The organism is Polaromonas sp., assembly GCF_012927485.1.
Lineage (GTDB): Bacteria > Pseudomonadota > Gammaproteobacteria > Burkholderiales > Burkholderiaceae_C > Polaromonas.
Genome location: NZ_JABBPC010000008.1, coordinates 1 through 56,104 on the forward strand (window position 1 = coordinate 1; position 56,104 = coordinate 56,104).

54 protein-coding genes, 1 pseudogene and 1 riboswitch (1 of these 56 cut by a window edge) are annotated in these 56,104 nt (G+C 59.4%); of the genes and pseudogenes, 19 read left to right on the top strand and 36 right to left on the bottom strand.

From position 1 onward, the window contains the following. The 11 genes from HHJ16_RS02055 to HHJ16_RS02105 form a co-directional block, all read right to left on the bottom strand. On the bottom strand, nt 1-1,306 hold a 1,306-nt coding region (locus HHJ16_RS02055; RefSeq protein WP_293640257.1), incomplete at its 3' end, for a 2-hydroxymuconic semialdehyde dehydrogenase. 38 nt (nt 1,307-1,344) lie between these two features. Next, the gene (locus HHJ16_RS02060) at nt 1,345-1,797 is read right to left on the bottom strand and encodes a heme-binding protein (RefSeq protein ID WP_293640258.1); all 453 of its coding nucleotides are present in this window, start codon (nt 1,795-1,797) and stop codon (nt 1,345-1,347) included. A 2-nt stretch (nt 1,798-1,799) separates the two neighbouring features. Beyond that, entirely contained in the window at nt 1,800-2,678 is an 879-nt protein-coding gene (locus tag HHJ16_RS02065; protein ID WP_293640260.1) for a transporter, read from the bottom strand. Nucleotides 2,679-2,724: 46 nt separating this feature from the next. Beyond that, nucleotides 2,725-3,669 (bottom strand): catechol 2,3-dioxygenase, encoded by a 945-nt coding sequence (locus HHJ16_RS02070; RefSeq protein WP_293640262.1) that lies wholly within the window; start codon nt 3,667-3,669, stop codon nt 2,725-2,727. A gap of 26 nt (nt 3,670-3,695) precedes the next feature. Next, nucleotides 3,696-4,043 (bottom strand): 2Fe-2S iron-sulfur cluster binding domain-containing protein, encoded by a 348-nt coding sequence (locus HHJ16_RS02075; protein WP_293640264.1) that lies wholly within the window; start codon nt 4,041-4,043, stop codon nt 3,696-3,698. A 12-nt stretch (nt 4,044-4,055) separates the two neighbouring features. Then, nucleotides 4,056-5,129, bottom strand: coding sequence for a phenol 2-monooxygenase domain-containing protein (locus HHJ16_RS02080; protein WP_293640266.1), 1,074 nt, complete (start codon nt 5,127-5,129; stop codon nt 4,056-4,058). 15 nt (nt 5,130-5,144) lie between these two features. Continuing rightward, nucleotides 5,145-5,501: a phenol hydroxylase subunit P4 gene (locus HHJ16_RS02085; protein WP_293640268.1), complete on the bottom strand. Its 357-nt coding sequence runs from the start codon at nt 5,499-5,501 to the stop codon at nt 5,145-5,147. Nucleotides 5,502-5,526: 25 nt separating this feature from the next. Continuing rightward, nucleotides 5,527-7,074 carry an aromatic/alkene/methane monooxygenase hydroxylase/oxygenase subunit alpha gene (locus HHJ16_RS02090; RefSeq protein ID WP_293640270.1) on the bottom strand — a complete coding sequence of 516 codons (1,548 nt, stop codon included), beginning with the start codon at nt 7,072-7,074 and terminating at the stop codon, nt 5,527-5,529. Between the two features lie 51 nt (nt 7,075-7,125). Next, on the bottom strand, nt 7,126-7,395 hold the full coding sequence (locus HHJ16_RS02095; protein ID WP_293640272.1) for an MmoB/DmpM family protein: 270 nt from the start codon (nt 7,393-7,395) through the stop codon (nt 7,126-7,128). Between the two features lie 19 nt (nt 7,396-7,414). After that, nucleotides 7,415-8,407: an aromatic/alkene monooxygenase hydroxylase subunit beta gene (locus HHJ16_RS02100; protein WP_293640274.1), complete on the bottom strand. Its 993-nt coding sequence runs from the start codon at nt 8,405-8,407 to the stop codon at nt 7,415-7,417. Between the two features lie 33 nt (nt 8,408-8,440). Continuing rightward, complete coding sequence (locus HHJ16_RS02105; RefSeq protein WP_293640276.1) at nt 8,441-8,719, bottom strand: phenol hydroxylase subunit; 279 nt, start codon at nt 8,717-8,719, stop codon at nt 8,441-8,443. A 330-nt stretch (nt 8,720-9,049) separates the two neighbouring features. Here HHJ16_RS02105 and HHJ16_RS02110 point away from each other — a divergent pair, with 330 nt between their 5' ends. Together HHJ16_RS02110 and HHJ16_RS02115 are read left to right on the top strand one after the other, a co-directional pair. Continuing rightward, nucleotides 9,050-10,759, top strand: a complete 1,710-nt coding sequence (locus HHJ16_RS02110; RefSeq protein ID WP_293640278.1) for a sigma-54-dependent Fis family transcriptional regulator — start codon at nt 9,050-9,052, stop codon at nt 10,757-10,759. After that, complete coding sequence (locus HHJ16_RS02115) at nt 10,759-11,589, top strand: GntR family transcriptional regulator (RefSeq protein ID WP_293640280.1); 831 nt, start codon at nt 10,759-10,761, stop codon at nt 11,587-11,589. The genes HHJ16_RS02110 and HHJ16_RS02115 overlap by 1 nt, the downstream gene beginning before the upstream one ends. Here the strand turns inward: HHJ16_RS02115 and HHJ16_RS02120 are convergent. The 4 genes from HHJ16_RS02120 to HHJ16_RS02135 form a co-directional block, all read right to left on the bottom strand. Beyond that, entirely contained in the window at nt 11,560-12,255 is a 696-nt protein-coding gene (locus tag HHJ16_RS02120) for an ABC transporter ATP-binding protein (RefSeq protein WP_293640282.1), read from the bottom strand. The genes HHJ16_RS02115 and HHJ16_RS02120 overlap by 30 nt on opposite strands. Nucleotides 12,256-12,270: 15 nt before the next feature. After that, a complete protein-coding gene (locus tag HHJ16_RS02125) occupies nt 12,271-13,536 on the bottom strand; it encodes an ABC transporter permease (protein ID WP_293640284.1) in 1,266 nt (421 codons plus the stop codon). A gap of 11 nt (nt 13,537-13,547) precedes the next feature. Next, complete coding sequence (locus HHJ16_RS02130; RefSeq protein ID WP_293640286.1) at nt 13,548-14,792, bottom strand: efflux RND transporter periplasmic adaptor subunit; 1,245 nt, start codon at nt 14,790-14,792, stop codon at nt 13,548-13,550. 64 nt (nt 14,793-14,856) lie between these two features. After that, nucleotides 14,857-15,423 carry a cob(I)yrinic acid a,c-diamide adenosyltransferase gene (locus tag HHJ16_RS02135; RefSeq protein WP_293640288.1) on the bottom strand — a complete coding sequence of 189 codons (567 nt, stop codon included), beginning with the start codon at nt 15,421-15,423 and terminating at the stop codon, nt 14,857-14,859. Nucleotides 15,424-15,805: 382 nt separating this feature from the next. Between HHJ16_RS02135 and HHJ16_RS02140 the strand changes: the two genes are divergently transcribed. Both HHJ16_RS02140 and HHJ16_RS02145 read left to right on the top strand, forming a co-directional pair. Continuing rightward, entirely contained in the window at nt 15,806-16,816 is a 1,011-nt protein-coding gene (locus tag HHJ16_RS02140; RefSeq protein ID WP_293640290.1) for a zinc-binding alcohol dehydrogenase family protein, read from the top strand. Nucleotides 16,817-16,872: 56 nt separating this feature from the next. Then, nucleotides 16,873-17,985, top strand: coding sequence for an NADH:flavin oxidoreductase/NADH oxidase (locus HHJ16_RS02145; RefSeq protein WP_293640292.1), 1,113 nt, complete (start codon nt 16,873-16,875; stop codon nt 17,983-17,985). A gap of 26 nt (nt 17,986-18,011) precedes the next feature. Here HHJ16_RS02145 and HHJ16_RS02150 read toward each other — a convergent pair whose 3' ends face one another. From HHJ16_RS02150 to mnmG, 6 genes are all read right to left on the bottom strand, one after another. Further along, nucleotides 18,012-18,947, bottom strand: coding sequence for a ParB/RepB/Spo0J family partition protein (locus HHJ16_RS02150; protein ID WP_293640294.1), 936 nt, complete (start codon nt 18,945-18,947; stop codon nt 18,012-18,014). Between the two features lie 64 nt (nt 18,948-19,011). Next, on the bottom strand, nt 19,012-19,557 hold the full coding sequence (locus HHJ16_RS02155) for an alpha/beta hydrolase (RefSeq protein WP_293640296.1): 546 nt from the start codon (nt 19,555-19,557) through the stop codon (nt 19,012-19,014). A gap of 92 nt (nt 19,558-19,649) precedes the next feature. Then, on the bottom strand, nt 19,650-20,435 hold the full coding sequence (locus HHJ16_RS02160) for an AAA family ATPase (RefSeq protein ID WP_293640298.1): 786 nt from the start codon (nt 20,433-20,435) through the stop codon (nt 19,650-19,652). Between the two features lie 46 nt (nt 20,436-20,481). Beyond that, a complete protein-coding gene (locus HHJ16_RS02165) occupies nt 20,482-21,108 on the bottom strand; it encodes a LysE family transporter (protein ID WP_293640299.1) in 627 nt (208 codons plus the stop codon). Between the two features lie 85 nt (nt 21,109-21,193). Beyond that, nucleotides 21,194-21,865 (bottom strand): 16S rRNA (guanine(527)-N(7))-methyltransferase RsmG, encoded by a 672-nt coding sequence (gene rsmG / locus HHJ16_RS02170; protein ID WP_293640301.1) that lies wholly within the window; start codon nt 21,863-21,865, stop codon nt 21,194-21,196. Further along, nucleotides 21,865-23,859: a tRNA uridine-5-carboxymethylaminomethyl(34) synthesis enzyme MnmG gene (gene mnmG / locus HHJ16_RS02175; RefSeq protein ID WP_293640303.1), complete on the bottom strand. Its 1,995-nt coding sequence runs from the start codon at nt 23,857-23,859 to the stop codon at nt 21,865-21,867. Before mnmG ends, rsmG begins: the two co-directional genes overlap by 1 nt. A 389-nt stretch (nt 23,860-24,248) precedes the next feature. On the opposite strand from mnmG, the gene HHJ16_RS02180 reads away from it, so the two are divergent. From HHJ16_RS02180 to bktB, 4 genes and pseudogenes are all read left to right on the top strand, one after another. After that, entirely contained in the window at nt 24,249-24,875 is a 627-nt protein-coding gene (locus HHJ16_RS02180) for a LysE family translocator (RefSeq protein ID WP_293640304.1), read from the top strand. A 55-nt stretch (nt 24,876-24,930) separates the two neighbouring features. Then, a complete protein-coding gene (locus HHJ16_RS02185; RefSeq protein WP_293640305.1) occupies nt 24,931-25,509 on the top strand; it encodes an NAD(P)H-dependent oxidoreductase in 579 nt (192 codons plus the stop codon). A 242-nt stretch (nt 25,510-25,751) separates the two neighbouring features. Then, nucleotides 25,752-28,442, top strand: coding sequence for a bifunctional acetate--CoA ligase family protein/GNAT family N-acetyltransferase (locus HHJ16_RS02190; RefSeq protein ID WP_293640307.1), 2,691 nt, complete (start codon nt 25,752-25,754; stop codon nt 28,440-28,442). Nucleotides 28,443-28,691: 249 nt separating this feature from the next. Continuing rightward, nucleotides 28,692-29,876: pseudogene (bktB, locus tag HHJ16_RS02195) on the top strand (beta-ketothiolase BktB). A gap of 132 nt (nt 29,877-30,008) precedes the next feature. On the opposite strand, the gene HHJ16_RS02200 reads toward bktB, so the two are convergent. The 7 genes from HHJ16_RS02200 to HHJ16_RS02230 form a co-directional block, all read right to left on the bottom strand. After that, nucleotides 30,009-31,304, bottom strand: coding sequence for an acetyl-CoA hydrolase/transferase C-terminal domain-containing protein (locus HHJ16_RS02200; RefSeq protein ID WP_293640309.1), 1,296 nt, complete (start codon nt 31,302-31,304; stop codon nt 30,009-30,011). 370 nt (nt 31,305-31,674) lie between these two features. Next, on the bottom strand, nt 31,675-32,229 hold the full coding sequence (locus tag HHJ16_RS02205; protein ID WP_293640310.1) for a hypothetical protein: 555 nt from the start codon (nt 32,227-32,229) through the stop codon (nt 31,675-31,677). A gap of 161 nt (nt 32,230-32,390) precedes the next feature. After that, nucleotides 32,391-32,690, bottom strand: a complete 300-nt coding sequence (locus tag HHJ16_RS02210) for a hypothetical protein (RefSeq protein ID WP_293640311.1) — start codon at nt 32,688-32,690, stop codon at nt 32,391-32,393. Between the two features lie 3 nt (nt 32,691-32,693). Beyond that, on the bottom strand, nt 32,694-32,948 hold the full coding sequence (locus tag HHJ16_RS02215) for a MoaD/ThiS family protein (RefSeq protein ID WP_293640312.1): 255 nt from the start codon (nt 32,946-32,948) through the stop codon (nt 32,694-32,696). Then, a complete protein-coding gene (locus HHJ16_RS02220; RefSeq protein ID WP_293640313.1) occupies nt 32,945-34,246 on the bottom strand; it encodes an FAD-dependent oxidoreductase in 1,302 nt (433 codons plus the stop codon). The genes HHJ16_RS02215 and HHJ16_RS02220 overlap by 4 nt, the downstream gene beginning before the upstream one ends. Before the next feature lie 157 nt (nt 34,247-34,403). Next, entirely contained in the window at nt 34,404-36,251 is a 1,848-nt protein-coding gene (locus HHJ16_RS02225) for an aldehyde ferredoxin oxidoreductase family protein (protein WP_293640314.1), read from the bottom strand. Between the two features lie 12 nt (nt 36,252-36,263). Next, the gene (locus tag HHJ16_RS02230) at nt 36,264-36,740 is read right to left on the bottom strand and encodes a 4Fe-4S dicluster domain-containing protein (protein ID WP_293640315.1); all 477 of its coding nucleotides are present in this window, start codon (nt 36,738-36,740) and stop codon (nt 36,264-36,266) included. A 357-nt stretch (nt 36,741-37,097) separates the two neighbouring features. Here HHJ16_RS02230 and HHJ16_RS02235 point away from each other — a divergent pair, with 357 nt between their 5' ends. Both HHJ16_RS02235 and HHJ16_RS02240 read left to right on the top strand, forming a co-directional pair. Beyond that, nucleotides 37,098-37,919 carry a type IV pili methyl-accepting chemotaxis transducer N-terminal domain-containing protein gene (locus HHJ16_RS02235; RefSeq protein WP_293640316.1) on the top strand — a complete coding sequence of 274 codons (822 nt, stop codon included), beginning with the start codon at nt 37,098-37,100 and terminating at the stop codon, nt 37,917-37,919. Nucleotides 37,920-38,110: 191 nt separating this feature from the next. Beyond that, nucleotides 38,111-38,890, top strand: a complete 780-nt coding sequence (locus tag HHJ16_RS02240; RefSeq protein WP_293640317.1) for a class II aldolase/adducin family protein — start codon at nt 38,111-38,113, stop codon at nt 38,888-38,890. 203 nt (nt 38,891-39,093) lie between these two features. Here HHJ16_RS02240 and HHJ16_RS02245 read toward each other — a convergent pair whose 3' ends face one another. Then, nucleotides 39,094-39,390 carry a hypothetical protein gene (locus HHJ16_RS02245; protein ID WP_293640319.1) on the bottom strand — a complete coding sequence of 99 codons (297 nt, stop codon included), beginning with the start codon at nt 39,388-39,390 and terminating at the stop codon, nt 39,094-39,096. After that, nucleotides 39,391-39,576 (bottom strand): DUF1328 family protein, encoded by a 186-nt coding sequence (locus HHJ16_RS02250; RefSeq protein WP_293640414.1) that lies wholly within the window; start codon nt 39,574-39,576, stop codon nt 39,391-39,393. Between the two features lie 316 nt (nt 39,577-39,892). Here HHJ16_RS02250 and gstA point away from each other — a divergent pair, with 316 nt between their 5' ends. Beyond that, the gene (gene gstA, locus HHJ16_RS02255; RefSeq protein ID WP_293640321.1) at nt 39,893-40,501 is read left to right on the top strand and encodes a glutathione transferase GstA; all 609 of its coding nucleotides are present in this window, start codon (nt 39,893-39,895) and stop codon (nt 40,499-40,501) included. A gap of 110 nt (nt 40,502-40,611) precedes the next feature. Continuing rightward, nucleotides 40,612-41,718 (top strand): alkene reductase, encoded by a 1,107-nt coding sequence (locus HHJ16_RS02260; RefSeq protein ID WP_293640323.1) that lies wholly within the window; start codon nt 40,612-40,614, stop codon nt 41,716-41,718. Between the two features lie 57 nt (nt 41,719-41,775). Here the strand turns inward: HHJ16_RS02260 and thiE are convergent, their stop codons facing one another. The 5 genes from thiE to thiC are packed head-to-tail and all read right to left on the bottom strand — an operon-like array spanning nt 41,776 to nt 46,561. Next, the gene (thiE, locus tag HHJ16_RS02265) at nt 41,776-42,453 is read right to left on the bottom strand and encodes a thiamine phosphate synthase (RefSeq protein ID WP_293640324.1); all 678 of its coding nucleotides are present in this window, start codon (nt 42,451-42,453) and stop codon (nt 41,776-41,778) included. Nucleotides 42,454-42,467: 14 nt separating this feature from the next. Next, nucleotides 42,468-43,286, bottom strand: coding sequence for a thiazole synthase (locus HHJ16_RS02270; protein ID WP_293640325.1), 819 nt, complete (start codon nt 43,284-43,286; stop codon nt 42,468-42,470). 28 nt (nt 43,287-43,314) lie between these two features. Then, nucleotides 43,315-43,524 carry a sulfur carrier protein ThiS gene (gene thiS / locus HHJ16_RS02275; RefSeq protein ID WP_293640326.1) on the bottom strand — a complete coding sequence of 70 codons (210 nt, stop codon included), beginning with the start codon at nt 43,522-43,524 and terminating at the stop codon, nt 43,315-43,317. After that, nucleotides 43,521-44,609 carry a glycine oxidase ThiO gene (gene thiO / locus HHJ16_RS02280; protein WP_293640327.1) on the bottom strand — a complete coding sequence of 363 codons (1,089 nt, stop codon included), beginning with the start codon at nt 44,607-44,609 and terminating at the stop codon, nt 43,521-43,523. Before thiO ends, thiS begins: the two co-directional genes overlap by 4 nt. 8 nt (nt 44,610-44,617) lie before the next feature. Next, a complete protein-coding gene (thiC, locus tag HHJ16_RS02285) occupies nt 44,618-46,561 on the bottom strand; it encodes a phosphomethylpyrimidine synthase ThiC (RefSeq protein ID WP_293640328.1) in 1,944 nt (647 codons plus the stop codon). Nucleotides 46,562-46,676: 115 nt separating this feature from the next. Beyond that, nucleotides 46,677-46,800, bottom strand: a riboswitch (TPP riboswitch). A 246-nt stretch (nt 46,801-47,046) separates the two neighbouring features. On the opposite strand from thiC, the gene HHJ16_RS02290 reads away from it, so the two are divergent. Continuing rightward, nucleotides 47,047-47,595: a Spy/CpxP family protein refolding chaperone gene (locus tag HHJ16_RS02290; protein ID WP_293640329.1), complete on the top strand. Its 549-nt coding sequence runs from the start codon at nt 47,047-47,049 to the stop codon at nt 47,593-47,595. A gap of 251 nt (nt 47,596-47,846) precedes the next feature. Beyond that, complete coding sequence (locus HHJ16_RS02295) at nt 47,847-48,917, top strand: NAD(P)H-dependent oxidoreductase (RefSeq protein ID WP_293640331.1); 1,071 nt, start codon at nt 47,847-47,849, stop codon at nt 48,915-48,917. Nucleotides 48,918-49,127: 210 nt separating this feature from the next. Here the strand turns inward: HHJ16_RS02295 and HHJ16_RS02300 are convergent, their stop codons facing one another. Beyond that, a complete protein-coding gene (locus HHJ16_RS02300; RefSeq protein WP_293640333.1) occupies nt 49,128-49,712 on the bottom strand; it encodes a hypothetical protein in 585 nt (194 codons plus the stop codon). 434 nt (nt 49,713-50,146) lie between these two features. On the opposite strand from HHJ16_RS02300, the gene HHJ16_RS02305 reads away from it, so the two are divergent. The 5 genes from HHJ16_RS02305 to HHJ16_RS02325 form a co-directional block, all read left to right on the top strand. Beyond that, nucleotides 50,147-50,950, top strand: coding sequence for an endonuclease/exonuclease/phosphatase family protein (locus tag HHJ16_RS02305; RefSeq protein WP_293640335.1), 804 nt, complete (start codon nt 50,147-50,149; stop codon nt 50,948-50,950). A gap of 37 nt (nt 50,951-50,987) precedes the next feature. Next, the gene (gene clsB, locus HHJ16_RS02310) at nt 50,988-52,274 is read left to right on the top strand and encodes a cardiolipin synthase ClsB (protein WP_293640337.1); all 1,287 of its coding nucleotides are present in this window, start codon (nt 50,988-50,990) and stop codon (nt 52,272-52,274) included. Nucleotides 52,275-52,304: 30 nt separating this feature from the next. Further along, nucleotides 52,305-53,294 (top strand): lysylphosphatidylglycerol synthase domain-containing protein, encoded by a 990-nt coding sequence (locus HHJ16_RS02315; RefSeq protein WP_293640339.1) that lies wholly within the window; start codon nt 52,305-52,307, stop codon nt 53,292-53,294. Between the two features lie 95 nt (nt 53,295-53,389). After that, the gene (locus HHJ16_RS02320) at nt 53,390-54,802 is read left to right on the top strand and encodes a putative DNA modification/repair radical SAM protein (protein WP_293640340.1); all 1,413 of its coding nucleotides are present in this window, start codon (nt 53,390-53,392) and stop codon (nt 54,800-54,802) included. A gap of 51 nt (nt 54,803-54,853) precedes the next feature. Next, a protein-coding gene (locus HHJ16_RS02325; RefSeq protein ID WP_293640341.1) for a UdgX family uracil-DNA binding protein crosses the window boundary here: on the top strand, nt 54,854-56,104 show its 5' portion. It continues 270 nt past the right edge of the window; only the first 1,251 of its 1,521 coding nucleotides appear in the window; the start codon lies at nt 54,854-54,856; its stop codon lies beyond the right edge, outside the window.

A 56,104-nucleotide genomic window follows, 5' to 3' on the forward strand; every position in this document is an offset into this window, starting at 1 on the left:
GCGCCGCCAGACGGCTGGCGCGGCTGATGTCCTGGGTGTAGATCGAGGTCGCCAAGCCATACTTGGTGTCGTTGGCCATGCGCACGGCTTCTTCTTCGGTGTCAAAGGGCTGGATGTGGCAGCAGGGGCCGAAGATTTCTTCGCGCACGACGGTCGCGGTTTCCGGCAGGCCGGTCCAGATGGTGGGCTGCACCCAGCAACCGTCCTTCAAGTCGTCCGGCATGTCGGGCACACCGCCGCCAAAGACGATGGTGGCGCCTTCCGCTTTGGCCTTGGCGTAGTAGGACAGCACTTTTTTCTGGTGAATCTTGCTGACCAGCGGGCCAATCCTGGTGTCGGGGTCATTGGGGCGTCCCGGCTTCATGGTTTCGGCCTTTACCTTGAGCGCGGCCACGAACTTGTCGAAGATCGGGCGCTCAACGTAGACCCGTTCAGTGCCCAGGCAGACCTGGCCGCAGTTCTCGAAGACCGAACGGGTGACGGTGTTGACAGCGTTCTCGAAGTCGCAGTCGGTGAACACCACGGCAGCATTCTTGCCGCCCAGTTCCAGCGACACCGGACGGATGCCGTCGGCGGCGGCCTTCATGATGGCGGTGCCGGTTTTGGTTTCGCCAGTGAAGGTGATGCCGTTCACATCCGGGTGTGCGGTCAGCATGGCGCCGGCGGAATTCACGCCGAAGCCGTTCACCACGTTGTAGACGCCGGGCGGCACGCCGACCTGGTTCATCACCTCGCCCAGCAGCGTGGCGGTGCCGGGGGTGACTTCGGACGGCTTGACAACCACGGTGTTGCCGCAGGCCAGCGCCGGGCCGACCTTCCAGGTCATCAGCAGCAGCGGCAGGTTCCATGGGCAGACTACGGCAATGACGCCGCGCGGGGTGCGCACGCCGTAGCTGCGCGCGGTCTTGCCATCGTGGGTGCGCATTTCGAACGATTCGGTCGAGGCGTTTTTGATGGTGTCGGCAAAAAGCTTGAAATTGGCGGCGCCGCGCGGGATGTCGATGTGCGACGCCAGACTCAGCGGCTTGCCGGTGTCGGCAATTTCGGCTTGCAGGAAGTCATCGAACCGACGGTTTATCTCGTTGGCTACCGCATCGAGCATGGCGACCCGGTCCACCACCGACAACTGGCCCCAGGGGCCGTGCAATGCGGCCTTGGCGGCTGCCACGGCGGCATCGACTTCCGGCTGGCCGGCCTCATAGACGTTGCCGATCAGCGCGTTGTCGACCGGATTGCGCTTCTCGTAGGTCTTGCCGCTGACGTTGGTGACGTACTCGCCGTTGATGAAGTTCTTGAAGTCTTTCATATTTTTTTGCTCGTGAAGGGGTGCTTGGCTTTTCGCCCTTAGTTGTTCAATCCGATAGCCGTCAGCCCGGCGCGGGCGCAGGCTTCGTCCTGCTGCTCCGAGCCACCGGAGACGCCGATGCCGCCGATGCGCTGGCCGTTCTCGATCACCGGCAGCCCGCCGCCAAAAGCGACGAAGCGGGGCCTGAGCACCAGGCCTTCCCGCACCGCGGCGGAATGCTGCTGCAATGCTTCGGGCCACTGGCTCGTCGCCAAGCCGAAGCTCGCGGCGGTGTAGGCCTTGTCGATGGCAATCTCGACCGAATGCAGCGGCGCACCCGGCATGCGCAAAAAAGCCGCCAGCACGCCGGAAGCGTCCACCACCGCCACATTGACGCGCACGCCCAGGGCCTCGGCGGCTTGCACTGCCGCACCGATGGCTTGGTAGGCCGCGTGCCAGTCAATCGTTGGTACGCTGACGCTGAGCGGTCGCCTGTTCGCTTCCGGCTTCATGCTTAAAACGCTTTCACCACCGTGAAGCGAAACAAGTTGCCGATGGTCTCGGGGTTGCTGCCCGCCTCGGACCGGTACTCTTTATAGGCGGCGGCCTTCAGGAACACGCCGGCACTCAGGATCGGCAGCACGACCTCGGCGCCAATGGCGTGACGCGACGAGTTGTTGCCGGAGGCACCGGGGCCGCTGTCGTTGCTGACCTGTATCTGGTCGTAGCCGACCACGCCGACCTGCACGGTTTGCAGCATCTTGGCAATGCCCCACTCCACTGTGACCTGGTTGCCTGGCTTGAAGCCACCCGACTTCTCAGAGTTGGTTTCAAACCGCATCAACGCCGAGCCCGAGATTTTCTTGTCAGCGTCGAAGTAGTAAGTCGCCCCACCTGTGAGCATGGTCGATTTGTAGCCCTTGCCAGGGGCGGCGGGCGTTGAGTGGGTGGCGTTGTCGAGCCAGATACCGGCTGCGGCGACCGCATCCCAGTTGGCGCCGTGCCAGCCGAGAACGACAGGGCCGAGGTAAACGTCACCAATACCCGTGGTGCTTTCCGAGATACCGGGGGTGTTGAAAGTCAATGACGTGCGCAGCACCGGGACGATGGTCTCCATGCCGAAGTCCGCGCCCAGGAATTTGGTGTTTGAAATCCAGACCACTCGGTTGGCGAGTGCCACCACGGTACCGGTGTTGCTGCCGGGGATATCGTTGCGGGTGCCAGGTGCTTTCAGTTTTTCAATGTTGTAGTCCACCAGATAGCCGAGATAGTAGGTGCCGGGGGGCGGCACGCTGGCGGCCTGAATGCCTTCGACGCCCGGGACGTAGTGTCCGCCCGCAGAGGCGCTCAGGGCGACGACCAAGGTGGCCATCGCAAAAATGATTTTTTTCATGACTTGTTATTCGTTCCGAAAATTGATGCCCCAAAGTGAATGATATTCATGTGTACACCTCGGTGAACGACGACACCATCTCACCGGTGTGAAAGAAGATGCCGCTGCCCAAATGGTCTTCCGACCAGGTGGTGACGGGCCGGTCGCGCTGTGCCAGGTAGCCCAGCCCGGCGAAGGTTTCGTTGCGGTTGCCGCTTGGGTCAAAGAAGTAGATCGTCTCACCGCGTGTGATGCCGTGGCGCGTGGGGGCGACGTCGATTTTGGTCTTGGTCTTGCCCATGATGTCGGCGGCCTTCAGAATGTCGTTCCACGAATCGAGGTAGAAGGCAATGTGGTGCAAGCCCATGCGCGGGCCACCGACAAAAGCAATGTCGTGCGGCGTGGTGGTGCGAGACAGCCAAGTGGCGGCCTGCATGTCGCCAGCGGGGCCAACCAGGATTTGCTCGGTGAGGAAGAAGTCCAGTACTTCCATCACAAACCTGGTGTTCTCGGCGACTTTGTTGACGCCGGTCTCCGGATTCAGTTCGCACATCAGCAGGCAGTGATCGAGCCAGTGCGCGCCAGCACCTTTGATGTTGTCGGGCCACGGGTCCGGGTTTTGGGTGCCGACTTCGGTGCCGACGTATTCTTTCATCGCATACAGCCGCATCTCGTGGCCGCTGGGCAGCTTGAACTGCAGCATGCGGCCAGTCGACGGCAGCGTGCCTTCAGGGAGAAACTTAGTGGCGGTGCCGTAGGCTTGGACCCTCTTTTGCAGATCGTCCAGGTCGGCATCGTTCTCGACCTTGTAGGCCACATGGTTCATGCCGGCCTGGTCGGACGGGGTCAGTATCACCGAGTATTTATCCCACTCGTCCCAGCACTTGAGGTACACGTTGCCGTGCTTGTCCTCCATCGTTTTTTTCATGCCCAGCACGTTTTCATAATGCTTGAGCGCGGCGGCCATGTCCATCACCCGAATGCTGATGTGACCAATACGTGAAATACCCATTTGATGTCTCCTCGTTGTAGAAATATTTATGGATTTACCGTGAAGGAAAATCCTTTGCTGAACGGCTTTTCAAATTTGCCCGCTACCGTCAACTCAATGGCGGTGACGGGCGCAACACGACAGGCCAGCGTCAAGCCGTCTGCCTCTTCCTCGGCACTGACGTGCGCGCGGCTGATGGGGCCCAAGGGGCGACATTGCCCCTCAAGAACATGAACCTTGCAGACACCACAGCCGCCGTTGACGCAGCCCACCGGAATGCTCTTGCGGCCCAGGCGCAACATGCCTCGCAACAGACTCTCGTCATGCGCGCACAGAAAGGTCTCGTCGGTTTGCGTGACGTGAACGCTGAGCTTGGGGCGGGTGTCGAACAACATGGTGATGACTCCTCACACTCGCTTGAACAAGGGGCTGCGCGTCTGATTGGCATCGGCCGCCGAAATGAATTTTTCGGTATAGATATCGCGCTCAAACAGGCGCCCCTGCATCAGCGTGCTGATGCAGGCTTCAATCATGATCGGCGGTCCGCACAGGTAGGCTTTGCGACCACGAAAGTCGTTGGCGAAATGCGCTTTGGCGGCCTCGTGCACCATGCCGCGCGCGCCGGTCCAACCCGTGTCTGGTGGCTCATTCGAAAGCACCGGCACGTAGTCGAAGTTGGGGTGCTGCTCGGTCAGCGCCACGAACTCGTCGTGGTGGTACAGCTCGGCCTGGTAGCGCGCGCCGTTGACCAGCGCGATAGGGCGCGTGCAATCCTGCGCCAGCAAATCCAGAATCATCGAGCGCGGACTCGACAGGCCGGAACCGCCGGCCAGAAACAGGTAGGGCAGTTGCTCCGCCTGGTGTTGCGACTGGCGCACAAAAAAGCGTCCGTAAGGTCCGCTGAAGCGCACGTTGTCGCCGACCTTGAGCGTGTCATGCACCCAGCCGGTGGCCGCGCCGCCAGGCACGCGCCGGATATTGAGTTCGATCTCGCCACTCTGCGAGGGCGCACTGGCGATGGAGAAGGCCCGGCTCTGCGCCTCGCCCGGCACCACCAGGTTGATGTACTGACCGGCCTGGAACACTATGTGTTGAGGTGCGTCCAGTTCGATCCAGACGCCCTTGACGGTCGGCGTCAGATCGACCAGACGCGACACCGTGCCGCGGTAGTCCTGCACCGGCAGATTCAGGGCATCGGGCTCTTCCTCGATCTCGGCGTCGATGGTCACGTCCGATTGCAGCGTGGCGCAGCAGGCCAGGCACTTGCCTTCTTCGCGCTCATAGTCCATCAACGCAAAATTTGAAGCCGCGCCGTGATCGACTTCGCCCTCGGTGACATCGATCTTGCAAGTCGCGCACAGGCCATGGCAGCAGGCGTGCGGCAAGTAGATGCCGGAGCGCAGGGCGGCGTCGAGGATGGTTTGCCCCTCCTCGACCTCCAGCACCTGCCCGGTCGACTCAAAGGTGAGTTGGTAGCTCATCTGCGTCTCGTCAACTCAGTTGCACGAACCCTGCAGGCCGTTCAGGCCCGGGGTGCGAAAACGGATCACGTCCTTGTGACCCAGGCCGTTCTCTGCCAGCGATTTCTCGGCATCGGGCGTCCAGGTCTTGCCAGACTTGAACCATTCGGTTTTGTTCCAATCGATCTTTGCGAAATCCGGGTGCGCGCCAAAGAGGCGAGGAAGGCTGCCTGTGAGCATGTCGCCGAACTTCAGGGTCGGCGGCATCGGCACACAAAACGGGGCGCAAAACATCAGGTGGTTTTCCCAGCCGATGTAGAGCAGCGGCACCGGGAACTTGTCCACGGTGTCCTTCTGGATGAAGGGGTAGGGGCGAACAGAAGCAATAGCCATGATGAGTCGGTCTCCTGGAAAGGGCTCAGTTGCCGGTGGCGAGATCACGCCAGGCCTTGAAGTTTTTCTGGTCCTGCGAGCCTTCAAAATCAAGGTTGTCGCGGCCCATCTCGATGCGGTACCACTTGAGCACCTCGGCCAGCGGATCGAAGCCGGGCACGGTCGGGTCGGTATCAGGCGGGAAGCAATTGCCCTGATAAATCTGGTGCACCGGCAACCAGGCCTGCATATATTTTTCGGGCTCGTGGTCAAAGATATCTTTGCAGCCGTCGGAACAAAAGTGGTACTTCATGCCGCTGTAGTCGGACTCGCGGTAGCAGATCTTGGTCGGGTCGTCAGGCTCGGTGAAGACCATCGGAATCTGGCAGACCTGACATAACATCGGCAGCGTGCCGTTGTAGAAGCGCTCGCCTTCTTCCGCTTCTTTCGCCCAGTGCTCGAAGCGGGGCCGGTAGTGCTTGTCAAAGGTGTCGGGGTACTTGCTTGAGAGCCACTCCATTTCCGACTCGGTCGGCGTCCAGGTGTGGAATGCGGCCGCCGCGCCGTAGTTGTAGAAGGTGGACCAGGCTTGGTGCGACAAATGGTCCTTGTCCTTGCACGCTTGCGCCCAGCCCTTGGGGATGGTGATGCCGTAGCGTGCCAGGTCGGCAAACAAGGCACCGCCGTTGGCTTCGGCATAGGTCTCCCAGGCTTCCTTCCAGCTCATCACGCGCTTGGGCAGCATGTAGTCCATCATCATGGCCACCAGCGTCAGCACGCGGTAGCCGCGCCAGAACCATTTGTCGATCCAGCGCTGCACGATCGGCAGGTTGTCCGGGTCTTGCTCGAGGATGAACTTGATCATCTCCAGGCCCAGCGTCATGTGGCGCGCCTCATCGGACTGCGCCGAGAAACCGAACGCCATCGCCGCCATGTCGCCGTTGTAGGCGGCACCCGAAATGAAGGGAACAAACAACAGGTTGGTCAGCACGTATTCAAACGCAAAACCAATCGACACCATGAACTCAAACGGGCCGGCGGTGACGGCATCGTCAAAGAAGGACTTGGGTACCGACAGGTACCAGACCCGGTCGTTCTGGTGATGCCAGTTCTGGAAGCCGTTGTAGAACTTGTTGTAGTTCGACATCGAATGAATCTGCGTCTGCGAGTGGCGGATTTCATCGAGCGACTGCATCATGCAGGCGACGCGCGGGCCGGCACCGGCGAACTGGCGACCAACGTGGGCAAAGCCCCGGTGCGCCATATATTCAGCGGGCGAGATGCCGGTCATGAACAGCTTGAGCGCATTGATGTAGCGCGCATCGGTCACTTGCAAATGGCCGTTGTTCTGGTTGAAGGCGTCGATGATGGCGTAGAGCTTGCGTTCTTTTTCCGACTGGTATTTCCAGTAGGCGTCCATCGTCAGACGGAACGGGTCTTCAAACTTGTCCCAGTCATGGATCTTGATGCCCTCGTACTCCAGGTGCGGAAAAATGTCGTTCTTCTTCTGGTAACTGGGTTCCCAGTCGAGATCGCGCGTCAGCAGGTTGTAGCGATCTTTCAGGTTCAACTTCTTGTTGACTTTCATGTCCATGATTTGTCTCCGGTTGGCTTGTTAGGGCTCTATAGGAATAGGGTTTTGCTGTCAGTGTTTCCAGCTCAGCGTGAACTCGTCATCGGTCTCGTCGATGTGGCCGGTCAGCGTGATCAGGTTGATGTGCAGCTCTTGCAGATTGAACGGGCGGCCGATCTGCTCTTCCACCGATTCGCGGCGAATCACCATGGTGTCGGGGGCATCGACCTTGACCATGGCGGGCTGCATGTTGACCACGGCGTGCGGGTTGTCGGCCAGGATGGCGTCGACGATGCAGCGGGTTTCTTCGTTGCGCTGGAAGGCGATAAATACGTTGGACATAGTGGGTGCTCCGGTGCGATCAGGCGAGGAGGCCGGCCTTGGCCAGCCGGGTATCAAGGCGTGCGCCAACACGCGCCAGGGCAGCTTCACCCTCGGTTCCAAGCGCCATGCTGGCCAGCGGCTGCAGCGCCGTCAAGGCACGGCCACGCCAATGGGCAATCCACGCTTGCAACTGGGCCTTGTTTTCCGGGTTTTCGGCGGCTGCCACGCGCAGGCAGGCATCGACCCATTTGCTGCTGTCTTCAAACAACTCGGTTTGAAAGCGGGTCAACAGCGACGCCGTGGGCCCAGCCTTGTCATTGAGTGCCTGATCGACTTCTTTGTAAGCCAGGCCGAACAGCAAACCGTCCAGCGCGACGTGCTGGGCGACAAACATTTCAAACCAGTCCTTGATGACTAGCGTGTCTTCGACGTAGCGGCGCAGTTCCTGCCACTGCGGCTGGTCCAGCCAGGCTTTTTTGGCCGCCTGCACTTCACCCAGATCACCCAGCACCAGACCCATGCGGGTCAGGTATTGCGCCACGCCGAGCTGGTCCATACCCTGGTACAAGCACGGTTGCGTGATGGCGGTGCCAAAACCGTAGGCGCACATGGAGGCGCCGTTCATATTGGCGCCCCAGGCGACGTGCCGCAGCGGCACATAGAAGTCGAGCGCGGTGCGACGGGCGGTTTCGGCGTAACTCTCGGCCAGACCGCGGGTCTCAACGAATTCAAAATCCGCTTCGGCGGTTTCCTGCATGCGGGCGCGCGAGGCGGTGTAGGCGCCGTAATAGAACTGACGCGGGTCCTTCAAGGCGTACCAGTCTTTCATGGTGATGGCGGTGCGCGAGGCGTCGAAGATCTCGTGCTCCGGGTCCCAGGTCGGCCGGTAATGGAAGTTGGTTTCGGGCTGAACATCCATCGTGCCTTCGAGGTAGCGCGAGGCCGGCTTGTTGTCGCCGATGCGCGCGGCAATGTGGTCGAAGGTTTGCCGCAGTGGTTCGATGCTGACGGTGCGAAGGTCGATATGCATTTCAGTAGGTCTCCTCTTGGTTTTGGTCTGGGTTCAGGCCCTGTTGTCGTGACGGAGGTGCTGCTCGCGCGCAGCGCGCAGGCTCCAGTCCCATTCCTGCTCTTCAGGGCTTTGCACTGCGGCGAGGCGACCCTGGGTGGGGGTGACGCCGTGCATGACACAGAGCTGGTCAAACTGCGCCTGCGCCATTAACAATTCAACGAACAACTCGGGTTCGCCGACCGCAAATTCAAACTCGACCAGCCCATTGGCGTGCTGCTCAATGATTCGCACGAACTTGAGGCTGAGGTTGAAGTTGGGTGTGTTGCTCATGGTGTGACGGGTGTAATGAGCAGGACTTTGCAAGGAGCCTGCCAAACTTGGCCTCAGCTACTAAATTCTCGAGATTTGCGAGGGAAAACACCTATCTTTTGGATCCAAACTTTTGGAGCGTTGAGCAAGAAATGGTCTCTGCCAGGGTTTTCCCTTAGGGCTGTCAACCGTTGAATGGCGCGCTAAATTGAGCATTTGAAGCAGTCAATCCCGCTGGAATTAACCAAATGATTAAATGCAACGGTATGCCGGCTAAATTGGCGTAGCATGACAAGCTGAAAAAAATATCGAGAAAATGGCGTTTTGGCCTTATCCCAGAAGTGATGTTCCATGACTCTCAAATACCCGCCGGACAGTGATTTGCGCCGCCTGTTGCGCTTCGAGCCGGACAGCGGCGCCATCTGGATGGGCGACCGGCGCATGGTGCTGATGCACACCATGGCGCTGGCCGCGTTGCGCCAGGATCTGCTGAGTTCGATCGGCCCGGAACATGCGCGGCGCATCCTGACACGCATGGGTTACGCCTCGGGTCTGTGCGACGCTGAGTACGCCAAGAAGATGCGCCCGGGCGAGTCGCTGAAGGACAGCTTTCTGATCGGCCCGCAACTGCACATGCTGGAAGGCGCGGCGCGCGTCACGCCCGTCAAGCTCACGTTCGATATACCGGCGGGTCAGTTTTATGGCGAGTTCCGCTGGGACCATTCCTGGGAGGCGTATGCCCACCAGCAAAAATTCGGCGTGGTGGTGGAGGCGGCCTGCTGGACGCTGCTGGGCTATGCCAGCGGCTACACCAGCGCCTTCATGGGGCGACTGATCCTGTTCAAAGAAACGATTTGCGCGGCCTGTGGTGCCGATCATTGCCACATCGTTGGGCGACCGATCGAGCAATGGCCAGACGGTGAAGCACACCGGGTTTATTTCGGCGACGATTCGTTGGTTGAAAAGATGGAAATCTTGCAGCTGCAGGTCGAGGCGCTCAAGTCCTCCCTCGAACCGACCGTCCCGGTAGGCCGCCTGGTGGGCGCGTCAGACGCTTTTCGGAAGGCTTACACGCTGATGGGAAAAGTTGCCCAGACCCAGGTCACCGTGCTGCTGACTGGCGAAACCGGCGTCGGCAAAGAGCGCTTCTCCCGTGCCTTGCACGAACTCTCCGCGCGCAGCGCTGGGCCGTTCGTGGCGGTGAACTGTGCGGCCCTGCCGTCGGAGTTGATTGAAGCGGAGCTGTTCGGTGTTGAAAAAGGAGCCTACACCGGTGCCCATGCTTCGCGCAGCGGTCGCTTTGAACGGGCCGATGGTGGCACCTTGTTACTCGACGAGGTGGGTGAGTTGCCGTTGGCGGCGCAAGCTAAATTGTTGCGTGTGCTGCAGGAAGGCGAGATCGAGCGCGTCGGCGGCGAGACCACGCGCAAGATCGATGTGCGGCTGGTGGCCGCGACCAACATTGATCTTGAAGAAGCGGTGCGTGCCGGGCGCTTTCGGCGCGACCTGATGTACCGGCTCAACGTGTATCCGATCTGCATCCCCTCGTTGCGCGAACGCCGCGCGGATATCGAGCCTCTCGCGCAAAGCATGCTGGCGCGCTTCTCTGCGCTACACCACAAGCGGGTGGCTGGTTTTGGCGAGCGCGCGATGCAAGCGCTGCAGCAGCATGACTGGCCGGGCAACGTACGCGAGCTTGAAAACTTGGTCGAGCGTGGCGTGATCCTTGCTAATCAGGGTGGCATGATTGAAGTTGAGCATCTGTTTCCTAATCAGCCTGAGACGGCGCCCACCGGGCTGGACGCGCACGGCCAACTGGCCCAGCTGCCGAGCGCCGGTGATGACGAGTTGTGCGCGCGCATCCTTGAAAGCGGTCGTTCGCTTCAGGAGGTTGAGGCACAGTTGCTCGACTTTGCCGTGACGCGGGCCCGTGGCAACCTGTCCGAGGCGGCCCGACTGCTGGGGCTGACGCGGGCGCAACTGGCTTATCGGCAAAAGAGTCATCACGCCAAGGCTGACAGGGCTGACGCGGACCGACCACACGACTTAGGAGGCGTCTGATGCTCGCTTTGAATAATCATCTCAACCCTTACCATGAGTCTGAGAGCGCACCACCTCGCACGCTGGTGGAGCGGGCCTATCTGGGGCTACGTCGTGACGTGGTGTGCGGCAAGCTAAGCCCCGGCGAGCGGCTGCGCGTGGAGCATCTGAAGGACCAATACCAGGTGGGCGCTGGAACGCTGCGAGAGGCGCTCTCGCTGCTGGTATCGGACGCGCTGGTGACTGTGGAGGGGCAACGGGGCTTTCGCGTCGCGCCGATTGCACTGGAGGACCTGGAAGACCTGACGCGACTGCGGCTGCACATCGAGATCGAGGCGTTGCGTCAGTCGATCCGCCACGGTGATGCGCGGTGGCGAGAGAAGCTGCAGCGCGCCTATGACGAGATCTCGGCGGTCGAGCAGCCGATCCAGCCCGAGAGCCGGCAGCGTTGGGAGCTACTGAACATGCGCTTTCACGAGTCGCTGATCGAGGGATATGGGTCGCGCTGGACGCTGAACTTGCTGAGGCTGTTAGCGCGGCACGGCGAGCGCTACCGCTGCTACACCATGGCGCTTCCAGATTCTGCCCGCGATGTGCATGCAGAGCATCGCGAGATTTTTGAAATGGCGATGACTGGGCAGGAAGCTCGCGCAGCACTGGCGCTGGAAGCGCATATACGAAACACGCTCGACATCCTGCGCCGGGCGCAACGCCAGGGGATCGACGTGTTTCGCCGGGGCGATGCGGCGCTCGCGTCGTCAACAGCAGCTGTTGGCAAGGTGCCCCGGGTCCCGGGCCGTGAACAAGGGGTGGATGCCTGCTTATCCGGAAACCACGCGCCCGTCGACTAACTCGATAGTTCGATCGCACTGCGCCGCCAAACGCGGATCGTGCGTGACCAGCAGGCAGGCGCTCCCGTGGTCCTGGTTGAACTCGCGCAGCAGGGCAAAGACCTCATCGGCCGAAACCGTATCGAGGTTTCCAGTGGGCTCGTCAGCAAGGATCAGGCGGGGCCGCAGCGACAAGGCGCGGGCAATTGCCACGCGCTGCTGCATGCCGCCAGAAAGCTCACCGGGGCGCTTGTATTCGGCGCCCTTCAGGCCGACGCGGGCCAGCAGTTCGTGTGCCGTGGCTTCCGCTGCCGCCGTGGCAGTGCCGTGGGCAATGATGGACGGCAACAGCACGTTTTCCAGCGCGGTAAAGGCCGGCAGCAAGTGATGAAACTGGAACACAAAACCGATGGTGGCGCCGCGCAGTTTCGTGAGCCCGGCATCGTCGAGCGACTGGGTTTGTTGGCCGGCGATTTCCAGCGTGCCGAGCGTGGGCCGCTCCAGCAGACCGATGATGTTGAGCAGCGTGCTCTTGCCCGAGCCGGACGGTCCTTTGAGCGCGACGAACTCGGCCTCCAGCAGGCTCAGGTTGATGCCATGCAAAACCTCGGTCTCGACTTCCGTGCCGACGTTGTAGCTGCGGTGAATGTCGGTCAGGCGCAGGATCGGGTGGATAGGTTTGTTCATAGCTTGACTGCAGCGCTAACTGCGAATCGCCTGCACCGGGTCCATGCGCGCTGCGCTGCGCGCCGGAATCACCGCCGCAGCCAGCCCGACGCCGCAGGCCACCAATGAGGCCAGCACGACCAGCATCGGGTCGAGCTGCGCTGCAAACAGCGAGCTACCGTCCGGGCTCTTGAAAATGTGTGAGAACACGACCAGCAGCGCGTAGGCCAGCACCGATCCAAGCAGGGAGCCCACCAGCCCGACGAGACCGCCCTGTAGCAAAAAGACCGCCATGATGCGGCGGCGTCCTGCGCCCATGGCCCGCAAAATACCGATCTCGCGGCGCTTCTGCACCACGCTAACCACCAGCACGCTCGAAATACCCAGCGCCACGATGATGACGACGAAGCTGCGGATCAGGTTGTTCGAAACGGTCTGGTTGGACAGCGCATTGAGAAGCCCCGAGTTGGTCTGCATCCAGCTGTCCACGGTGAGATCGGTCTGCGCGCGCAGGGTGTCGGCAACCTGGTTGGCGCTGAACAAGTCCGTCAGCGTGAGGTCGATGTTGGACACCCCGCCGGGTAAATCCAGCAAGGTTTGTGCGAGCTTGAGCGTGACGAAAACCCAGCGGCGATTCAGGTCGCGGTTGCCCATGTCAAACAGGCCCGTGATGTCCAGCGTCTCGCTTCGGCCACCGGCGCTGGTCACGCGCAGCTTGTCGCCCACCGTTACCCCCAAATCCTGCGCCAGATCGATGCCGATCAGCGTATTGGTGCCCGTCACGTCAAAGCGGCCACGGGTCATGTAGTTGTCCATACGCACGACCCGGCGATAGGCTTCGGGTTCGACGCCCAGAATGGCCACGCTTTTGTTGCTGTTGCCGCGCGATGCGAAAGCTGGGCCGCTGACCACCGGGGACACCGCCAGCACGCCGGATGTGGCTGCCGCCAGCGCGGCTATACGCTCCCACTGATCGACGGAGCGCAGGCGTTGCTCACGCGGTTGCACCAGGGCCGCGATGGAGCGATTGGCGTCTGGCGTGAGGACGCGCTGTGTGAGCTCTTCGAGCGGGCGGATCACCACATGCGCCTGGGAGCCCATCACGCGGTCAATGATGGTACTTTGGAGTTGGTTGATCAGTTGAGTGAGAAAGATGATGACCGCCACCCCACCCGTCACGCCCGCCAGGATCAGTGCGCTCTGCATGCGGCCTTCGCGCAGAAAGCGCAAGGCCACAAGCAGCTCGAAAGGCATCCAGCGGGTCCATGAACTGGCGGCGGGACGGTGGTGGGCAGAGAACATGCGGAGGCGGCTCAGCGGGAGATGAACGTTGGCACTTCCATGCCTTTGTTGGCCGCAGCGGTGGGGCCGCGCCTCACCCGGTCACCGGGGGCGGCTTTTTCGGTCTGCGGAATAGCCTCATCACCTTCCTTGAGTCCGGCCACAATTTCCACGGCGCCCACGCCGCGCAGGCCGAGCTTGACGGGGACGCGCACGGCGAGGTTGCCTTGCAACACCAGCACCCAGGGCGCCTCCCGGTCGGCATCGCGCACGGCGCCTGAAGGCAGCACCATTGCGTTCTTTTTGGTCCCTCCCAGCAGTTCAACCGATACCGTCATGTCGGGCCTGAGAAAGACCGGCGGCTTGGGCACCGCAAGTCGCACCTCCACCGTGCCGCGCTGCGGATCGACAGCGGGTGCGATGTAACTCAGCTGCGCCTCGAACGACTGGCCAGGGTAGGCATCCGCCACCGCCCGGGCGGGCATGCCAAGCGACAGCGTACGCAGATTCTTTTCATCCACGCCCGCGTCGATGCGCAAGCCGCCTTGCGCCGCGAGCGTGAGTAGCACGCGGCCGGGCTGAGCCATGCTGCCGGGCTCCACGTTGCGGGTCAGCACCAGGGCATCGACTGGGCTGGTGATGGCCAGGCGCTCCAAACGGGCTTGTGTGATCTCGACTGCGGCCTCGGCCTGGGCCACACGCGACACTGCCAATACGCGCTCCACGCCGCTGGTCTGGTTGGCTTGCGCCTGTACGCGCGCTGATTCCAGCGCGCTACGGGCCGTGTCCAGCGCGCGTTGCGCGTCATCGAGTTTTTGCTGGGAAAAGAAGCCTTGCGCGACAAGGTCACGTGCGCGCTGGTACTCGCGCTCGGCGGACGTAAAAGCGGCTTGGGCCTGCACCACGGCCTGTGAGGCCACCGGTGCCGCGACGGTCGCCTGTTGGGTCGCGCGTCCGCGGGCTTCAGTCAGTGCGGCGCGGGCTTGCTGCATCGCCGCGCGGGCTTCGGCATCTGAAAGGCGGACGAGCAAGTCGCCCTTCTTGACGAGGTTGCCTTCTCGCACGCGCACTTCCACCACTGTGGCGGTGACTTCAGCGCCGATGTCCATGCGCGCCGGAGCATTCAGTCGCCCGGTGGCCACCACCGACTGCACGATGCCGCTGCGCGTCACCGGGACGACTTGCACGGGCGTGCCGCGCTGACCGGCCAGTACAGCGGCAGCAACCAGGGCCAGCACAACCAAGCCGACTGCGCTCCATTTGACAAGCGGTTTCATGCCGTGAGCGTGTGTGGCGCTGCGGTTTTACGAGTGCGCTGGTCGATTCCGATAAGGCCGGCTTTCACTCGGAAGCCGCTTGCGCCATTTTCTCGCTCTTCCAGTACACATCGTCGCCGCCGTTCATGCGGTTGAGCACGCGGGAGAGCACAAACATCAGGTCGGAGAGACGGTTGAGGTACTGGCGCGGCGTGTCTTTAAGGGCCTCTTCATTGCCCAACGCCACCACGGCGCGCTCGGCGCGACGCGCCACAGTGCGGCAAACATGGGCGACTGACGCAGCGCGGCTCCCGGCGGGAAGAATAAATTCCTGCAGGCGTGGCAAATGCTCGTTGTGCGTGGCCAGCGCCGCGTCGAGCGCCAGCACGGCCTCTGGCTTCAGCAACTCAAAGCCGGGGATGGAAAGCTCGCCGCCCAGATTAAATAACTGGTGCTGGATTTCGACCAACAAGGCGCGCACCTCCGGTGTCATCTCTTCACACAGTAATACGCCGACGTTTGAATTGAGTTCGTCCACCTCGCCCATGGCATGCACGCGCAGACTATTCTTGGAAACCCGGGTGTTGTCGCCCAGGCCTGTAGTGCCGTTATCACCGGTGCGGGTGGCGATTTGAGTCAGGCGGTTGCCCATGGTGTGTCCTTGTAGAGTGTCTTTTAGGTGTGAGCAGATTGTGCGTCACATCCGGCAGGGTTGCACCATGGAGACGTGGCGACTATCTCCCCGACACGGTTGGCGCCTTAAAGGCCGCCTGAAGAAATGGAAGCAAGGCCATCAGTCGGCGCTTTATTGCCGACCCCAACCTGCCCGCTCGGCTGAAAAATGACTGGCGACTCAAGGAACTGCAGCTCGCCATCTCATTTGGCGGCACCGCCGAAGGGTATACGAACCAGCTGGTGCATCAGAAACCCGAAGAAGGTGAAATGAGTGTGCGCGTCGAGGTACTGTCAAGGCCGAACTTACCCCCTGATCGCCGTCAAATAAGTCTGTAATCAATGTCCACTGAAAGTCGCACATGAAAGCCATTGGATACCGCCGGCCCGGCCCGCTGACCGCAGACAGCCTGATCGACATTGAGCTGCCTCGTCCAGAGGCGACGGCACACGACCTGTTGGTGGAAGTGCGGGCTATTTCGGTTAATCCGGTGGACACCAAACTCAGAATCGGTGCCGCGCCTGTTGCCGGCGAGTACAAGGTGCTCGGCTATGACGCGGTCGGTATCGTGCGCGAGGTCGGCACAGACGTCACGTTGTTTAAGGCTGGCGACGAAGTCTGGTATGCGGGCGCCATCGATCGCGCGGGCTGCAATAGCGAGTTTCATCTGGTGGACGAACGCCTCGTCGGTCACAAGCCGCGCTCGATTTCTGCAGCCGACGCCGCTGCGCTGCCCCTGACCGGCATCACCGCCTGGGAACTGTTGTTCGACCGCTTGCAGATTCCGTTGGCGGGCGGCGGGCAACCCAGCACTTTACTGATTGTGGGCGCGGCCGGCGGTGTCGGTTCCATCTTGATCCAGCTGGCGCGTCAGCTGACTGACCTGACGGTGGTGGCAACAGCTTCACGGCCTGAAAGCCAGCGCTGGGCCAAAGCGATGGGCGCCCATCAGGTCATTAATCACCGCGAGCCGATGGCGGCGCAGATCACCGACCAGAAGCTGCCACCCGTCCACCATGTCATCAGCCTGACGCAGACCGACAAATACCTGGCCCAGCTGGTCGAAATTCTTGCGCCGCAAGGCAAGCTCGCATTGATTGACGACCCGGGACCCTTCGATGCCCGACTGCTCAAGCGTAAAAGCCTGAGCTTGCATTGGGAACTGATGTTCACTCGCTCGCTTTATCAAACCACCGACATGCAGGCGCAGCACAAACTCCTGAACGAGTTGGCGAACTTGGTGGACCAAGGTATTGTGCGCACCACCGCCCAACAAAATCTTGGGAAGATCAACGCAGCCAACCTGCTGCAAGCCCACCGCTTGCTGGAAAGTGGCGAGGTTATTGGTAAAGTCGTGCTCGAAGGATTTTGACAAACCACGCGGCCCTGACCGCCTTGCGGTCTTGCACACTCTGTCTGGAATAAATTATGAGTTTCCTGTTTTCTCCCTTTGCGCTCGGCCCGCTTGCGCTGAAAAACCGCATCGTGATTGCGCCGATGTGCCAGTACTCTGCAGAGAACGGTAACGCGACGGACTGGCACCTGATTCATCTGGGGCATTTGGCGCTCTCAGGTGCCGGCTTGCTCATCGTCGAAGCGACTTCTGTCGCACCGGAAGGACGCATCTCTCCGGGCGACCTCGGGCTATGGTCGGACGAGAACGAAGCGGCCCTGAAAAAGGTGCTCATTGCCGTTCGCAAGTATTCATCCATTCCCCTTGGCATTCAGCTTTCGCACGCCGGCCGCAAAGCCTCTAGCCGCGTGCCGTGGGAGGGTGGCCAGTTGATCCCGCCAGGGCAAGGCGGCTGGCGTCCTTTGGCGCCCTCGGCTATCGCCTATAGTCCGGAGGAACCAGCGCCGGAAGCGCTCGACGACGCGGGGCTGGAACATGTGTTGCAAGCTTTTGTGCTGGCCGCGCAGCGTGCGTATCGTCTCGGCCTTGATGCGATCGAGCTGCATGCGGCGCACGGCTATCTGCTCCACCAATTTCTCTCACCGCTGTCGAATGCCCGCTCGGATGCTTATGGCGGTTCGCTGGACAAGCGCATGCGCTTTCCCCTCATGGTTTTTGAGGCGGTGCGGGCCGCGGTACCACCAAAAATGGCGGTTGGTGTGCGTATTTCTGGCACGGACTGGGTCGAAGGCGGCTGGGATGTCGAGCAAAGTGTCGTGTTTGGCCATGCCTTGCGCCAGCGCGGCTGCACCTTTGTGCACCTGACCAGCGGTGGCGTGTCGCCGCTGCAGCAAATTCCGGTGGGCCAGAATTATCAAGTTCCGTTGGCGGAGAGAGTTCGGACTGAGACCGGCCTACCGACCATCGCGGTCGGCTTGATCACCGAGCCGGAACAGGCGGAGGCGATCATTGCCGAAGGCCGTGCCGATCTGGTGGCGCTGGCGCGGGGGATGTTGTTTGACCCGCGCTGGCCTTGGCATGCAGCAGCGAAGCTGGGCGCGCAAGTGGAGGCTCCGCCCCAGTACTGGCGCTCCCAACCGCGCGGTTCGAAGGCGCTGTTTGGGGACGCAAAAATCGGTCAGCGCTGAAGCCTTCGGCAGGTCGAAACTCCGGCTTAATTGCCGCCGCGCAAGCGCTCGATCAAACCATTCAACTCATCCATTGAGGCAAACTGAATGGCCAGTTCGCCGACGTCTTCGCGACGGCCGTTGCGCTTCACCTGCTTTTTAATGCGGACTTCTACCTCAGCCATGAGCAAGTCAGCCAATTCTTCTTCTACGCGGCGGGTGTCGCGCGACTTTTCCTTCCCTGCTTTTTGCGGTTTAAGCGAGAAGTCGGCACCGATTTTCTTAACCAGGCTTTCAGCCTCACGAACCGACATTTTCTTGGCCGATATCTGATTGGCGGCGGTAATCTGCGTCGCGCGGTCTAGCGCCAGCAGTGCCCGTGCATGGCCCATGTCGAGGTCGCCAGCCATCAGCATGGTTTGCACCGGATCGGCCAGGTTCAGCAGGCGCAGCAGATTGGACGCTGCGCTGCGCGAGCGGCCGACGGCCTGCGCCGCAAGCTCGTGAGTGAGCCCAAACTCCTTTACCAGGCGTTGCAGGCCTTGAGCCTCCTCTAATGGGTTGAGATCTTCGCGCTGAATATTTTCAATCAACGACATCGCTGCAGCGGCCTCGTCGGGCACGTCGCGCACCAGTACCGGCACGCTGTCCAGCCCGGCCAGCTTGGCGGCTCTGAAGCGCCGCTCACCCGCTATGATTTCGTATTTGCCATCGTTTGCGCCGCTGTTTAAGCGTCGCACCAGAATCGGCTGGATGATGCCTTGGGCCTTGATGGATTCGGCCAGTTCGTAAAGGGCACCCTCGTCCATTCGAGTGCGCGGTTGATACTGGCCTGGTACCAGGTCGGTAAGCTGCAGCGTCGCCGACAGGCCGGGGCTGGTCGTGCTGCTGTTGGCATTGTCCGGGTCTGAGAAATCATTGACTTTGGGGCCGAGCAAAGCTTCGAGTCCACGTCCGAGGCCTTTGGGCTTTTTGGTAACCATAATTTGTCTTGTCTTTCTCAGTTCAAAGTGGCAAAGCCTGGCGCTTTAGAAAGCCGGAGAGCGATCAGGGCGTCAGGCGGATGAGTTGCAGCAGCTGCTCGTAGGCGAGCGGCCAGTCCCCCAAGCCGCTCTCGCCATTAAGGTGGCCGCGTGGGCCAGCGTCTACAAAATCAGCGTTCCAGGCCGCCGCGAAATGTCTGGCCCGTTCTGGCGTGCAATAAGGGTCGTCGCTGCTGGCGAACAGTACTGTTTTAAAGGGTAGCGGTTGCAAAGGAATCGGCGCCCAGCTGGTTAGCCTCTGACGCATCTCGTGACTTTCTACGTCGGGGGGGGCCACCAGCAATGCGGCGTTAACGCGATGCAAATTTTGGGACCGTGAAGCCCACGCCGCCACGTTCATACAACCCAGGCTATGGGCCACCAACACGGCCGGTTCATCGCAAGAGAGCAGGACATCTTCGAGCCGCGAAATCCAGTCGCCACGCAGTGGCCGCATCCAGTCGTGTTGCTCCACGCGCGTGTAGCCCTGCGTGCGCTGCCAGCGGCTTTGCCAGTGGTCGGGGCCGCTGTTTTGCCAGCCCGGAAGAATCAGTACGTTGTGTGGTTTCATTTATTTGCAATGCTTATGTGCTATTGTTTTAATAGCTAGTTATGCAAGGCGCACCTAACACACAGCCATTATTCTTATGCGGAAAGAGAAATTTACATGCCCTTGATGCGTTCGACCATTTCTTCAGCAAAAGTCACAAACGCCTGCGCCCCTTTTGAGGCAGGGTCAAACACGACGCCTGGCAAACCGTAGCTGGGCGCTTCGGCAAGACGCACATTGCGCGGAATCACGGTGTTGAACACTTTTTCGGCAAAATGCTCCTTGAGCTGGTCGCTAACCTGCTGCTGCAGCGTGATACGCGGATCAAACATCATGCGCAACAACCCAATGATCTGCAAATCCTTGTTGAGGTTGGCATGCACCTGCTTGATGGTGTTGACTAGGTCCGTCAGCCCTTCGAGTGCGAAGTACTCACATTGCATGGGGACCACGACGCCATGCGCAGAGCAAAGACCATTGAGCGTGAGCATGGAAAGAGACGGGGGGCAGTCGATCAGCACAAAATCGTAGTCGTTGTCGACCACAGCCAGAGCCAGCTTGAGTCGCTTTTCGCGACGCTCAAGCTGGACCAACTCGACCTCGGCACCGGCCAGTTCCCGGTTCGCGCCCAGCACGTCATAGCCACACCCTGCCGCGATTAATTTTTCACTCTTCACGCAGGCCTCGGCAATCGTTGCCGACTCGATCAGCACGTCGTACACCGTGAGCGCCAGCTTGCGCTTGTCCACGCCCGAACCCATGGTGGCGTTTCCTTGCGGGTCGAGATCGATCATCAGCACACGTTGACCAATTTTGGCCAAGCCTGCTGCCAGATTCACCGTGGTGGTCGTCTTGCCCACTCCGCCTTTTTGGTTGGCAACGCAGAATATTTTAGCCATGGATGATTTAATTGTTGTTTTGTAAAATGAAAACTTCGAACCAAACTTATTTGCTAAGCGCCAGCTTGAGGCCAAAACCGATAAGAAATACGCCGGCACCTTTATGAAAGGCGGTTGAAATTCTTGGGTTTGCCCGAAGCTGCCCAGCCAGATAATGGGTGATCAACACTGCAGTTAGCCCGTACAGAAAGGTGAGCCCCGCAATAGTTGCAGCCATCACCCCGAAAGTTTTGAACCCTTGATGCTGGGCCGGATCCACAAACAGTGGAAAAAAGGCCAGATAGAAAACAATGGCTTTCGGGTTGAGCAGGGTAATTAACAGCGCCTGTCTAAAGTAGTGTCGCGGTTTGATGTTCAAAATTGGCGCATCGCCGGATTTGGTTTTCAACATTCTGATGCCTAGCCAGATCAAATAGGCTGCGCCCAGCCACTGCACAGCACGGAAGGCTGCGGGATAGGTGGTCATCACAGCCGATACGCCTGCCACAGCCGCCCAGAGCAAGACCTGGTCGCCTGCGATTACGCCGAATGTAGCTGCCAAGCCGCCGGCGACGAAGCCCTTGCTGGTGGAGGTGATCAAAGCAAGGTTGCCGGGTCCTGGAAGGGCCAGGAAAACGAGAACAGCGACGATAAACGCGCCGTAGTCGGTGACGCCGACAAATGAGCCCAGCATGGAATTTCCCCTGATATCGAGGATTCGAGTTTACGACAGAGGTGTAGCTAAACCACCACCAAAGCGGGTTTTGTTTGTGCTTTAGCTACTGTGAAGCCGTCGCCCGCATCCATAAAAGACAGCGCTCGGCATCGAGACCGGGAACCTGCAACTGTTCCACGTGAAACATCTCAACGGTTGGAGGAAGGACAGTCAATTCCGCAGCGGGGTATTTCCCCTTCATGGCCATCCAGACGCCATGCTTTGCCAATGCGTTGGCGGACCAATTAGTGAAATCGGCCAGCGAGGCAAACGCGCGGGAAGTGATTACATCAAATGGGTGCTCGATGTTTTCTACCCGTGCGTGCAGTCCGGCGAGATTGGGGAGTTGCAAGGCTAGCCCCACTTGTTTAATAAAGGCGGCCTTTTTGGCCACGGTATCGACGCATGTGACATCAACCATCGGACAGCAGATGGCGATCACCACGCCAGGTAAACCCGCCCCCGAGCCGACATCGAGCAGGCGACCGCCACGTTCCAGACCGACTTTTTGCAGATATTGTCGTAGTGGCGCAATGACCGCCAGACTATCCAGCAGATGATGGGTCATCATCTCGGCGGGATGGCGCACAGCGGTAAGGTTATAAACCTGCGTCCATTTAGCGATCAATCCTTGAAAATCCATCAGTTGATTGATCTGCTGTTCGCTCAGATCAAGCTGCAACGCCTGCAATCCCGCTAACAATACCGCGCGGAGATCTTGTTCAGCGGCCTGCATCAGCCGGCAACTTCTTCAGCGGAGGACACCGGAAGCGTGTTCTTCCATAAATTCTTTTTCAGATGCACCAACAGAAGCGATACCGTCGCAGGCGTTACCCCCTGAATTCGGGAGGCAATGCCCAAGGTTTCGGGTCGGTGCTTGGCCAAGGTTTGCCTGGCCTCAAAGCTCAATGCCGATACTTGCAAGTAATCCAGATTGGCGGGCAATTTGAGATTCTCGTAATGGGCGGCACGCTCAACCTCGATCTTTTGCTGATCGATGTAGCCCGCGTACCTTGCCGTGATTTCGATTTGTTCAATCACGCTACGCGCCAAGCTCTCAGGCAAGACTGTTTCACGTGAAACAGTCGTCGGCGTGCCAAGAATATCGGGGTTGGCATATTTCCCCTCGCTCAATGACATCAGCCCTGCATAATTCACGTCGGGCCGGCGTAGTAAATCGGCCAGATTGTATTCGCGCTCAATCGCTTTCCCCAACACACGCTCCGCTTCTGCCGCAGGCAGGTTGTTGGGATTGACCCAGATGGACCGCAGCCGCTCTGTTTCACGTGAAACGGCATCGCGTTTTCGGTTAAAAGCATCCCACCGCTCATCGTCAACCAGGCCTAGTTCCCTCCCCTTTTCGGTCAGACGCATGTCGGCGTTGTCCTCGCGAAGCATCAAACGGAATTCCGCCCGACTGGTAAACATGCGGTAGGGCTCGGTCACGCCCTTCGTGATCAGATCATCGACTAAAACGCCCAAATAGGCTTCGTCACGGCGAGGGAGCCAGGCTTCCCTGCCTTGACATTGCAGCGCGGCATTGATGCCCGCGAACATGCCTTGCGCCGCCGCCTCCTCATAACCGGTCGTGCCGTTGATTTGTCCGGCGAAAAACAGACCGCCGACGGCCCGCGTTTCAAAGCTGGCTTTCAGCGCGCGGGGATCAAAGTAGTCGTATTCAATGGCGTAACCAGGCCGCAAAATGTGGGCGTTTTCCAGGCCCGATATGGAGCGCACCAAGGCGTATTGAATATCGAAAGGCAGGCTGGTTGAGATGCCATTCGGATAAATCTCATGGGTCGTGAGACCTTCGGGCTCCAAAAAAATCTGGTGGCTGGCCTTGTCGGCGAAGCGATTAATTTTGTCCTCCACACTCGGGCAATAGCGGGGCCCTACGCCGTCAATCTTGCCGGTGAACATGGGACTGCGATCAAAACCAGAGCGGATGATTTCGTGTGTGCGCTCGTTGGTATGGGTAATCCAGCACGGCATCTGCTGCGGATGCGCAATGGCGTTTCCCATGAAGCTGAACACTGGAACTGACCCCCCCACGCCGCCTGGCATACCGTCACCAGGCTGCACAGTGCATTGGCTGAAGTCGATCGTGCGCCCGTCGATACGCGGTGGTGTTCCGGTTTTCAAGCGACCTTGAGGAAGTTTAAGTTCTTTCAGGCGGGCGCTGAGCGACACTGCCGGCGGATCACCCGCCCTGCCCGCCGCAAAATTGTTCAAGCCGACATGAATCTTTCCGTCCAGAAAGGTTCCGGCTGTCAGGACTACCGTGCGGGCGCGAAACTTGATGCCGATCTGAGTCACTGCGCCGGTCACCCGGTCACCTTCCACCATCAGGTCATCGACAGCCTGCTGGAACAGCCACAAGTTAGGCTGGTTTTCCAGCTTGCGGCGAATGGATGCCTTGTATAAGACACGGTCGGCCTGGGCACGGGTAGCGCGCACAGCCGGTCCCTTGCTGGAGTTCAAAATCCGAAACTGTATGCCGCTTTCGTCGGTCGCGAGCGCCATTGCCCCCCCCATGGCATCCACCTCCTTAACCAAATGGCCCTTGCCAATTCCGCCGATAGACGGGTTGCAGCTCATCTGGCCGAGCGTTTCAATATTGTGTGAGAGCAGCAAGGTCTTGCAGCCCATGCGAGCGGCAGCCAACGCCGCCTCTGTGCCGGCATGACCGCCACCGACCACGATCACATCAAATTCTTGTGGATAATACATTTGAAGCCTCTATCAATTCAGTGTTGAAGCGGGTAGCGTGTGCCGCCTAAACCCGACGCCGACTGGCGTTAACAAACAACTCGATCTGCACCGTACCAATATGCAAAAATCTCGCGTCCGGCAGGCGGTTGGCCTTCTTCTTTTTATCGAATGCGTTCCTAGCCGGCTGCCCGGCACCACCAGCATGGCGCGAAACACGCGCAGGTCGTCTGTGTGCGCCAAATTATCGTTGGCACAGAGATTGGTGGAAAGGCCACTTAAAGACGGCATAGGCATGTTGGCAATTTTGGGCAGCCCTATATTTTAGTGATTTAGGGAAACCCTGTGAATCAAATCCTAAGCGACCGGCTCCGAACTTCTCCCCCCATTGAATAGTCTCCTGACCTCGCATGCCCTCAATCGAAACCCTCGTCACTTTCTTTGGCGTCTCCGTTCTGCTCGGCCTCTCACCCGGCCCTGACAATTTGTTTGTATTGATGCAATCGGCGCTGCGCGGGCGACGCGCCGGCCTGTTTGTGGTGATGGGCCTGTGCACCGGCCTGATGGTTCACACAGCGGCCGTAGCGCTCGGTCTGGCGGCAATTTTCGCCGCTTCCATCCTCGCGTTTACGCTATTAAAGCTTGGCGGTGCGGCCTACCTGGCTTACCTCGCCTGGCAGGCGTTTCGCGCACCGGTCGGCAGCGCAACCTTATCCGGCTGCCGACCTTTGGCTGCGGCGCACATGTATCGGCGCGGCGTCCTCCTCAACCTGACCAACCCCAAGGTGGTGATCTTCTTCTTGGCGTTTCTGCCCCAGTTTGTGAACCCTGCAGACGGCGGGGTTGGGCGGCAAATCCTCTGGTTGGGCTTTGTTTTCATCCTGGCCACATTGCTCACATTCGGCACTATTGCTTGGTTTTCCGCATCGGTAGGCCACATTCTCCGGCGCTCCGCGCGGACTCAGCAAGTCTTAAATAAACTTTCAGGATTCGTATTTTTAGGGCTTGCAGTAAGGTTGGCGGTTTCAGAACGATAAGTGACCGCAAACTAACTACCATTAAACCCATCGCTAAACCCTTTGCGCCATCGCCATGAAACTACTCATCTTCGCAGGCAGTACCCGCCTGAACTCCTTCAACCGAAAACTGGCTCACGTTGCTGCTCAGCTGGCCCGCGCCGGCGGCGCTGACGTGACCCACCTCGAATTGGTGGACTTCGACCTTCCGATGTACAACGCCGATCTTGAAGCTCAAGGCACCCCTCGCGACGTGATGAGGCTTAAGCAGCTGATGTATGAACACCCGGCCTGGATCATCTGCTCGCCGGAATACAACGGCAGCTACACCGCATTGCTCAAGAACACGATTGATTGGGCCTCCAGCCCGGTCAAAAGTGACGTTGCCTGGCAGGAGGGATTTAAGTCCTTCAGCGGCAAGGTGGTGGGACTACTCAGCGCCTCACCCGGCGCTCTCGGCGGCCTGCGCTCACAAAGCCACCTCGCGCCCTTGCTACTCAACGCGCAATGCTGGGTGGCGCCCAGGGCGTTTGCACTGAGTCACGCGAGTGACGCATTTGACGCACGAGGCCAGCTACTGAATGACGCCCACCGGAGCAACGTGCAGGCGGTGATCGACCAGGTGCTGTTTGCGGCCGAGCGTTTGACCACGTAAAGATCCTGCGTAGGCGCTTTGTCTTGATGCCGTTCGGGGGTTGATCGCGATTCGGGGAGTGCAAAAAATTGCTTTGTATCAAAATGCTGAGGTCCATCCAGCCCTAGACTTCACAAGTATGGGCCCGGCATCCCTGCCAGCGCGCTGTCAGCGGTTGCCCGGAACGGGGCGAGATGATGAGTCCGTTGGCGGCAGTGCCGCTCTGCATGTTAGTTTGCTGATTGGCGCCGATTGGAATACCTATGGACAAACACTACCTCACCCCTCTTTTCTCCCCAGAGTCCATCGTTGTTTTTGCGGGCAAGGTCGACGACCCCGCCACGCAGACCACGCAGGGCAAGGCGCTGCACCATGCCTTGCGTGCCCAGCGCTACAGCGGCACCTTGACCTTTCTCGATATTCACACCAGCGGCACCTTGGCGGAGTTGGCGCAGACGCGAGCGGATCTTGCCATCATCGCGCTGCCGCCGCAGGACTTGGCGGCCGCGCTGGAGGTCGCGGGCCGTATGGCGTGCCGCGCCGCACTGGTGATTTCGAGTGGCATCGACGTCGACAAGGCGGCTGAACTGAAGCGAATTGCACACCGTGAAGGCGTTCATCTGCTCGGCCCTAACGGCCTCGGTTTGCAGCGCCCACAACTCCAGCTCAACGCCAGCGCAGCCGGGCCGCTAGCCAAGGCCGGCTCCTTGGCGCTGGTGTCGCAATCGGGGGCACTAACGTCCTCAATCCTTGATTGGGCCAGTAATAATGGGGTCGGCTTTTCGTCGGTCGTATCGCTTGGACCCAACACCTCTGTGGACATTGCCCAGGTACTCGATTTTCTGGCGAACGATGCACAAACCCAAAGTATCGTCGTCTATCTGGAAGGCATTTCCAACGCGCGCCGGTTCATGAGTGCGTTGCGCTCGGCGGCGAATGCCAAGCCCGTGGTGGTGCTCAAGGCCGGCCGAAAACCAGCCGGGAACGAGGCTGCGCAGACCCACAGCGGCGCCATCGTCGGCAGCGATGATGTCTTTGACGCCGCCCTGCGCCGAGCCGGTGCGGTGCGCGTGCGTTCTTTTGTCCAGCTGTTCTCAGCCGCCAAGTGTCTGGCTTCGCGTTATCGCCCGGTCGGGCGGCGATTGGCCATCGTCACCAACGGCGGCGGGCCCGGCGTGCTGGCAGCCGACTGGGTCAACGAAATATTTTTGCATTTGGGAAAGCTCTCGCCCGAGTCTGTAAGAGCTCTTCGGCCGCTACTGCCCGAACTCGCGTCTTTGTCGGACCTCATTGACTTGTCTGAAGAGGCCACACCAGAACACTATCGAGTGGCGATAGAAGCTGCTTGCAAGGACCGTCAAGTCGACGGCGTGCTGGCTATCTATTCTCCTAAAGTCGGGGCCGACCCCTCCGAGGTCGCGCGCGCCTTGGTGGAGGTCAAACGCTCAATGGGCAAGCCCTTGCTGTCGTGCTGGATGGGAGATACCTCCGTGGTCATGGCGCGCAGCATTCTCAACGAGGCGGCTATTCCCAGCTTTCGCACGCCCGAGGCGGCCGTGGGCGCCTTCGGCAACATCGCCTCGTTTTATCAAAATCAGCAGCTGCTGTTGCAAACCCCGCCGCCTTTATCCGCGCTGGCCAAGCCCGACATCGAGGGCGCGCGTCTGGTGATTGAAAGCGTGCTGGCAGAGCGGCGCAATGTACTGACCGAGATGGAGTCCAAAACACTGCTCGCATCCTTTCATATTCCGGTCACCAAAACCATCCTCGCACGCAGTGCCCACGAGGCGATGATGATTGCGACACAGCTGGGTTTCCCGGTGGCACTCAAGATTGATTCACCCGATATCAGCCATAAATCGGACGTGCAGGGTGTGGCACTCAACATCATGAACGGCGCCACGGCGCGCGACACCTACACCGACATGGTGCAGCGCGTCACTCGCCTGCAACCGAATGCTCGCATCAACGGCGTGACGGTTCAAAACATGGCGAGCGCTCGTCGTGGCCGAGAGATCTACATCGGTCTGGTCACCGACGACCCATTTGGCCCCGTGATCGCGTTCGGCGCCGGCGGAACCATGATCGAACTCATCGATGACCGCGCCATGGAACTGCCGCCGCTGAATCAGTTTCTCGCACGCCGGCTGATCGAACGCTCCCGTGTGGCAGAAACACTCGGCGAATGGCGAGGCGCCAGCGCCGTGAATATGGACGCGCTGGAACAGGTGCTGCTACGGGTGTCGGAAATGGTGTGCGAGTTGCCCCAGCTGCGCGAGATGGACATCAATCCCATTATTGTGGACGAATCGGGCGCCGTCGCAGTCGACGCGCGCATTGTCATTGGCCATGCGCCGCAGGCCGTCAATGGCCGTGCCAACAATTACAACCACCTGGCGATACTGCCCTATCCTGCCCGCTACGAACACGTGTGGCCGCAGCGCGGTGGCGGCGAGTACACCGTGCGCCCCATCCACCCGGACGATGCGGACATGCTGCAAGACCTGATGCACCATCTGTCTTCCGAGAGTCGCTATTTCCGATTCGTCTCGTCCATCGTCGAACTGCCGCCCTCCATGCTGGCGCGCTTCACGCTGATCGACTATGACCGCGAAATGGCGTTGGTGGCCGTGTTCAAGGAACGCGTGGCCGGGCCGGATGGCGAGATCCTGGAGACCAAGCGCATCGTCGGCGTGTCGCGCTACATCACCAACCCCGACCAGTCCAGCTGCGAATTTGCGCTTGTCGTGGCAGACGACTTTAACGGCAAGGGCCTGGGCTCGCGCTTGATGCAAAGCATCATGGATGTGGCGCGTGAAAAGGGGTTGACCGAGATGGACGGGCTGGTGTTGGCCAACAATCCCGCCATGATCAAGCTCATGAAAGGCCTGGGCTTTGGCGTCAAACCGTTTGCCGAAGATCCAGATTTCAAGCTCGTCACGCACGCACTGTGAGCGCGACCCGCAGGAGCGGGCTCACGCGTCATCCAGGCAAGCCAACACGGCTATTTATTCGTAGCGGCTGGCGGCTGTTCTCAGCGGCAGGCAATACTTTTTGCGTGAGGAAATAGGTAGATCAGGGGCGATTACCCTCTTCCCTCTGAGCGTCGTGCCATACTGATTTGCCTTGATGTGAGTCCGCTGGCTGTAGAAAAGCTGAGCGACCTCTTACGCGGCCCATTTTTAACTACTGGAGACACTCCCATGAACCGTGAAGTCGTTGTTGTAAGCGGTGTACGCACCGCCATTGGAACCTTTGGCGGCAGTCTAAAGGACAGCCCTCCCACGGAACTGGCCGCGCTGGTGGTACGAGAGTCGCTGGCACGCGCTAACGTTGACGGCAAAGACGTTGGCCACGTGGTGTTCGGCCACGTCGTCAACACCGAACCCAAAGACATGTACTTGTCGCGCGTGGCAGCCGTCAACGGCGGCTGTGGCGAAGGCACGCCAGCCTTCAACGTGAACCGTCTTTGCGGCTCCGGCCTGCAGGCCATCATTTCCGCCAGCCAGAGTATCTTGCTGGGCGATACCGACATCGCGATTGGTGGCGGGGCCGAGAACATGAGCCGAGCGCCCTACGCCAGCCTGAACATGCGCTGGGGTGCCCGCATGGGAGATACCAAGATGGTCGACATGGTGGTCGGCGCACTGCACGACCCGTTCCACACCGTTCACATGGGCGTCACTGCAGAGAACATCGCCGCTAAATGGGGCATCACGCGCGAAGACCAAGACAAACTGGCGGTTGAAAGCCATAACCGTGCGCAGCGCGCCATCGAAGCCGGCTACTTCAAAGAGCAGATCGTTCCGGTGATCCTTAAAAGTTGAAAAGGTGATGTGGCTTACGACACGGATGAGCATTTCCGTCCTAACTGCACCTTGGCCGATTTGGCCAAGCTCAAGCCCGTGTTCATCAAAGAAAATGGTACCGTGACCGCCGGCAATGCCTCAGGCATCAACGACGCGGCCGCGGCCGTGGTGCTGATGGAAGCTGCCACGGCCAAAGCACGTGGTCTGAAGCCGCTAGCCCGTTTGGTGGCATACGCCCACGCGGGTGTGGACCCCAAATACATGGGCATCGGTCCCGTGCCCGCGACCCAGCTCGCGCTTAAAAAGGCCGGACTGACCATCAAGGACCTCGACGTGATCGAGGCCAACGAAGCCTTCGCCGCCCAAGCCTGCGCCGTCAGCCGCGACCTCGGTTTTGACCCTGCCAAAGTCAACCCCAACGGATCCGGCATCTCGCTGGGGCACCCGATCGGGGCCACGGGTGCCCTGCTTACCGTTAAAGCGGTGTACGAGTTGCAGCGCATCCAGGGCCGATACGCATTGGTGACGATGTGTATTGGGGGCGGCCAGGGCATTGCGGCGATCTTTGAGCGGATCTGATCTCACAACGCCGTCCTTAACGCTATTTATTAATAGCATCTTCTGGGCACCCTCCGGAGGCCGGAGGGTGTGACGGAAAAAGCGACGTAAGGAAGGAAATCCGAATCTGCGTACTCCAATGAGCGGGCCGCGTCAGAGGAGATTCATCTTCTTGGCGGCTTCGCGCAGTTCCCCCCGGAAATCGGGATGTGCGATGTCTATTAATGCTTCGCAGCGCTGATGGGCGGTCTTGCCCCGCAACTGGACCACCCCGTATTCCGTCACCACATAATTGATGTCGTTTTTGCTGGTGGATACGTGCGTGCCGGTGGACAGGGTTGGCACAATCCGCGAGATGGTGTCGTGCTTCGCAGTCGAGGGCAGGACGATGAAGGCCTTTCCACCGTTTGAGCGATTGGCGGCGCGCACGAAGTCGGTTTGGCCGCCCGTGCCAGAGTAGGGTGAAAACCCGAGGCTTTCCGAGCCGCACTGGCCCATGAAATCGATCTGCATGGTGGCATTGATGGCGTGCAGATTGTCGTTCTGGCCCGCTAGCCACGGATCGTTGGTGAAACCGACAGGGTGCATTTCGACCGCCGGATTGCGATGCAAAAACTCGTAAAGCTTCTTTGATCCGAGTGCGAAGGTGGCCAGCATCTTGCCGTTGTGGTAATTCTTTTTGCGGTTAGTCACCACGCCAGCCTCCACCAGCGTCATGATGCCGTCGCCAATCATTTCGGTGTGAATTCCCAAGTCGTGCTTGTGAATCAGTTGCATGACCACCGCATCGGGAATGCCGCCGTACCCGATTTGCAGCGTCGCGCCGTCGGGGATCATCTCGGCAACGTACCTGCCGATGGCCTCTTGTACCGGACCTATCTTAGGCAGACCCACTTCAAGAAGCGGGTCCTCACTCTCCACCAGAGCCGCCACCTGCGAGATATGGATGTGGCAGTTGCCATTGGCGAACGGCACATGGGGATTGACTTCCAATACCACGGCACGGGCCTTGTCGATTGCCGCCATCGTGTAATCAGGCGCCAGCGAGAGGGAGAAGAATCCGTGTTCGTCCATTGGTGAGGCCATGGAGAACACCACATCGGCCGGAATCAGGTTGCGCTTGATCAGTTCTGGCAGTTCAGAAAAATTAGCCGGAATGAAGTCGACCCAGCCTTCCTGACCGCCCGCTCGCGAAATGCCGCTGAAAAAATACGCGATATGTCGGACGTGCTCCGTAGTTTCAGGATCGAAATAATCGTACTTTCGTACGGGGAGGATTTGCGACACCCGCACATTCCGAAAACCGCGTCGAGCTTCGGAGAGTGCCGTTAATAGGGTTGGAGGCTCGCCCACTGCGGTGGGGATAACCACGGTATCGCCATTTGTGACGACGCCAATCGCATCGGCAGCGGACATGCGTTTTTGCTGATACTGGGTATGAACGGACATGGCAGCTTTCTCTTTGAATTATTTTGAATAACTTTCGATTATCAAATAATGATCAGATCAGAAATCTGACAAAAAGAAATTCATGCGCAATTGGAAGTTAAATACCAATAACCCATCAGCGTCCGGCACGACGGACTTGCCACTTCTGGCGACTTCCAGAAGTTATTGAGAAGCCGACTCTGTTCGGCCCGGGGGCCGCTATATGACACGGTGCGTCTGCAAGATCGGCTAAAAAAGCAATAGCCGCCAGCGCGCCGTCAGAAAGCTGGAAGGGTTTTCCCAAGTGGTCCTGGCGAGCGCCCGGGTGGGGTTCACCTGGGCAATTCACGCTGAGTAAGCAAGGCTCGCCAAGACTCCGGCGCAGCGTGCGTTACAAGCTCCTAAGGACCTCGGCGCCGCTTTGACGCAATATTTCCTTGGCTGCAACTGTTTGCTTCGCATCGGTCGGATGCACGATGACTGCCCAGCGATTTTCCGTGAGGGCGCTGCGGACCTTGGTGATGAGCCAGACATGGTCGGGCCGCATGGCGACCAATCCGCCCAACAGCAAACCAAACGTAATACCAAACCCTAGGATAGCGATGAACGCGAGTAGCGGGCTGCTTATGACCATGGGCTGATTCCCCTGGTAGAACCAGGCGAATAGCAGCAGCCCTGCCAGTGCGCCGGCCAGGCCAGTGATGCCGTGTGCAAAGAACACGGTTTTGAAGATGCCGTGTTGCTCCGGCTCCAAGGTGCGGCCGAACAGGTCCCGATGGGAGATTTTTGCGTCTTGCGGGCCGAGCACGCGCGCCTGACCTTGGATCATGCCTTGTGCTTTTAAAACACTCGTGACAGCGGCGTCAGCTTCGTTTTTATTGGCAAACAGGCCGACCACCTTGGTAAGCGACTTTTCACCAAACATGCCTTTCAAAATGTATTCCACGGAAATACTCCTCTTTAAAGCCGCCAAACCCCCGCATCGGGGCCGAAGGCGGATGACTCGGTTGCCACCGGAGGTCGACTATTCCCATGCGGTGTATCCAACGGTGCATTTTTATATTATTCCCCCGGTACAGCCAAAGCTGTAGGACACAGGCCCTATAACTAGCCCCCACCGCGCTGCATATAGAGGTCAAATCGCTTCATGAAAAGATAGCGCTCCCCCGCGTCCAGCCCGGCAAAAGCAAAGCACACCAGCAAACGCGGAATGCGGACCTGGCCGAGCGCGCGGGGTGGGGCTGCATGCCAGTGGATCTGCAAAGAACCCGGACCAATCACAATCTGGACTGAAGCACCGTCACGTTGCCAGAAGTTATCTCCGAGTGCTGCCGGCAACCACCCCAGCCATTCCGCTTCGGTGCAGCCCATGTCACGCTCGAACTGCTCGGCGTAGTGCGCCTGCACGGCTTACCCGCCAGCAATCGGTGGCCAGATGGCGAGCACGTCGCCCTCGATCAGCGTGGTGGTCAGGCGCTGGGCGGGTTCAATGTAGCGGCCATTGACCAGTACCAGATGAACCAGCTTGGGAGGTAGTCCGAAGGGCGCGATGATCTGGCTGATGGAGGCGTCGGACGCGATGTCCAGCTCGACGATATTGCTGCGGCGCGCCGATACAGGAAGATAGTCGGTGAGGGTCGCAAACAGTTTGAAAGTGATTTTCACCGTCGTCGCTCGTCCGTTGCGCCGCTCCACTGTCCCTGCGCCTGCGCGCTCGCCAGATAGGCCTCCATCAATTTGGTGGGGTCCCGGGTCAACGTGTCTTTCCAGGGGCCAAGGCGAATGGCGCCTTCGACCAGCCCGCGCATCACGCCCACATGGTCGGTCCAGCCCACGCTGTTGCAGCCCACCATGACATCGTCCTTGAACTGCAGGCTCAGATGACGGCCTTTGCCGCCGTCCGCTTGCCGGTCGGTTAACTCCACCTGCTCGCCACCCGGCAAACCTTCCCAGTTACCGAAGCTGGTGGAAATCAGACCCAGGGTGTCCAGCACGTTAATCTGGGTGACGCCCTTGAGCTCGGCCTGCGGTTGACCGAGCAATCCCACCATATTCAGCGCGGCCACCCGCGCTTGCTCGGCCGCATTGGGTTGAATGGCGCTAACGATCGTTTTACCGCTGACCTTGTCAAAGGCTTCTGCGCAATCGCCTGCCGCATAGACGCCCGGGACGTTGGTTTGCAGATGCTCGTCGGTCAGCACGCCCTGCAGGCAGGTGATGCCGGAATGCTCCAAAAATCCGATGTTGGGTTTCACACCCGTGGCACTGATCACCAAGTCAGCCTCGACGATCTGCCCGTCCGAGAGGCGCACCTTCAGCGGCGCGCCGGGTTCAATCGCCTCGACCTTGGTCCCGGTGAACACCGTCACGCCTTGGGACTCGCACCAGTCGCGAATCATGCCGCCGGCCATCGGGCCCATCATCCGCGGCACCATGCGGTCGCCCATCTCGACCACGCTCAAGTGCACGCCGCGCTGCATCAGGGCCTCCATGATGATGCAGCCGATGAAGCCGGCGCCCATCTGAAGCACGCGCGCGCCGGGCTGCGCCAGCGCCATGATCTGGCGGGCATCTTCCAGTGTCCAGCAGGGGTGAACGCCTGCGGACTCGATGCCCGCAATCGGCGGGCGCACCGGGCGTGAGCCAGTGGCGATCAGCAGCCGGTCATAGCTCAGGCTGTGGTTGTCGTCCAACACAATGCTTTTAGTAGCGATTTCTACAGACTTGACGCGAGCATGCAGGTGACTAATTTGCAAGGACTCAAAGTGATCCGGATTTTTGCGCAGGTAGGTACCGCGCTCATCAATGTTGCCCATCAACAGGTAAGGAATGGCCATGCGCGAATACGGTGGTTCGGCTTCGTCGCCGACCAGCGTAATGGTGTCGTGCGGCGCGTGCTTGCGAATCGTTTCTGCGGCAATCACACCGGCTGGGCCGGCGCCCAAAATGACGTGGTGAGTCATGGGAAAGCGATCCAAAAAGCCGTCTCAGGGTGAACATTTGCCCACTCGGGGGACGGGGAACAACAATGAGTGTGGGGGACCATGGCATCTCCAGAATTAAAAAAAGGGTGGGCGTGCATGCAGCACCCACCCCCACCCTCCGGGGAGGGAATAAGCTTTACAGGCTCAAACGCGCCCGGGTCTCCGCAGTGGGGCGGCCTTCGGTGTCCCAACCGCGCGCGGCGTAATACTTGGGCAGCATCTCGGCCAACATGTTGACCTTGCCTTTGGCGGGCCCCGTTTTGGCGGGTTCGGTCAACAGCCGTTTGGGCAGCGAGTCGTCGGCTTTGGTAAAGCCGGCGGCGTTGTTGAATTCGCGCTCCATGTTCCAGATGCGCTCACCGATTTTTTCAAGCTCTTCGGTGGTGTACTGCTCTCCGCAAGCCGCTTGCAACTGCGGCGCCAGGTCGGCCAAGCCCCAGGCGAAAGTGGTGAACACGCACAGCCCGGAGGAGTCAAAAGCGGCCGTCGCGTCCTGGAAGGCCTTGACCAGTTCGGGCTTGCCCTCATGCTCCAGCGGGTCGGTCTTGACCGGGATGCCCAGAACTTCGGACGCGATGGTGTAGCCGCGCAAATGGCAACCGCCGCGGTTGGAGGTGGCATAGGCCAGCCCAATGCCCTGGATGGCCCGCCCATCGTAGGCCGGAAACTCCTGCCCCTTGGAGGTCATGGATAAATCAGGGTAGCCGTACTTGGCAGTCAGGCGCTTGGAGCCTTGGCCAATTTCCTTGCCAAAGCCGCGACTGTTCACTGTTTCCTCGGCAAAAAAAGCCAGCGCTTCGGCCGAGCCAAAGGGCGCTTCGGTGCCAAGCTGTTCTTTGGTCAGTACGCCCATTTCGTACAGCTCCATCACCGCACCAAGGGTGGCCCCAAAGCTGATCGGGTCGATACCTTCCTCGTTGCACAACATGGTGACGTATTGCAATGTCTCCAGATCTTTGACGCCATTGGCTGCACCCAGCGCCCAGGCGGCTTCGTACTCCAATCCGCCAGAGGCGCCCCAGTACTGGGGCTTGTTGGCGACCGTGAAATGGGTCTCGTCCATCTTGCTGATGCGGCCGCAGGCGATGGTGCAACCAAAGCAGGCCTGGTTGGTCACCAGTTGCGCTTTGCCGTCGGTCTCGCGCGGCGCCGCCATGGCTTCGGCCGAGATATCCTTCGCGCTTTCAAACTGTACGTCTCGGTGGTTGCGAGTGGGCAACCCGCCGATTTCGTTGATCACGTTCATCAGCACCTGAGTGCCGAAGGTAGGCAGCCCCTGGCCGGTGACGGCGTTGTCATGCAGGATCTTCTTCTTTTCGTAGGTGACTTTCATGAAGGCCTTGGGATCGCGGATATTGCCCACACCCTTGGTGCCGCGCACTGCAATCGCCTTCAGGTTTTTACTTCCCATGACGGTGCCCACGCCGGATCGGCCGGCAGCGCGGTGCAGATCGTTGACCACCGCGGCATACAGCACGCCGTTTTCACCGGCCTTGCCAATGCTGGAAACGCGCACCAGTGGGTCTTGCAGGCCCTTCTTGAGAATCGCCTCGGTCTGCCAGACGCTCTTGCCCCACAGATGGCTCGCGTCACGTAGTTCGGCCGTGTCGTCGTTGATGTACAGGTAAACCGGCTTTTCCGATTTTCCCTCGAAAATAATCATGTCCCAGCCGGCCATCTTGAGTTCGGCGCCCCAGTAGCCGCCCGAATTAGAGCAGGCAATCGCACCGGTCAGCGGGCTCTTGGTGATGACGGTGTAACGCCCCCCGGTTGAAGCCATGGTGCCCGTCAGTGGACCGGTAGCCCAGATGATTTTGTTGGCTGGTGACAGCGGGTCTACCTTGGGGTCCACTTCGGACACCAGATATTTGCTGCCCAGGCCACGCGAGCCCAGATAGGTTTGCGCCCAATCCATGTTAAGAGGTTCAGACTTGACGGTTCCTGCAGTCAAGTCAACGCGGAGGATTTTTTTTGCCCAAGACATGTTCGTTGCTCCTTAAGCGGCGGAAGGACGGTTGCCAAGCTTGTCGGCCCACTGCTGCATCTTGCCCAAACCGGTCCAGTTCGCATCAATAAAAGTGATCGCCTGCGTCGGGCAAGCCTCCGCACAGGCGGGCTCACCGCCACACAGGTCACACTTTTGCACTTTTCCGGTTTCCTGCACGTAGTTGATGGTGCCGAATGGGCAGGCAATGGTGCAGACCTTGCAACCTACGCAGGTGGTTTCGTTGACGACTTTGGCGCCCGTGACCCGGTCCACGGTGATGGCTTCGACCGGGCAGGCATGCAAGCACCAGGCTTCGTCGCACTGGGTGCAGGTGTAGGGCACCTTCTTGCCGGTGTCGTGGAAGTCGAATACCTTGATGCGCGACTTCGCAGGTGCAAAGACGCCGTAGTTCTCGAAAGAACAGGCCATCTCGCACTGCAAACAGCCAGTGCATTTATCCGGGTTGATGTGCAACACCTTCTGCATGAGGTCTCCTTGGGAAGCGGCGAAGCTGATTTGCTATGAATTAGTCTGCATAGCCATTATTGAAATCAGCTCTCTTAAAACACCTAGGACAAACCCTGATGCGGGATTCACGTCGCGTGGGAATTCTCAAATTGAGACAGTGACTGGTCGCGGAGGCTGGAGGCATAAGCGGCCATCAGGCGGTAATTGGATGACAGCGCTTTTCTCTGGATGGTTGCGCTTGCCTATAGTTCTTATGAACGATAGGGCGGAGACTGGTGTCTCTCGGAAGCCTCACCACTAGCTCTCTGGAAGGATAGCAGTAAGCACCTGTAATTCCTATACTGAAATTGTTTCCCACTTATACAGAGCCTCCTGATGCACACCCTGTCGCCTGTCGGCCTGCGCCGCAGAACCTTGCTTCAATCCGGGTCTGCCCTGCTGATTCCAATTTCCCCCTGGGTTTTCGCGGAGCCAAGGGCGCCACTGGCTTTAAGCATTTCGATCAATCGGGCGGGCAGGATGCGGGCGTTTTCGCAGCGCGGTTCCAAGGCCTATATTCAGGCCACGCTCAACGTGCTGTCAGCAAAAGCGCGAGACATCATGCTCGCAACCCAACACCTGATCACCGTTAGCCTGGAGGAACTGACGGCCGGAAATCCGGCGCCCGAGGTACGAAAGTTGATACAAGCGCTGGAAAGAGACTGCTACGTGTTCAGTTCCCTCCTTGCCTCCACGCCGCGGAAAGAGCGGATCGTGGAAGTGACGCGCGCTGCGGATGTCATGCTGGAGTCCGCCGACCGGCTCACCAAGGCATATGAGGGCCTGTCTCAGCAAGTCAGCGCAAAAATCGTAAATATCGCGGGTCGCCAGCGCATGTTGTCACAGCGGGCTGCGCGCGCCTTTTTCCTGCTTGCGGCCGGGCAAGACACCCCGGCATTCAACAAGCAGCTCGTCACTGCCCGGGCCGAGTTCAACCAAGGGTTGGTTACGCTCCAGGCTACCCCTATTTCGACGCCGGCTATCCGCAACGAATTGGAACTTGCTAAAGGCCAGTGGCTGTTTTACGAAGCGGCGCTGAATAAAACCGCCAGTGCAGAGGGCCTACAAAACATAGCCACCACCAGCGAGCGGGTGTTCGAGGTGATGGATAACCTCACCTCGTTGTACGACGCGGCCCTGCGCGATATCCTTGGTTGAGGCGGCTGTCACTTGTGCAACTGGTACCAAACGCCGTGGCATAAAACCGGCCAACGTTTTGGTTGGTGTCTCGAGTGGTACAGCACGGGTTTGCCAACATGGCGTACGCTGTGGGTTGGATCGCTGACTGAGCTTGCTCGTTTGTTTGGCAAGTCGGTTTTGTCAGCCCTAGTCACACTCAGGAGACCACCATGCCTACCCTCGAAATAAAGTCACTCAAGGAAATCGTCAGTGCCGAAGAATGGCAACTCCGTTGCGACCTCGCTGCGTGCTACCGGCTGGTAGCCCTGTACGGGTGGAGCGACCTGGTTTTTACGCACATTACCGCCAAGCTGCCCGAGTCGGTCTCCGGGGCGGGTGCTCACCACTTCCTGATTAACCCCTATGGTTTGATGTTTGACGAAATCACGGCTTCCAGCCTGGTCAAGGTCGACGAACACTGCAACAAGGTGATTGATTCTCCCTTCCCTGTCAACCCCGCTGGCTTCGTGATTCACAGCGCCGTGCACGCCGCGCGCGCCGATGCTGGGTGCGTGCTGCACACCCATACGCGTGCCGGGGTTGCCGTGAGCGCGCAAGCGTGTGGCTTGTTGCCCATCAGCCAGCAGTCCACTTTTGTGCTGGCGTCGCTGGCGTATCACGCGTACGAGGGCGTGGCCTTTCGCGATGAAGAAAAGCCGCGCCTGCAGGCTGACTTGGGGCATGCCAACTTCCTAATGCTCCGCAACCACGGCTTGTTGGTGGTGGGAAAGACCATTGCAGATGCCTTTTTGAGCATGTATACATTTGAAAATAGCTGCCGCATTCAGCTAGACGCCCAGAGCGGAGGGGAGCTAATCCAGGTTAACCCGTTGATCGTCAAGGGCGTGGCAGAAGCTATGCGCGTACAGACCGGTGGCATGGGCGGTGCGTTTGCCTGGCCGTCGCTGATCCGCAAGCTGGACCGGCTTGACCAGAGCTACCGCTTATAGGTAACACCGCTTCTTCTCAAACAATCAAAGCGACGGACCTCGTTTTTGAGCAGCCGTCGGCTCCAGTAAGCCGAGCGCGTGCAATGAGTCAATGTGGCTGGCATCTGCGTTCTGGTAGGAGAAACCGCGTTGCCCTTAAACGATCATGAACTTGCCTGCTCTTGTCTTGCTCTGTTAAAGAGCCGAGCGGGACATGGGGTAATTCAAATCCGCGGCCGGTGATCGCTGCGTTTATTGTCGACGGGAGCAAACCAGTTTTTACAAGTGATAAAGACGATGTGCGCTGCGCGCTCCAGTACATCTGCGGTAGGCGCCACTCGACGGCGCGCACGGAGTCGGCTGATGAGCAAAAACTCGGCAATATTCGCCTGGAACCGTACCTGCTTCGGAGCCGGCAAACGCGGCACCGTGGCATCGCTCTGGTGGGACCACGGTTGGAAAAGCCGCTGCCGGAAGCGGGACAGCATCGTATTGGCAGGGGCTTCGATGTCGGAGGTCATTTATTTGAGTGCTTTTCTGGCAACGCCGACACCTAAAGCCGCCAACACCACAAAAATCACCGCCAGAATCAGAAACAATCCAAACAGGATCTTGGCAATGCCGGCAGCGCCTGCGGCGACACCGCCAAAACCGAGGGCACCAGCGATCAGTGAAATAACCACAAAAATAATCGCGTATTTAAGCATCATGGTCTCCAATGCTGTGTAGCGCCACCCGGTTCAGAATGACGCAGGTTGAAATATTGAGCATCACCACAGTAAAAGCCTATGTGGCACCGCTTGATGCTAAAAGTCTGTGTTGCGGCAACGAATCAGCAGCGCCCCCATGCCGCTGTAGGACAAAGCCTCCGTCAAGCCCCACTGATATCCGGGCGGGCAGGGCTTTTGCAGATCTGAGTCTTTGAGTACTCCAGAGTACTGCACTTTGGCACAATCCGCGTCGTGCAGCTAGGATGGAGTGCTGCGTTCACACAACTTCTATTCAAAAAATCCAAGGATACCCATGAAGCTCTACTACTCGCCCGGCGCTTGTTCCCTGTCTCCGCACATCACATTGCACGAGTCGGGGCTAAAGTTCGAGCATGTGCTCGCCCCCACCAAAAATCATAAGCTGCAAGACGGCACCGATTACTACACGATCAACCCGCTCGGCTATGTTCCCCTCCTGGAGCTGGACGACGGCACGCGCTTGAGGGAAGGCCCGGCCATCGTGCAGTACATTGCTGACCAGGTGCCCGACAAAGCGCTCGCGCCGGCCAATGGCACCATTGAACGTGCCCAATTGCAAGCCTGGCTCAACTTCATCAGCACTGAACTGCACCAGCGCTTCAGCCCGCTGTTCAGCCCTGAAACGCCAGCGGACTACAAGCCCATGGTCACTACAAAATTATTGTCTCGCCTGAAGTGGGTGGACGGTGAGCTGGCTGGCAAACAGTACCTGATGGGCGACCACTTCAGCGTGGCCGATCCTTACCTCTTTACCGTGACCAACTGGGCGGCTTACGTGCGCGTGGATATTTCCGGCTTTGCCAACATTGCCGCGTTCCGCGCACGCATGGCCGCCCGACCCGCCGTGCAGGCTGCGATGAAGGAAGAAGGCTTGCTCAAGTAAGCGGTCATAGCGCACGCCCACCCTGGTAACAGAAATCAAACAGTCCATGTTGAGTAGACTGATTCACATCAGCGCACACTGCAAGCTGTTTTTAACACTGGAAGTTTTCCATGCCCTCTTTATTTGACACCGTTCAAGCCGGCGCCCTGCAGCTCCCCAATCGCATCGTGATGGCCCCTCTGACGCGTAACCGCGCACCCGACGCCATTCCGACCCCGCTCATGATTGAGTATTACGCTCAGCGTGCCAGTGCTGGCTTGCTAATTACTGAAGCCACCGCCATCAGCCATCAGGGTCAGGGCTATTCCGACGTTCCTGGCCTGTACGGCACCGAGCAACTTGATGGGTGGAAGCGCATCACTGAAGCCGTTCACGACAAAGGCGGAAGAATTGTGGTGCAACTTTGGCATGTGGGGCGGGTCTCCCACACTGACTTGCAGCCGCATGGGGGTAAACCTGTGGCGCCTTCGGCGATCGCCGCCAAGACCAAAACCGTGTTGATCAAGGATGGCGTTCCGACCTTCGTAGAGACTTCCGAGCCGCGCGCCCTGGACTTGGCAGAACTGCCCGACATCGTGCACAGCTACCAGGCGGCCGCGCGTAATGCCGTGGAGACAGCTGGTTTCGACGGTGTTGAAATCCACGGCGCCAACGGCTATTTACTCGACCAGTTCCTTAAAAGCGGGTCCAATCAGCGCACCGACGACTACGGTGGCAGCATCAAGAACCGTGCGCGCTTGTTGCTCGAGGTGGTGCGCGCCGTCACCGGGGCTATTGGCGGCGGAAGGACCGGTATTCGCCTGTCGCCCGTGACGCCTGCCAACGACGCGCACGACGACGATCCGCAACCGCTGTTTGATTACGTCGTTAGGCAACTTGCGAAGTTGGATCTGGCCTACATTCACATCATTGAAGGGGCAACCGGCGGCCCTCGTGATATGCCCGACCGCCCGTTTGACTACGCAGAGTTGAAGGCCGCCTACCGCGCCGCAGGCGGCCAAGGCGCCTGGATGGTCAACAACGGTTACGACAAGGCCATGGCGGAGCAAGCGGTGAAGGACGGTGCCGACCTGGTCGCCTTTGGCAAACCATATATTGCCAACCCCGACCTGGTCGAGCGCCTGCGCAGCAATGCACCGCTCAACAAGCCGGACCAAGCCACCTTTTATGGTGGCGGTGCCAAGGGCTACACCGATTACCCTGCGCTAGCTAATTAATAGCAGCTTGCTCGGCAATACTGGGCTGCAAGGCATGTTTGTGCGCTGCAGCCCTTTTTATTGCGAATCCCGCTGCAGTCCCAAAAGTCGCACCCCGGAGAGCGCCGCCTGGCGGGGGTCGGTTGCCTGCGTTACCGCGCTGACCACCGCGACGCCGTCTACTCCGCAGGCCAGCACGCCCGGTATCAAGGCCAGAGAAATGCCGCCTATAGCGACCACCGGGAAGGGCGCGGCTTGCGCCGCCCAGTCGCTTAACCGTGCCAAACCAACCGGTTCATACGGCATGACCTTCAGCGTGGTCGGGTAGATTGGGCCGATGGCCAGATAAGACGGCCGCACCCCTCGGGCACGCGCCAGTTCCTGCGGGGTGTGGGTACTCAAGCCGAGTCGAACGCCCGCATCACGCAAGCTGTTCAGGTCTGCTTTGGACAAGTCCTCCTGACCCAGATGCACCCCGTAGGCACCTTCCGCTAAAGCCAACTCCCAGTGATCGTTGATAAACACTTGTGCGCCCGGCACGGCACGACCGGCGGCAATGGCGAAGCGCACCTGCTGCTCGATCTCGGTGAAAGACGTGTGACCATCGGCCTTGATGCGCAGTTGAACCGTTCGCACTCCCCAGCCCAGCAACCGCTGCACCCATGCGGCGTCTGGCACTACCGGATAGAAGCCTGTCGGCCCGGACAGGGCTGCGAAAGCCGGCAAAGAACTCGCGGGGAAAGCGGATGGCGTCATTGGATTAATTTGCGTCAGGAAACATGCCAAAAAGGCACGCCCACGGTAGCGGTGGAGGCCTGCGCTGCTGCGCGTTCAGGCATAGGGGTCGATTCGTACGCTGAACGACCCGCAGCGATGCCATCGGCAAAAGCCCGGGCCATGCGGACCGGGTCGCCAGCCTGCGCCACAGCGGTGTTCAGCAGCACGGCGTCGAACCCCAGCTCCATCACCTGCGCGGCATGAGAGGGCCGGCCCAAGCCGGCGTCCACTATCAACACGGCATCAGGCAAACGGCGGCGCATGGTTTCCAGCGCGTACGGGTTCACGGGACCGCGTCCGGTGCCAATTGGCGCTGCCCAAGGCATCACGGCGACGCAGCCCGCGCCGTGCAGCCGCTGAGCCATGACCAGGTCATCCGTGGTGTAGGCAAACACTGAAAAACCTTCGCGCACCAGCACCGTTGCAGCCTGCAAAGTGGCCACGGTATCGGGCTGCAGCGTGTAGTCGTCGCCAATGACTTCCAGCTTGATCCACGCCGTACCAAAAATCTCGCGCGCCATCTGCGCCAGCGTAATGGCTTCCTCTGCGCTATGGCAGCCCGCTGTGTTGGGCAGGATGTGGCGTCCCATCGCCTGAATGCGTTGCCAAAAACTGTTACCACCGCCGGTTTCGGGTTGAAGACGACGCAAGCCGACTGTTAACACCTCGGTGCCACTGGCCCGCACCGAATCGCCCAACACTTGCGGCGACGGGTAATGCGAAGTGCCCAGAAGGAAACGGCTCGACAACGTGGTACCCGCTACGGTCCACGGACCGCCATGCGCAACGGAAAAGACGGAGGCGGGGGTCATGGTGTTCGATGTTCTCTCATGGGTCATTTCAACCTCCTGCAATCGGTGTAATGACGTCAATGCAGTCGCCGGAATGCAACGTGCATTCGGGCCACTGGCTGCGTGGCACAAAAGCGTGATTGACGGCACAGGCAAACGCACCCTGCAGTTCATAACCCCGCGTCAGTAGCAGCACCTGTAGCGTAGGGGCTTGCGTCGGCAGGCGCTCGCCGTTCAAGGAAATCTCGAACGTGGTCATGTCACTTCTTCTTCAATACCAAGCTTCACTTGGGTACCGAGAAGTTTTTGCGCAAGCTCATCCACGACCGCAGGGGCGCATAGATAGCCATGTCGGTACAAGCCATTGATATGCCACACGCCGTCCCGCAGTGCTACGGCAGGCCGATGATCGTCCAGTGCGGGCCGCAGCGCGGCGGCCAGTCGCAACACGCGTGCCTCGCCGAAAGCAGGGTGCAGGCTGTGCAACGCGCTGCCCAACTCTAGCGTGGAACGAAGTGTCACCGGCCCGAGGTCTTCTGACTCCAGCTCGGTCGCGCCCACCACAAACTGGTGACCTGGCCGCGGCGCCACATAGATCTGATAGCGCGGATGCATCAAACGAACCGGGCGCTGCAAGGTCACACCGTGGCACTCCACCGTCATGACTTCGCCCCGCACGCCGCGCAGTTGCGGCCATTGCGCTTTGCTGCCCACACCGCGCGCATCGACGGCCACATCGACCGCATGCACGCCATCCGCGCAAACCATGCGCTGCGCTTCCACTCTCTCGACTGTCAGCCCTTCGTGCCAGCGCCCGCCTAGTCGGTCAATCTCAGTTGCCAACGCAGCCATCCACTGGTCATTTGCGAGTTGCCCTTCGCTGTCCAAAAACAGGCCACCACCAAAGCGCCCCGCCAACGCCGGCTCATGCTCCGCGAGACTCGCGCTAGTGAGCGTATGGACCTGAGCGCGACTGGCTTCTGGCAGCTTGTGGTGCAGCAGGCGAGTGAAGTGCTCCAGTGAGGCCTGGTCGGGCGCGTGAGCCACTACCAGCGTGCCTCGCTGCCGAAAATAAACCGACTGGCCGCCGCTTGCCTCCAGTTCCGCAATCCAGCGCGGCCACAGTTGCATCGAACGCTGGCCCAACGCAAACACCACGTCGTCCGACACCGCCAGTTCGGCCAGGGGCGACAGCATAGCCGCCGCTGTCAGGGATGCGGTGTCCAGATCGGCGCGATGTCGCGAATCAAACAAACTCACGCGGCGTCCCGCTCGCAATAAGCGCCAGGCCAATGTGCGGCCGGCCAGACCGGCGCCTGCAATACCAATATGTTGTGTTGTCATGGAAGGATTTAGGAGTAAATCTCGTGGCCGCCCTTGCGGAATTCCTCGGCTTTCTGCTCCAACCCGCTGCTGACTTGCTGGATCGGAATAACGCCCGGGGCCCTCGTCGAAGCAGTGGCTAAGGTCGTCGATGCGGGGTTGAGTCGTGCAAATTCGCGCACCTCTTGCGAGATCTTCATTGAGCAAAACTTAGGCCCGCACATGGAGCAAAAATGGGCCACCTTGGCATTTTCCTTGGGCAGGGTTTCGTCGTGATACGCCATCGCCGTGTCGGGATCAATTGCCAGCCGGAACTGGTCTTCCCAACGAAACTCAAAGCGCGCTTTCGATACCGCGTTGTCCCACATTTGCGCGCCTGGGTAACCTTTAGCCAAATCAGCAGCGTGCGCGGCAATCTTGTAGGCGATGAGGCCCTGCTTCACGTCGTCGCGATTCGGCAGGCCCAAGTGTTCTTTTGGCGTGACATAGCAGAGCATGGCGGTGCCGTACCAGCCGATGTTGGCGGCCCCCATAGCTGACGAAATATGGTCGTAGCCCGGCGATATGTCGGTGATCAAAGGGCCGAGCGTGTAGAACGGCGCTTCGAAACAGGCTTCGAGCTGCTTGTCGACGTTTTCCTTCACCAGCTGCAACGGAACATGACCGGGGCCTTCAATCATCACCTGCACATCGTGCTTCCAGGCAATCTGCGTGAGCTCGCCGAGCGTGTGCAATTCGGCAAACTGCGCTTCGTCGTTCGCGTCGGCAATCGATCCCGGACGCAAGCCATCGCCAAGAGAGAAGCACACGTCATACGCCTTCATGATCTCGCAGATATCTTCAAACCGTTCGTACAAAAAGCTTTCACGGTGATGCGACAAACACCACTTGGCCATGATGGACCCCCCGCGCGAAACAATGCCGGTTAAGCGGTTGGCCGTGAGCGGTACGTAAGCCAGGCGCACGCCCGCATGAATGGTGAAGTAGTCCACGCCTTGCTCGGCTTGTTCAATCAGCGTGTCGCGGAAAATTTCCCAGGTCAGGTCTTCCGCCTTGCCATTGACTTTTTCCAGCGCCTGGTAAATCGGCACCGTTCCAATGGGAACTGGTGAATTGCGCAATATCCACTCGCGTGTTTCGTGAATGTTCTCGCCGGTCGATAAGTCCATCACCGTATCGGCGCCCCAGCGAATAGACCACACCAGTTTGTCGACTTCTTCTTCAATCGACGACGTAACGGCCGAGTTGCCGATGTTGGCGTTGACCTTCACCAGGAAGTTGCGACCAATGATCATCGGCTCGCTCTCGGGGTGGTTGATATTGTTTGGAATCACGGCACGGCCACGCGCCACTTCATCGCGCACAAAGTCCGCCGTAATGTCCTGCACCAGAGAGGCACCGAACGAATGGCCGGGCTTGGGCATGCGCTCGGTGGCCAAGCGTTCCGCGAGCTGGGCGCGAATGAGATTCTCGCGCACGGCAATGTATTCCATTTCCGCTGTGATGATGCCTTTACGCGCATAGTGCATTTGCGACACGTTGGCGCCGGTTCTGGCGCGGCGCGGCACAGGTGTGTGCGCCATTCGCAAGGCGCTTAGGGCGGGATCGTTCAGGCGTTCGCGGCCATAGGCGCTGGTAATGCCGGGCAGCGCTTCGGTATCCAGGCGTTCGGCAATCCATGCGCTGCGCAATGGCGCCAACCCGCGCGTGATGTCAATCGGTGCCGAAGGGTCGGTGTACACGCCCGACGAATCGTACAGGCGAAGGGGGGGATTGGCCTCGCGACGCGGCTCACCGCTGCCCTCCTGCACCATCGTGTCAGTCAGCGTGACCTCACGAAATGGCACTCGAATATCGGCTTTTCCTCCCAGACGGGTACCGTCTATATAAATTTTTGCGGAGCCGGAAAAAGGGCTGCGCGTGATGCGACTTGTGAGGTCGTCGGTATCAACGGTAAGGCGGGTTTTGGCCATGATTATCTCCAGAAGGTGTGGGTGCCTGCCTGGGGAGCCGGAGAGGTTGATGTGGGGGGCTGCAGGATCCCCGTGGTGTGTAGGGGGTGTCGCTGTCAGTGCCATCAAAACTGCCGGAGCCAAGTGCCTTGTTCCCTACGCGGGGATAACCCCGATCAGGTTCAGCGGGTCTCGCATTTGCGATCTCAGCCTCAGAAGAATCTTGCTTAGAAACATCTTTGGCACCCCGACAAGCTGAAGTCATTGTAAGCACAGGGCTTGCCGCCGCAATGAACCTAGGGATTCTCCTCATGCGGGCAAACCAGGAGGCATCACCGACCTCCTTGTCATCGACACCGTGTATTCACTCAACTTTACAAACCATCACGGCGGCGTAATGGTGCGGACACACCGGCACTTCAAACTTACTCTCAACCTGAAACCAAAGCCTCGCTACACGTCTTTGATGCCAGGCTTCTTTTACCTCTCCCCGAAAGGAAGTTTTTATGAAATCCGTTTTTAAACCAGTGAGTTCAATCAGCAGTCTCGTCCTCGCCGGTCTACTGGCTACGGCCAGCATGGGCGCCATGGCCCAAGGCATGCCCGCAGCACCTGCTGCCGGTACGCCGGGCATGTCCGCAGGCATGAGCGCCGGCCGCATGGGTCGAGAAGACCCGGCCAAAATGCAGGCATGGATGGCAAAACGCCAGGCGGATATGAAAGTCAAACTGAAGATCACGCCAGCTCAGGAAGGCGCTTGGACCACCTTCACCGCCGCGATGCAGCCGATGGCTCGCGACGCCCGTCCTGCGCCCGAGCAGCGCGCTGAATTGGACAAGCTGACCACGCCCGACCGGATAGACAAGATGCGCACCTTGCGCACCCAACGCATGGCCGACATGAGCGCCGCCATGGACAAACGCGGCGAGGCGACCAAAGCCTTCTATGCAGTATTGACACCTGAGCAGCAAAAGACCTTCGACGCGGAGCACAACAAAATGGGCCAGTACGAGGGCCGCGGTCGCCACCAAGGCGGCATGCCGTACAAAGGCTGATAGGGTTCGAGGGACTGACGTTCCAACTTCGGTAATGCCTGCACGGGCACTGTCCTTGACGGTGCCCGTGCAGGCATTTCTAATGCGCCGTGCCCCCGCAAACGTTCTTTGTTTTGATAGAAGAGGTGGGCCGTAGTCGCTGCACATGGCGGTGTCTTTTACGAATGCATTGACCCGACATTCTCCCAGGCCGGTGTAGGACGGTTTCCAGAGTCCATTTGAACGCGTTGTTGTCTGACTAGACTGACGGCATGACTGAAATCCGCAAAGGCCAGGCGCCAGCCGTTTTGTCGCGCACTGTGTTCCATGAACGCTTCATGCAATCGTTTATGGACCCAAGCTTTCGAACCGAAGATGAGGCGATTTCTCGGGTAGAGGCGATTGCCTGGGACGCCTATCAAGCAGGTCGCAAGTCGCCCGTCACCCGGAAAGCGGGTCCCGGCTTTGCAGACCCGAATTACGACCTGTCGGTAGAGTGGCTCGCCACCAAAAATCGAATTGAAAAGGCCCACGCGACGTGGAACGAGCCCGCCTCAAAATCCCGTGTGCTGTTAATTTGCGGCTCGGCACGAAACGATGGCAGCTGTCCCGGGGAAATGTCAAAAACCTTTCGCATGGTCCAGTGGACTCAGGAGACGCTAGCGCAGGCGCAGCTCGAGACCGACGTGCTCGACTTGAGCTTGCTGACGTCCAGCTACCACCTCAATATCCACCCCTGTAAGGGCTGCGTCTCAACCGCCATGCCCTTGTGTCATTGGCCTTGCAGCTGCTACCCCAACCATTCGCTGGGACAAACTAGTGACTGGATGGCAGAAATTTACGAGCGCTGGACCGCTGCTCACGCAGTCATCATCGTGACGCCGGTCTACTGGTATCAGTCGCCGAGCCCACTCAAACTGATGATCGACCGTTTGGTGTGCGCCGATGGCGGCAACCCCGATCCCTCGTCTACCCATGGTAAAAAACCAGCCGAGGCGAAAGTGCTTGAAATGGAAGGTTGGGACTATCCCAAGCACATGGCCGGTCGCGCTTACGGTTTGGTGGTGCACGGCGATGTCGCAGGCATTGAAGGCTCGCGGCGTAGCTTGTCGGACTGGCTTGACTGGATGGGTTTGATTGATGCGGGCAACCAGGCGCGCTTAGATCGTTTCGTCGGTTATTACGAGCCTTACGCGACCAGTCACGAGGCACTGGACAGCGACAAAGCGATGCAGGCCGAGGTGCGTAATGTTGCCAGCGCCGTGGCCAATGCCGTGAAGGCGTTGCGTGCCGGCAAGCTTTCGCAGCCTGACTATGGACTTCGCCAGCCGCGGCCCAAGTGACGCGGACTTTTTTCCACTCGGATTACAACCACGCACTGGCTAAAACCCTATTGTTGTTTTGGCGACAGCTGTCAGTTCCAAAAGCGGTTGAAAATTCTTTTCGATTTGTAAAGTTAGCTACTGCAGCGGCCAGCTAACGGCCGCCAAAGAAAGTAGCTAGAGAGTTGCTTGCGGATCTAATCAACCCGCAAGCCATTCACTTTCGGAGGCTTACTTTGACGGGCTCGGCGCCGTGCCATCCATGTCACCCGACGGCGCTGGGCTTCCCATTCCCATGCTGCCTTCGCTTTTGTTTTTCTTCATGCGGGAAGCCCGCTTCGCCGCCTTTGACGCTTTCCTGTCAGCCTGGGCCGTAGCGCGCTCTTCTGCGGTCATTCCCTTGCCCGCCATCGGCGAGGGGCTCACGTTGTCCTTGCTATTCGTGGTCCCCGGGGTATGGGTCATGTTGGGGTCCTGAGGACTCATGTCAGTGGTGCCCTGCATGCCCATGCGCGCACTGGAACCGTTGCCCGCCATCGGCTCGGGGCTTACGTTGTCCTTGCCTTTCGTCGTCCCTGGCGTAGCCGTCGCGCCCAGGTTCATGCCGCTACCCGAGTTGGTGTTCCCGTCTGCGCCTGCGCGCGCCGAGCTTCCGTTCCCAGCGCGCGGATCCGGGTTGGTGGCGTCCTTGCCATTGGTGGTGCCGCCGATACCTGTCGGAGCGTTGTTCATGGTCGCCGAGCCGGTTTGAGCTTGTGCTGGGGCCACAAGCATTAGCGCTGCGGTCATCGCTGCAGCAAGGGGGATAGCTTTCATCGTAGATTTCTTTAACATGTCGATTCCTTCGTTGGCCTCAGAGGGCGGGTTAAAAAATACGCACGCCGCAAAGGGCTAACGCTAATTTCAATTTAGCGAACGCTGCTCGCCGGTCTTATCGGAGAGGCGCGCCGCAGCACGTAGGACACCGCGCTCGCCGGTTGTGGCTTTGAATGCGGTGTGTTGTGCGCTAGACACTCACTGTGCAATCGACGTCGGGTTTGTGCTGAACTATCGACGCGGTGGGGTGGGTCGCCGTAAAGAAGTTGCTGTCCTACAGCGGCGCGGTTCTTGAAGATTAACAATATGAGTTGGTTGTACCTTTCTGGTCCCACTTTCATATGCAACCTCCCTTTCCCGATTCATCCCCGCGCGGCGCGCCCGCCACTCTGACTGTAGCGCCCGCTGTGCGCCCCCCAGTTACCCCGATTGATATGACCGCCGTAGAAACCGATACGCAAGTGGCACTTGCCGCGGTGAGCGCTGAGTCGTCGTTCTCGTTCAAAGTGCTCACGGTCAATATCCACAAAGGCTTCACATTTTTCAACCGTAAATTTATTCTTCCGGAATTGCGCGAAGCCGTGCGCGCCGTGGGTCCGGACGTGGTGTTCCTGCAGGAGGTGACCGGTAACCACCTTAAATATCCAGACAAATTCGACAACTACCCAGATACGCCGCACTACGAATTTCTGGCGGACACGATCTGGCCGCAGTTCGCTTACGGACGCAACGCGGTCTATAACAACGGCCATCATGGCAATGCGGTGTTGTCGAAATTTCCCATTGTGCGTTCCGAGAATCACGATGTATCGATCAGTGGACCTGAGAGGCGCGGCCTGTTGCATTGCGAGTTGCATATCCCGGGTCGCAGCGTCAATGTGCATGTCATCTGCGTACATCTGGGACTGATCGAAGAACACCGTACGCAGCAAATGGATATGTTGTGCAAACTCGTCCACACGGACATCCCCGCTCACGCGCCGGTGGTGGTGGCCGGCGACTTCAATGACTGGCGCCATCGCGCCCACGCCCAGCTAGAACGCGGTGCCGGACTGTATGAGATATTTGTCCAGGCCCAAGGCCAGGCCGCACGAACTTTTCCGGCGCGTTTGCCCGTGCTTCGGCTGGATCGCATCTATGTGCGCAACGCCATCGGTCACGCACCGGTCGTTCTCCCGAGCAGGCCCTGGTCCCATTTGTCCGATCACGCGCCCCTCGCTGCGGAGATCGAGTTGTGAGCCCAGCCCGCGCTGGGTGCGGCGCGGAGGCTTCTTAATGCATCGATGGGTCGGCGGCAATCAATTCAAGCTGCTCGAAAATGGGGAAGAGTTTTTTCCCCGCGTCTTCGAATGCATTGCCGCAGCGCAACGCGAAGTCGTGATCGAAACATTTATTTTGTTTGAAGACAAGGTCGGTAAGGGGCTGCATGCTGCGTTGCTCCAGGCAGCCGGTCGCGGTGCACAAATAGACATCACCGTCGATGGCTACGGTTCGCCCGACCTGTCGCCAGAATTCATTTCTTCGCTCACGCAGGTCGGCGTGCGGGTGCACGTGTTTGACCCCCGCCCCAAATTTTGGGGTTGGCGCACCAATCTCTTTCGACGCCTGCACCGCAAGATCGTGGTAATCGATGGCGAGCGCGCTTTTGTCGGCGGCATTAATTTCGCCGCCGATCATTTGGCCGACTTCGGACCGTTGGCCAAGCAGGACTATGCCGTCGAAATTGAAGGCGCCATCGTCGCCGAGATTCACGAGTTTGTGCACCAGGCGCTGGAGGCGGGCCAGCGCAATGCGGGAGCGGCCTTCCCTGGTCCAATGCGCGCGCAATTTTCTGCCGACTTACAAACGCCGACCCGACCCTGGCGGCGCGCCACCCCGCCCCCTGCCGGTGACGCGGCGGCTATTTTTGTCACCCGGGACAATCGCAAACACACCAACGACATTGAGCAGCACTACCGCATTGCCATTCGCACCGCACGCCATCGCATCGTGATCGCCAATGCCTATTTCTTTCCCGGTTACCGATTGCTCAAAGAGATGCGCAGGGCGGCGCAGCGCGGTGTCGATGTACAACTCATCCTGCAGGGTGAACCCGATATGGCCATTGTAAAAACAGCGGCAAGCATGCTTTACCACTACCTGCTGCGGGCGGGCGTGCGTATTTTTGAATATTCCGAGCGACCGTTGCACGGCAAGGTCGCCGTGTCAGACGATGAATGGGCGACGGTGGGCTCCAGCAACCTGGATCCCTTGAGTCTGTCCTTGAACCTCGAAGCCAACGTCATCATCAAAGATCGAGGGTTCAACCAGCTTTTAAGCGCTCGGCTAGACGACCTGATTCAGCACAGTTGCAAGCAGATTGGGCACGACGATTTAGTGGAATCCAGTGGCTGGCGCCTCGTTCGCAGCTTCCTTTTGTTTCACGTGCTTCGCCGCTACCCGGCCTGGGCCGGCTGGCTGCCGGCACATTCGCCGCGCATCACCTCGGCCAGTCCAAGCCCCCTTTCGCCCGGTGCGCTTTCTACCACTGCCGATCGGGTGAACCAGGCAGATCCCGCTTAAGCGCCGGCTAGCCAGAAGGGTTTCCAGCCCATGAATAAAGCGGCCTTGGCTTTTTCCGGAATGACCGATAGCGCCTGGTGGCCGTGGCTTAAGCGCGCCGCCGCCGCCGTTTTCTTTATATTGGTGGCGGGGCTGCTGGCCTCGCGGGCGCGCAGCATCGAATGGCGCCAGGTACTGACCTCGCTGCAGCACTACCCTCTAACGGCCGTGTGGGGTGCGGTGGGGCTGACCTTGGCCAGCTTCACGCTCTACAGCTGTTTTGATCTGCTGGGCCGCCACTATGTCGGCCATTCGCTGAGCACGCCAACGGTTATGACGGTTACTTTTATAAGTTACGCCTTCAACCTCAACCTGGGCTCAGTCGTCGGCGGTTTCGCCTTCCGTTACCGTCTCTATTCACGCCTGGGACTGGACAACGGTGTGATCACGCGTATTTTGTCGCTGAGTATGCTGACCAACTGGACCGGCTATCTGCTTCTTGGCGGGTTGGTGTTCGCGCTGTATCCGCCGACGTTACCTGTCAGCTGGCCGATTGATGCCTCCCTTCTTCGCCTGATTGGACTGGCGTTGCTAACCACTTCAGTAGGCTACCTCAGCGTCTGTGCATTTTCCAGCAAGCGCACACTGCAGCTGCGGAGTCACGCGCTTGAATTACCGACGATCCGGATGGCCGGTCTGCAACTGCTCATGGGCGTCAGCAATTGGCTCCTGATGTCGGGCATTCTTTTTATCCTGCTGCAGCAGCGTGTTGAATTTCCCATGGTCGTCAGCGTATTACTGCTGGCTGCGATCGCCGGCGTCATCACGCATATTCCGGCTGGTCTGGGCGTACTGGAGGCGGTGTTTGTGGCCCTGCTATCGCATCAGATGCACCGGCATGACGTGCTGGCCGCGTTGGTGGCCTACCGCGTGATTTACTACCTGGTGCCGCTTGGCATTGCTACGGTGGTCTACCTTGCCATGGAAGCTAAAGTCAAACGAAGTACCAAAACGGCTCGCGAGCCCAAAAAATCTTTTTAGCGGGCAAGGTTTCGGCGCGAAAAAACACCATCCTCGCGACAGGGACTCCTGCGAAAAGCACAAATAAAATTTGGCAACCACTGTATATTATTACAGTGCATATTCAACAGAAACTTGCCATCCTTGCCGATGCGGCCAAATACGACGCGTCGTGTTCGTCCAGCGGCACCAGTAAACGCAATTCGGTAGGCGGAAAAGGCATTGGTTCGACGGAAGGGTCAGGTATTTGCCACAGCTACGCACCCGATGGTCGGTGCATTTCGCTGCTAAAGATTCTCTTCACCAATTTTTGCGTATACGACTGCCTGTACTGCGTTAACCGCGTCACGAGCAACGTCCCCCGGGCCCGCTTTACAGTCGATGAAGTAGTGGATCTGACGCTTGACTTTTACCGACGCAACTGCATCGAAGGACTGTTTTTGTCGTCCGGCATTATCCAGAGCCCCGACTACACCATGGAACAGGTGGTGGAGGTGTCGCGCAAGCTGCGCGAAGATTACGACTTTCGCGGCTACATCCACCTCAAGACCATTCCTGACGCATCGCCGGAGCTCCTGGCCAGAGCCGGGCGTTACGCCGACCGGCTGAGCATCAACATTGAATTGCCCACGGTGCAAAGTCTCGAGGCGTTAGCGCCCGAAAAAAACAGCGCGGCCATTCGCCGCTCCATGGCGCATTTGCGCGTGCACATTGACGACGCCAAAGGGGCCGCCCGAGATGCCAGCCGAACGTCCGTTATATCGCTGCCTCATTCGCTCAAAGCGCACCGTGCGCGCCCGCCGCGCTTCGCACCGGGCGGGCAAAGTACGCAGATGATTGTGGGTGCCGACGCGACCGATGACCGCACCATTCTTGCCACTAGCGCCACGCTGTACAGCGCCTACCAGTTGCGCCGAGTCTATTACTCGGCCTTTAGTCCCATTCCCGACGCCTCGTCCAGTCTGCCGCTGCGCCAGCCGCCATTGATTCGCGAGCATCGCCTTTACCAGGCCGATTGGTTGATCCGCTTTTACGGCTTTGCGCACGATGAAATCGTCCCGGAGGTCTCGGGTACAACTGCCAGCGCCGGAGCGGGCATGCTCGCACTCGACATCGACCCGAAACTGGCATGGGCACTGTCGCATCGTGAACAGTTTCCGGTGGATGTGAACCGCGCACCGCGTGAGCTGCTTTTGCGCGTGCCTGGCTTGGGAGTAAAGGCCGTTGTGCGCATCTTGCAGGCCCGACGCGTGCGCAAGATGCGTGCCGACGATTTGCTACGGCTGCACGTGCCGCTCAAGAAGGTGTTGCCGTTCGTGGTGCTGGCCGACCATCAACCGGGCGCGAGCCTGGATGCGCTCGATCTGGCGACCCGCTTACGGCCGGCCGCCGTGCAAGTGGATTTGTTCGACGAGCCTGATGCGAGCCCTCGTTTGCCCCTGCCGTTGCCACCGCCTTCTTTGTCTGCATCGCCTCCAAAATTAGAGCCGGTTGCAGGTGCAAAGTCAGCGTTTGACCTTACTTTGTAAAAGATACAAGTTTGTCCAAATCTGTTTAGAGTGTGAAGAAAAAAGTACGGCATGGACGTCACAAATGATCCGCTAACGAACGAGCTATTTCCGCAAGCCTTGATAGCCATCACGCTTCAGGGGGCCACAGATCTGGCGGGATTTCGCCAAGCGGCGCGTCGTTTATTGGCGCAGCAGATGCCGCCAGGTCAGGTGAGCTGGTTCAGTGCCGACACCCCCGCGCAGGATCTGTTCGCTCACGCAGACGGCGGCGTGTCAATCGACGCGCCGGCTGTGAATGTGCCCCCTGAATTTCTAGCGCTGTGTGAATCCGTGATTCTCCACAGTGATCCCAATCGGTTCGGCTTGTTGTATCGTCTTTTGTGGCGGCTATTAAAAGAGCCTGCATTACGACACGACCCGCTGGACGCCGACAGGGTGCAGGCCCAGCGAATGGCGCAGGCGGTCCAGCGCGATAAACACAAAATGAAGGCCTTCGTGCGCTTTCGCACCGTACAGGATGAAGCGTTTAAAGCGTATCCAGACGGAGGCCCGCTGCACGTGGCGTGGTTTGAGCCCGAGCACCACATCGTTGAAGCGGTCGCGCCCTTTTTTGCGCGGCGCTTCACACAAATGCGCTGGGCCATCCTGACACCGGAACGCAGTGTGGAATGGAATGGTGCGCAACTGCATCTGGGCCCCGGCGCGCAACGCGAGCAGGCGCCGCCGCCCGACGCTGGCGAGCAGCTCTGGCTCACCTACTATCAGCACATCTTCAACCCCGCCCGGCTGAAGCTCAAAATGATGCAAAAGGAAATGCCGCGTCGCTACTGGAAAAACCTGCCCGAAGCGCAATTCATTAGCAGCTTGGCGGCGCAGGCGCCCGAACGGCGCATGAGCATGATCAGCCAGGCTCCCAGTATGCCGCGCCGCCGTATCCCGGTCAGTTCGGTCCTGCCAGCTGGCACTTCGGCTGCTGATTCGTCGCAAATTTCGCCGCTGACTCTGCCTGAACTGAACAAAGCGGCACAACACTGCCGTGAATGTCCCATCGGACAGCACGCCACGCAGGCAGTGTGTGGTGAGGGCCGGATTGGCGCCCGCGTGATGGTGGTCGGCGAGCAACCCGGGGACCAGGAAGACCTGCGCGGCCGCCCCTTCGTAGGCCCAGCCGGGCAACTATTTGACCGCGCGCTTATCGATCTGGGTTGGGTGCGCGATGACCTCTTTATTACCAACGCGGTCAAGCACTTTAAATACGAGCCGCGTGGTCGCCGCAGGATACACAAAACGCCCTCTCAGCAGGAAGCGGCGGCTTGCCTT

Excerpts from the sequence above, each read along its gene's own strand:
- HHJ16_RS02060 (WP_293640258.1), bottom strand. The coding sequence starts at position 1,797 with ATGAAGCCGGAAGCGAACAGGCGACCGCTCAGCGTCAGCGTACCAACG.
- HHJ16_RS02065 (WP_293640260.1), bottom strand. The coding sequence starts at position 2,678 with ATGAAAAAAATCATTTTTGCGATGGCCACCTTGGTCGTCGCCCTGAGC.
- HHJ16_RS02070 (WP_293640262.1), bottom strand. The coding sequence starts at position 3,669 with ATGGGTATTTCACGTATTGGTCACATCAGCATTCGGGTGATGGACATG.
- HHJ16_RS02075 (WP_293640264.1), bottom strand. The coding sequence starts at position 4,043 with ATGTTGTTCGACACCCGCCCCAAGCTCAGCGTTCACGTCACGCAAACC.
- HHJ16_RS02080 (WP_293640266.1), bottom strand. The coding sequence starts at position 5,129 with ATGAGCTACCAACTCACCTTTGAGTCGACCGGGCAGGTGCTGGAGGTC.
- HHJ16_RS02085 (WP_293640268.1), bottom strand. The coding sequence starts at position 5,501 with ATGGCTATTGCTTCTGTTCGCCCCTACCCCTTCATCCAGAAGGACACC.
- HHJ16_RS02090 (WP_293640270.1), bottom strand. The coding sequence starts at position 7,074 with ATGGACATGAAAGTCAACAAGAAGTTGAACCTGAAAGATCGCTACAAC.
- HHJ16_RS02095 (WP_293640272.1), bottom strand. The coding sequence starts at position 7,395 with ATGTCCAACGTATTTATCGCCTTCCAGCGCAACGAAGAAACCCGCTGC.
- HHJ16_RS02100 (WP_293640274.1), bottom strand. The coding sequence starts at position 8,407 with ATGCATATCGACCTTCGCACCGTCAGCATCGAACCACTGCGGCAAACC.
- HHJ16_RS02105 (WP_293640276.1), bottom strand. The coding sequence starts at position 8,719 with ATGAGCAACACACCCAACTTCAACCTCAGCCTCAAGTTCGTGCGAATC.
- HHJ16_RS02110 (WP_293640278.1), top strand. The coding sequence starts at position 9,050 with ATGACTCTCAAATACCCGCCGGACAGTGATTTGCGCCGCCTGTTGCGC.
- HHJ16_RS02115 (WP_293640280.1), top strand. The coding sequence starts at position 10,759 with ATGCTCGCTTTGAATAATCATCTCAACCCTTACCATGAGTCTGAGAGC.
- HHJ16_RS02120 (WP_293640282.1), bottom strand. The coding sequence starts at position 12,255 with ATGAACAAACCTATCCACCCGATCCTGCGCCTGACCGACATTCACCGC.
- HHJ16_RS02125 (WP_293640284.1), bottom strand. The coding sequence starts at position 13,536 with ATGTTCTCTGCCCACCACCGTCCCGCCGCCAGTTCATGGACCCGCTGG.
- HHJ16_RS02130 (WP_293640286.1), bottom strand. The coding sequence starts at position 14,792 with ATGAAACCGCTTGTCAAATGGAGCGCAGTCGGCTTGGTTGTGCTGGCC.
- HHJ16_RS02135 (WP_293640288.1), bottom strand. The coding sequence starts at position 15,423 with ATGGGCAACCGCCTGACTCAAATCGCCACCCGCACCGGTGATAACGGC.
- HHJ16_RS02140 (WP_293640290.1), top strand. The coding sequence starts at position 15,806 with ATGAAAGCCATTGGATACCGCCGGCCCGGCCCGCTGACCGCAGACAGC.
- HHJ16_RS02145 (WP_293640292.1), top strand. The coding sequence starts at position 16,873 with ATGAGTTTCCTGTTTTCTCCCTTTGCGCTCGGCCCGCTTGCGCTGAAA.
- HHJ16_RS02150 (WP_293640294.1), bottom strand. The coding sequence starts at position 18,947 with ATGGTTACCAAAAAGCCCAAAGGCCTCGGACGTGGACTCGAAGCTTTG.
- HHJ16_RS02155 (WP_293640296.1), bottom strand. The coding sequence starts at position 19,557 with ATGAAACCACACAACGTACTGATTCTTCCGGGCTGGCAAAACAGCGGC.
- HHJ16_RS02160 (WP_293640298.1), bottom strand. The coding sequence starts at position 20,435 with ATGGCTAAAATATTCTGCGTTGCCAACCAAAAAGGCGGAGTGGGCAAG.
- HHJ16_RS02165 (WP_293640299.1), bottom strand. The coding sequence starts at position 21,108 with ATGCTGGGCTCATTTGTCGGCGTCACCGACTACGGCGCGTTTATCGTC.
- rsmG (WP_293640301.1), bottom strand. The coding sequence starts at position 21,865 with ATGCAGGCCGCTGAACAAGATCTCCGCGCGGTATTGTTAGCGGGATTG.
- mnmG (WP_293640303.1), bottom strand. The coding sequence starts at position 23,859 with ATGTATTATCCACAAGAATTTGATGTGATCGTGGTCGGTGGCGGTCAT.
- HHJ16_RS02180 (WP_293640304.1), top strand. The coding sequence starts at position 24,249 with ATGCCCTCAATCGAAACCCTCGTCACTTTCTTTGGCGTCTCCGTTCTG.
- HHJ16_RS02185 (WP_293640305.1), top strand. The coding sequence starts at position 24,931 with ATGAAACTACTCATCTTCGCAGGCAGTACCCGCCTGAACTCCTTCAAC.
- HHJ16_RS02190 (WP_293640307.1), top strand. The coding sequence starts at position 25,752 with ATGGACAAACACTACCTCACCCCTCTTTTCTCCCCAGAGTCCATCGTT.
- HHJ16_RS02200 (WP_293640309.1), bottom strand. The coding sequence starts at position 31,304 with ATGTCCGTTCATACCCAGTATCAGCAAAAACGCATGTCCGCTGCCGAT.
- HHJ16_RS02220 (WP_293640313.1), bottom strand. The coding sequence starts at position 34,246 with ATGACTCACCACGTCATTTTGGGCGCCGGCCCAGCCGGTGTGATTGCC.
- HHJ16_RS02225 (WP_293640314.1), bottom strand. The coding sequence starts at position 36,251 with ATGTCTTGGGCAAAAAAAATCCTCCGCGTTGACTTGACTGCAGGAACC.
- HHJ16_RS02230 (WP_293640315.1), bottom strand. The coding sequence starts at position 36,740 with ATGCAGAAGGTGTTGCACATCAACCCGGATAAATGCACTGGCTGTTTG.
- HHJ16_RS02235 (WP_293640316.1), top strand. The coding sequence starts at position 37,098 with ATGCACACCCTGTCGCCTGTCGGCCTGCGCCGCAGAACCTTGCTTCAA.
- HHJ16_RS02240 (WP_293640317.1), top strand. The coding sequence starts at position 38,111 with ATGCCTACCCTCGAAATAAAGTCACTCAAGGAAATCGTCAGTGCCGAA.
- HHJ16_RS02245 (WP_293640319.1), bottom strand. The coding sequence starts at position 39,390 with ATGACCTCCGACATCGAAGCCCCTGCCAATACGATGCTGTCCCGCTTC.
- HHJ16_RS02250 (WP_293640414.1), bottom strand. The coding sequence starts at position 39,576 with ATGCTTAAATACGCGATTATTTTTGTGGTTATTTCACTGATCGCTGGT.
- gstA (WP_293640321.1), top strand. The coding sequence starts at position 39,893 with ATGAAGCTCTACTACTCGCCCGGCGCTTGTTCCCTGTCTCCGCACATC.
- HHJ16_RS02260 (WP_293640323.1), top strand. The coding sequence starts at position 40,612 with ATGCCCTCTTTATTTGACACCGTTCAAGCCGGCGCCCTGCAGCTCCCC.
- thiE (WP_293640324.1), bottom strand. The coding sequence starts at position 42,453 with ATGACGCCATCCGCTTTCCCCGCGAGTTCTTTGCCGGCTTTCGCAGCC.
- HHJ16_RS02270 (WP_293640325.1), bottom strand. The coding sequence starts at position 43,286 with ATGACCCCCGCCTCCGTCTTTTCCGTTGCGCATGGCGGTCCGTGGACC.
- thiS (WP_293640326.1), bottom strand. The coding sequence starts at position 43,524 with ATGACCACGTTCGAGATTTCCTTGAACGGCGAGCGCCTGCCGACGCAA.
- thiO (WP_293640327.1), bottom strand. The coding sequence starts at position 44,609 with ATGACAACACAACATATTGGTATTGCAGGCGCCGGTCTGGCCGGCCGC.
- thiC (WP_293640328.1), bottom strand. The coding sequence starts at position 46,561 with ATGGCCAAAACCCGCCTTACCGTTGATACCGACGACCTCACAAGTCGC.
- HHJ16_RS02290 (WP_293640329.1), top strand. The coding sequence starts at position 47,047 with ATGAAATCCGTTTTTAAACCAGTGAGTTCAATCAGCAGTCTCGTCCTC.
- HHJ16_RS02295 (WP_293640331.1), top strand. The coding sequence starts at position 47,847 with ATGACTGAAATCCGCAAAGGCCAGGCGCCAGCCGTTTTGTCGCGCACT.
- HHJ16_RS02300 (WP_293640333.1), bottom strand. The coding sequence starts at position 49,712 with ATGAAAGCTATCCCCCTTGCTGCAGCGATGACCGCAGCGCTAATGCTT.
- HHJ16_RS02305 (WP_293640335.1), top strand. The coding sequence starts at position 50,147 with ATGACCGCCGTAGAAACCGATACGCAAGTGGCACTTGCCGCGGTGAGC.
- clsB (WP_293640337.1), top strand. The coding sequence starts at position 50,988 with ATGCATCGATGGGTCGGCGGCAATCAATTCAAGCTGCTCGAAAATGGG.
- HHJ16_RS02315 (WP_293640339.1), top strand. The coding sequence starts at position 52,305 with ATGAATAAAGCGGCCTTGGCTTTTTCCGGAATGACCGATAGCGCCTGG.